At 60.8% G+C, this 55609-nt stretch carries 53 protein-coding genes and 2 pseudogenes (1 of these 55 cut by a window edge); 23 read left to right on the top strand and 32 right to left on the bottom strand.

All coding sequences use genetic code 11. The features are described 5' to 3' along the window. A protein-coding gene (locus P353_RS04390; protein ID WP_232776243.1) for a hybrid sensor histidine kinase/response regulator crosses the window boundary here: on the bottom strand, nucleotides 1–276 show its 5' end (the start). The gene continues 1356 nt to the left of window position 1, outside the view; only the first 276 of its 1632 coding nucleotides appear in the window; its start codon is at nucleotides 274–276; its stop codon lies beyond the left edge, outside the window. A gap of 400 nt (nucleotides 277–676) precedes the next feature. Between P353_RS04390 and P353_RS04385 the strand changes: the two genes are divergently transcribed. Further along, a complete protein-coding gene (locus P353_RS04385; RefSeq protein WP_034365852.1) occupies nucleotides 677–1450 on the top strand; it encodes an SIR2 family NAD-dependent protein deacylase in 774 nt (257 codons plus the stop codon). A 92-nt stretch (nucleotides 1451–1542) separates the two neighbouring features. On the opposite strand, the gene P353_RS04380 is transcribed toward P353_RS04385, so the two are convergent. From P353_RS04380 to P353_RS04355, 6 genes are all read right to left on the bottom strand, one after another. Further along, nucleotides 1543–2142, bottom strand: a complete 600-nt coding sequence (locus P353_RS04380) for a chromate transporter (protein WP_034365850.1) — start codon at nucleotides 2140–2142, stop codon at nucleotides 1543–1545. Next, nucleotides 2139–2726 carry a chromate transporter gene (locus P353_RS04375; protein WP_034365847.1) on the bottom strand — a complete coding sequence of 196 codons (588 nt, stop codon included), beginning with the start codon at nucleotides 2724–2726 and terminating at the stop codon, nucleotides 2139–2141. Before P353_RS04375 ends, P353_RS04380 begins: the two co-directional genes overlap by 4 nt. 157 nt (nucleotides 2727–2883) lie before the next feature. After that, nucleotides 2884–3531 carry a GntR family transcriptional regulator gene (locus tag P353_RS04370; protein ID WP_034365843.1) on the bottom strand — a complete coding sequence of 216 codons (648 nt, stop codon included), beginning with the start codon at nucleotides 3529–3531 and terminating at the stop codon, nucleotides 2884–2886. A gap of 143 nt (nucleotides 3532–3674) precedes the next feature. Next, entirely contained in the window at nucleotides 3675–4421 is a 747-nt protein-coding gene (locus P353_RS04365; protein ID WP_034365840.1) for an aspartate/glutamate racemase family protein, read from the bottom strand. Between the two features lie 15 nt (nucleotides 4422–4436). Beyond that, nucleotides 4437–5870 carry a dihydropyrimidinase gene (hydA, locus tag P353_RS04360; protein WP_034365837.1) on the bottom strand — a complete coding sequence of 478 codons (1434 nt, stop codon included), beginning with the start codon at nucleotides 5868–5870 and terminating at the stop codon, nucleotides 4437–4439. Nucleotides 5871–6054: 184 nt separating this feature from the next. Continuing rightward, nucleotides 6055–7359 carry an MFS transporter gene (locus P353_RS04355; RefSeq protein ID WP_034365834.1) on the bottom strand — a complete coding sequence of 435 codons (1305 nt, stop codon included), beginning with the start codon at nucleotides 7357–7359 and terminating at the stop codon, nucleotides 6055–6057. Nucleotides 7360–7631: 272 nt separating this feature from the next. Here P353_RS04355 and P353_RS04350 point away from each other — a divergent pair, with 272 nt between their 5' ends. Together P353_RS04350 and P353_RS04345 are read left to right on the top strand one after the other, a co-directional pair. Beyond that, on the top strand, nucleotides 7632–8363 hold the full coding sequence (locus P353_RS04350) for an aspartate/glutamate racemase family protein (RefSeq protein ID WP_034365831.1): 732 nt from the start codon (nucleotides 7632–7634) through the stop codon (nucleotides 8361–8363). A 138-nt stretch (nucleotides 8364–8501) separates the two neighbouring features. Then, the gene (locus tag P353_RS04345; protein ID WP_034365827.1) at nucleotides 8502–9350 is read left to right on the top strand and encodes a fumarylacetoacetate hydrolase family protein; all 849 of its coding nucleotides are present in this window, start codon (nucleotides 8502–8504) and stop codon (nucleotides 9348–9350) included. 27 nt (nucleotides 9351–9377) lie between these two features. Here the strand turns inward: P353_RS04345 and P353_RS04340 are convergent, their stop codons facing one another. Beyond that, nucleotides 9378–9965, bottom strand: a complete 588-nt coding sequence (locus tag P353_RS04340) for a GAF domain-containing protein (protein WP_034365824.1) — start codon at nucleotides 9963–9965, stop codon at nucleotides 9378–9380. Between the two features lie 85 nt (nucleotides 9966–10050). Then, the gene (locus P353_RS04335; RefSeq protein ID WP_034365822.1) at nucleotides 10051–10347 is read right to left on the bottom strand and encodes a helix-turn-helix transcriptional regulator; all 297 of its coding nucleotides are present in this window, start codon (nucleotides 10345–10347) and stop codon (nucleotides 10051–10053) included. 168 nt (nucleotides 10348–10515) lie between these two features. Between P353_RS04335 and cls the strand changes: the two genes are divergently transcribed. After that, nucleotides 10516–11955, top strand: coding sequence for a cardiolipin synthase (gene cls / locus P353_RS04330; RefSeq protein ID WP_034365820.1), 1440 nt, complete (start codon nucleotides 10516–10518; stop codon nucleotides 11953–11955). Then, nucleotides 11955–12806 (top strand): NAD-dependent protein deacetylase, encoded by an 852-nt coding sequence (locus P353_RS04325; RefSeq protein ID WP_034365817.1) that lies wholly within the window; start codon nucleotides 11955–11957, stop codon nucleotides 12804–12806. Before cls ends, P353_RS04325 begins: the two co-directional genes overlap by 1 nt. Nucleotides 12807–13363: 557 nt before the next feature. Here P353_RS04325 and P353_RS04320 read toward each other — a convergent pair. The 3 genes from P353_RS04320 to P353_RS04310 all read right to left on the bottom strand — a co-directional run bounded on the left by P353_RS04320 (nucleotide 13364) and on the right by P353_RS04310 (nucleotide 15781). Further along, nucleotides 13364–13696, bottom strand: a complete 333-nt coding sequence (locus P353_RS04320) for a PaaI family thioesterase (protein WP_113707686.1) — start codon at nucleotides 13694–13696, stop codon at nucleotides 13364–13366. Nucleotides 13697–13825: 129 nt separating this feature from the next. Continuing rightward, nucleotides 13826–14959: a thiolase family protein gene (locus tag P353_RS04315; protein WP_034365814.1), complete on the bottom strand. Its 1134-nt coding sequence runs from the start codon at nucleotides 14957–14959 to the stop codon at nucleotides 13826–13828. 21 nt (nucleotides 14960–14980) lie between these two features. Beyond that, the gene (locus tag P353_RS04310) at nucleotides 14981–15781 is read right to left on the bottom strand and encodes an SDR family NAD(P)-dependent oxidoreductase (protein ID WP_034365811.1); all 801 of its coding nucleotides are present in this window, start codon (nucleotides 15779–15781) and stop codon (nucleotides 14981–14983) included. Nucleotides 15782–15897: 116 nt separating this feature from the next. Here P353_RS04310 and P353_RS04305 point away from each other — a divergent pair, with 116 nt between their 5' ends. Continuing rightward, nucleotides 15898–16842 (top strand): GlxA family transcriptional regulator, encoded by a 945-nt coding sequence (locus P353_RS04305; protein ID WP_034365808.1) that lies wholly within the window; start codon nucleotides 15898–15900, stop codon nucleotides 16840–16842. Between the two features lie 533 nt (nucleotides 16843–17375). Here the strand turns inward: P353_RS04305 and P353_RS04300 are convergent. From P353_RS04300 to P353_RS04290, 4 genes and pseudogenes are all read right to left on the bottom strand, one after another. After that, on the bottom strand, nucleotides 17376–19109 hold the full coding sequence (locus tag P353_RS04300; protein ID WP_034365805.1) for a methyl-accepting chemotaxis protein: 1734 nt from the start codon (nucleotides 19107–19109) through the stop codon (nucleotides 17376–17378). Nucleotides 19110–19537: 428 nt separating this feature from the next. Continuing rightward, complete coding sequence (locus P353_RS04295; protein ID WP_034365802.1) at nucleotides 19538–20494, bottom strand: AEC family transporter; 957 nt, start codon at nucleotides 20492–20494, stop codon at nucleotides 19538–19540. A 138-nt stretch (nucleotides 20495–20632) separates the two neighbouring features. Further along, entirely contained in the window at nucleotides 20633–20803 is a 171-nt protein-coding gene (locus P353_RS28980) for a hypothetical protein (RefSeq protein ID WP_157839505.1), read from the bottom strand. A gap of 50 nt (nucleotides 20804–20853) precedes the next feature. After that, a pseudogene (locus P353_RS04290) lies at nucleotides 20854–21319 on the bottom strand (RtcB family protein); the annotation flags it as partial. 17 nt (nucleotides 21320–21336) lie between these two features. Between P353_RS04290 and P353_RS29765 the strand changes: the two are divergent. Together P353_RS29765 and sbcB are read left to right on the top strand one after the other, a co-directional pair. After that, nucleotides 21337–21522 (top strand): annotated as a pseudogene (locus tag P353_RS29765) (sigma 54-dependent transcriptional regulator); the annotation flags it as partial. Between the two features lie 103 nt (nucleotides 21523–21625). After that, nucleotides 21626–23065 carry an exodeoxyribonuclease I gene (gene sbcB / locus P353_RS04285; RefSeq protein WP_034365799.1) on the top strand — a complete coding sequence of 480 codons (1440 nt, stop codon included), beginning with the start codon at nucleotides 21626–21628 and terminating at the stop codon, nucleotides 23063–23065. Between the two features lie 85 nt (nucleotides 23066–23150). On the opposite strand, the gene P353_RS04280 is transcribed toward sbcB, so the two are convergent. Beyond that, nucleotides 23151–24173: an ABC transporter substrate-binding protein gene (locus tag P353_RS04280; RefSeq protein ID WP_034365798.1), complete on the bottom strand. Its 1023-nt coding sequence runs from the start codon at nucleotides 24171–24173 to the stop codon at nucleotides 23151–23153. 320 nt (nucleotides 24174–24493) lie between these two features. On the opposite strand from P353_RS04280, the gene P353_RS04270 reads away from it, so the two are divergent. After that, on the top strand, nucleotides 24494–25147 hold the full coding sequence (locus tag P353_RS04270) for a flavin reductase family protein (RefSeq protein ID WP_034365792.1): 654 nt from the start codon (nucleotides 24494–24496) through the stop codon (nucleotides 25145–25147). 6 nt (nucleotides 25148–25153) lie between these two features. Here P353_RS04270 and P353_RS04265 read toward each other — a convergent pair whose 3' ends face one another. Beyond that, a complete protein-coding gene (locus P353_RS04265) occupies nucleotides 25154–25771 on the bottom strand; it encodes an N-methyl-D-aspartate receptor NMDAR2C subunit (RefSeq protein ID WP_034365790.1) in 618 nt (205 codons plus the stop codon). A gap of 62 nt (nucleotides 25772–25833) precedes the next feature. Then, entirely contained in the window at nucleotides 25834–27063 is a 1230-nt protein-coding gene (locus tag P353_RS04260) for a nucleoside recognition domain-containing protein (protein ID WP_034366048.1), read from the bottom strand. A 134-nt stretch (nucleotides 27064–27197) separates the two neighbouring features. Here P353_RS04260 and P353_RS04255 point away from each other — a divergent pair, with 134 nt between their 5' ends. Next, a complete protein-coding gene (locus tag P353_RS04255; RefSeq protein WP_034365789.1) occupies nucleotides 27198–27623 on the top strand; it encodes a hypothetical protein in 426 nt (141 codons plus the stop codon). 7 nt (nucleotides 27624–27630) lie between these two features. Here P353_RS04255 and P353_RS04250 read toward each other — a convergent pair whose 3' ends face one another. Further along, nucleotides 27631–28773, bottom strand: coding sequence for a PQQ-dependent sugar dehydrogenase (locus P353_RS04250; protein WP_034365786.1), 1143 nt, complete (start codon nucleotides 28771–28773; stop codon nucleotides 27631–27633). Between the two features lie 187 nt (nucleotides 28774–28960). Between P353_RS04250 and P353_RS04245 the strand changes: the two genes are divergently transcribed. Together P353_RS04245 and P353_RS04240 are read left to right on the top strand one after the other, a co-directional pair. Next, nucleotides 28961–29665, top strand: a complete 705-nt coding sequence (locus P353_RS04245) for a YebC/PmpR family DNA-binding transcriptional regulator (protein ID WP_003053809.1) — start codon at nucleotides 28961–28963, stop codon at nucleotides 29663–29665. A gap of 130 nt (nucleotides 29666–29795) precedes the next feature. Further along, complete coding sequence (locus P353_RS04240; protein ID WP_232776242.1) at nucleotides 29796–31655, top strand: hypothetical protein; 1860 nt, start codon at nucleotides 29796–29798, stop codon at nucleotides 31653–31655. A gap of 42 nt (nucleotides 31656–31697) precedes the next feature. On the opposite strand, the gene P353_RS04235 is transcribed toward P353_RS04240, so the two are convergent. Further along, nucleotides 31698–32648, bottom strand: coding sequence for an NAD-dependent epimerase/dehydratase family protein (locus P353_RS04235; protein ID WP_034365779.1), 951 nt, complete (start codon nucleotides 32646–32648; stop codon nucleotides 31698–31700). A 246-nt stretch (nucleotides 32649–32894) separates the two neighbouring features. Then, on the bottom strand, nucleotides 32895–33785 hold the full coding sequence (locus tag P353_RS04230; protein ID WP_034365776.1) for a LysR family transcriptional regulator: 891 nt from the start codon (nucleotides 33783–33785) through the stop codon (nucleotides 32895–32897). 92 nt (nucleotides 33786–33877) lie between these two features. Here P353_RS04230 and P353_RS04225 point away from each other — a divergent pair, with 92 nt between their 5' ends. The 4 genes from P353_RS04225 to P353_RS04210 are packed head-to-tail and all read left to right on the top strand — an operon-like array spanning nucleotide 33878 to nucleotide 37854. Beyond that, the gene (locus P353_RS04225; RefSeq protein ID WP_034365773.1) at nucleotides 33878–34855 is read left to right on the top strand and encodes a tripartite tricarboxylate transporter substrate binding protein; all 978 of its coding nucleotides are present in this window, start codon (nucleotides 33878–33880) and stop codon (nucleotides 34853–34855) included. Between the two features lie 2 nt (nucleotides 34856–34857). After that, nucleotides 34858–35862 carry a Bug family tripartite tricarboxylate transporter substrate binding protein gene (locus P353_RS04220; RefSeq protein ID WP_034365771.1) on the top strand — a complete coding sequence of 335 codons (1005 nt, stop codon included), beginning with the start codon at nucleotides 34858–34860 and terminating at the stop codon, nucleotides 35860–35862. Nucleotides 35863–35885: 23 nt separating this feature from the next. Continuing rightward, complete coding sequence (locus P353_RS04215; RefSeq protein WP_034365768.1) at nucleotides 35886–36953, top strand: isocitrate/isopropylmalate dehydrogenase family protein; 1068 nt, start codon at nucleotides 35886–35888, stop codon at nucleotides 36951–36953. A gap of 19 nt (nucleotides 36954–36972) precedes the next feature. Next, nucleotides 36973–37854 (top strand): amidohydrolase family protein, encoded by an 882-nt coding sequence (locus P353_RS04210; protein WP_080750419.1) that lies wholly within the window; start codon nucleotides 36973–36975, stop codon nucleotides 37852–37854. A gap of 348 nt (nucleotides 37855–38202) precedes the next feature. On the opposite strand, the gene P353_RS04205 is transcribed toward P353_RS04210, so the two are convergent. Next, nucleotides 38203–38796, bottom strand: coding sequence for an isochorismatase family protein (locus P353_RS04205; RefSeq protein ID WP_034365763.1), 594 nt, complete (start codon nucleotides 38794–38796; stop codon nucleotides 38203–38205). A 108-nt stretch (nucleotides 38797–38904) separates the two neighbouring features. Between P353_RS04205 and P353_RS04200 the strand changes: the two genes are divergently transcribed. Further along, on the top strand, nucleotides 38905–39885 hold the full coding sequence (locus P353_RS04200) for a GlxA family transcriptional regulator (RefSeq protein ID WP_034365761.1): 981 nt from the start codon (nucleotides 38905–38907) through the stop codon (nucleotides 39883–39885). Between the two features lie 208 nt (nucleotides 39886–40093). On the opposite strand, the gene P353_RS04195 is transcribed toward P353_RS04200, so the two are convergent. Together P353_RS04195 and P353_RS04190 are read right to left on the bottom strand one after the other, a co-directional pair. Next, nucleotides 40094–40888, bottom strand: coding sequence for an ornithine carbamoyltransferase (locus P353_RS04195; protein WP_034365758.1), 795 nt, complete (start codon nucleotides 40886–40888; stop codon nucleotides 40094–40096). 215 nt (nucleotides 40889–41103) lie between these two features. Beyond that, entirely contained in the window at nucleotides 41104–41997 is an 894-nt protein-coding gene (locus tag P353_RS04190; protein WP_034365755.1) for a LysR substrate-binding domain-containing protein, read from the bottom strand. Nucleotides 41998–42141: 144 nt separating this feature from the next. Between P353_RS04190 and argH the strand changes: the two genes are divergently transcribed. The 3 genes from argH to P353_RS04175 all read left to right on the top strand — a co-directional run bounded on the left by argH (nucleotide 42142) and on the right by P353_RS04175 (nucleotide 45280). Next, on the top strand, nucleotides 42142–43656 hold the full coding sequence (argH, locus tag P353_RS04185; RefSeq protein ID WP_034365753.1) for an argininosuccinate lyase: 1515 nt from the start codon (nucleotides 42142–42144) through the stop codon (nucleotides 43654–43656). 144 nt (nucleotides 43657–43800) lie between these two features. Beyond that, nucleotides 43801–44760: a Bug family tripartite tricarboxylate transporter substrate binding protein gene (locus P353_RS04180; protein WP_034365750.1), complete on the top strand. Its 960-nt coding sequence runs from the start codon at nucleotides 43801–43803 to the stop codon at nucleotides 44758–44760. 82 nt (nucleotides 44761–44842) lie between these two features. Further along, the gene (locus P353_RS04175) at nucleotides 44843–45280 is read left to right on the top strand and encodes a RidA family protein (RefSeq protein WP_052084689.1); all 438 of its coding nucleotides are present in this window, start codon (nucleotides 44843–44845) and stop codon (nucleotides 45278–45280) included. 307 nt (nucleotides 45281–45587) lie between these two features. On the opposite strand, the gene P353_RS04170 is transcribed toward P353_RS04175, so the two are convergent. Both P353_RS04170 and P353_RS04165 read right to left on the bottom strand, forming a co-directional pair. Further along, nucleotides 45588–46688 (bottom strand): catalase family peroxidase, encoded by a 1101-nt coding sequence (locus P353_RS04170; protein ID WP_232776241.1) that lies wholly within the window; start codon nucleotides 46686–46688, stop codon nucleotides 45588–45590. Further along, the gene (locus tag P353_RS04165; protein WP_034366044.1) at nucleotides 46621–47010 is read right to left on the bottom strand and encodes a hypothetical protein; all 390 of its coding nucleotides are present in this window, start codon (nucleotides 47008–47010) and stop codon (nucleotides 46621–46623) included. Before P353_RS04165 ends, P353_RS04170 begins: the two co-directional genes overlap by 68 nt. Before the next feature lie 273 nt (nucleotides 47011–47283). On the opposite strand from P353_RS04165, the gene P353_RS04160 reads away from it, so the two are divergent. Then, complete coding sequence (locus P353_RS04160; RefSeq protein WP_034366041.1) at nucleotides 47284–47733, top strand: MerR family transcriptional regulator; 450 nt, start codon at nucleotides 47284–47286, stop codon at nucleotides 47731–47733. Here the strand turns inward: P353_RS04160 and P353_RS04155 are convergent. After that, nucleotides 47718–48404: a type 1 glutamine amidotransferase domain-containing protein gene (locus P353_RS04155; protein WP_034365745.1), complete on the bottom strand. Its 687-nt coding sequence runs from the start codon at nucleotides 48402–48404 to the stop codon at nucleotides 47718–47720. The two genes, P353_RS04160 and P353_RS04155, sit on opposite strands and share 16 nt — an antisense overlap. Before the next feature lie 293 nt (nucleotides 48405–48697). On the opposite strand from P353_RS04155, the gene P353_RS04150 reads away from it, so the two are divergent. Together P353_RS04150 and P353_RS04145 are read left to right on the top strand one after the other, a co-directional pair. Beyond that, entirely contained in the window at nucleotides 48698–49498 is an 801-nt protein-coding gene (locus P353_RS04150; RefSeq protein WP_034365743.1) for a MetQ/NlpA family ABC transporter substrate-binding protein, read from the top strand. Nucleotides 49499–49502: 4 nt separating this feature from the next. After that, complete coding sequence (locus P353_RS04145; protein ID WP_034365741.1) at nucleotides 49503–50600, top strand: DUF6817 domain-containing protein; 1098 nt, start codon at nucleotides 49503–49505, stop codon at nucleotides 50598–50600. A 124-nt stretch (nucleotides 50601–50724) separates the two neighbouring features. Here the strand turns inward: P353_RS04145 and upp are convergent, their stop codons facing one another. The 4 genes from upp to P353_RS04125 form a co-directional block, all read right to left on the bottom strand. Then, entirely contained in the window at nucleotides 50725–51357 is a 633-nt protein-coding gene (gene upp / locus P353_RS04140) for a uracil phosphoribosyltransferase (protein WP_003062768.1), read from the bottom strand. Nucleotides 51358–51468: 111 nt separating this feature from the next. Next, nucleotides 51469–52443 (bottom strand): threo-3-hydroxy-L-aspartate ammonia-lyase, encoded by a 975-nt coding sequence (locus P353_RS04135; RefSeq protein ID WP_034365740.1) that lies wholly within the window; start codon nucleotides 52441–52443, stop codon nucleotides 51469–51471. 181 nt (nucleotides 52444–52624) lie between these two features. Continuing rightward, nucleotides 52625–53521 (bottom strand): enoyl-CoA hydratase-related protein, encoded by an 897-nt coding sequence (locus tag P353_RS04130; RefSeq protein WP_034365737.1) that lies wholly within the window; start codon nucleotides 53519–53521, stop codon nucleotides 52625–52627. Between the two features lie 173 nt (nucleotides 53522–53694). Then, nucleotides 53695–55269, bottom strand: a complete 1575-nt coding sequence (locus P353_RS04125; RefSeq protein ID WP_034365734.1) for a methyl-accepting chemotaxis protein — start codon at nucleotides 55267–55269, stop codon at nucleotides 53695–53697. Between the last annotated feature and the right edge of the window lie 340 nt (nucleotides 55270–55609).

Genomic DNA, 55609 nt, shown 5'->3' with positions numbered 1-55609 from the left:
CGATTTTTCGGTGATCAGGGCGCGTGACAGCCCGGTGTTGACGGTCGCCAGATCGTCGGGATGCACGATATCAATCCAGATGCCTTCGCGCAGGCTCAGCGGGCGTACTTCCCGGTAGGCGTATTCATGCAGGGCCCGGTTGAGCCAGGTCACTTCTCCATGGGGTGTTGCAATCCAGACCTGGTAGGGCAGGTGGTCCAGAAAGGCCTCAAAGCGGTTGACATGTCCCAGCCCGAGTTCGTCATCGGGTTCACGAAACGAGGTTTCGGTCGGCAATACATAGCATTGCACTGCTTCTGTCGTGCCAGCGCCTTGAATCGGTGAAAAATGCCAGAGCCCGGGGTGATCGGGCAAGTTTGCAGTCGCTTCCAGGCCTGTTTCCATGCACTGCCTGATAGCGAGCCTGGCTGTTTCCAAAATCTCGCGCTCGGGTATGCCGGGGGGCTGGTGGCTGGGTTGCAGAAGGCGCTGCAATGCAGGATTGGCAAAGCGAAGCTCCAACGTTTGGACATCAACAAGACCCCATGCCAATGCGGCAGGCGTCATGGCTTGCTGAAGTGCGAACAATTGGCCCGATTCGTTCATATGCTGGTGTGGTGCAATATCAGGCAAAGAAGAAGCTCCGCAGAGAAATTCAAGTATTCCACGTTGCAACTCAATTATTGAGGTTATAGCCTTGGTTCAAGCACTTATTGACAATTCTTCGACGTCCTTGGGTGCGATTGCCTGCGTACGTCGCTGGCTGGGCGAGGCGCAGCGACTGGCCGTGCTTACCGGGGCCGGTGTCAGCGCCGAGTCGGGAGTGCCCACTTTCAGGGAGGATGCAAACGGGTATTGGTCCCAGTTCAAGCCTGAGGAAATGGCCAGCGAGGTGGGGTACCGCCGCGATCCGGCTCATGTCTGGCGCTGGTACGAGCACCGACGTGCGCTGGTTGCCAAGGTGGCCCCCAATGAGGGGCACCTGGCGCTAGCGCGTTGGGCGCAACAGCATCCCGGCCAGATGACGCTCATCACGCAGAATGTGGATGGCCTGCACCAGCAGGCGGGCAGTGAAGATGTGCTGAGCCTGCATGGAGAGCTGAACAGGAATCGCTGGCTGAATCGCCGTTGTGCGTCCTGCGACCTGGAGCAGGCTGTCCCGGGGGAGCCGCCTCATTGCGCCGCCTGCGGCAATTTGCTGCGGCCTGCCGTCGTGTGGTTTGGCGAGTCTCTGCCCAGCCAGACCTGGGCCAGGGCAGAGCAGGCGGCAGAGCAATGTCAGCTGATGCTGGTGGTCGGCACGTCGGGCGCAGTCTACCCGGCAGCAGGCCTGGCCAGGATCGCACGGCGCAACCGGGCGCGAGTGGTCATCATCAACCCGCATGCCAGCGAGCTGGACTCGGTGGCGGACCAGATGATCGCCATGCCATCTGCGCAGGTGCTGCCCTTGCTGCTGGATAGTCCCGAGTAGGCAGGCATTGGAGCCAGCAGCGGCTTCAGGACGGAGGCTGCTTTGGCAGTTGACGCCTGATCAGCCGAACCCGGAGTTTGGCGGTGCTGCTGTTACACCCAGCCCAGCGCACCCAGCGCCGCGCCGGCAGCCAGCAGCCACAGCAGATGAATGCGTGTGCGCCATACCAGCAAGGTGCACGCAAGGCTCAGCAGCCATAGCTTCCAGTCCTTGCCAGGGTTGCCGCTGGCGCTGCCCAGCAGCCAGCCAGTGGCCAGCAGCAGACCGATCACCAGCGGAGCCATGCCTTGCTTGAAGGCGCGCACGCCGCGTTTGTCCCGGTTGCGCTGACCCCAGCGCGAGGCCTGCCAGGTCAGCAGCGAGCTGGGCAGCAAAATGCCCACCATGCACACCGCAACACCCAGCGCTCCCAGTCCCCAGGCCGCCGGGCCGGCGCCGCCTCCCGCATTCAGTCCCACGTTCCAGCCCAGCAGGGCGATGAACAACACATTGGGGCCGGGGGCGGCCTGGGCAATGGCGATGGAACTGGTGAACTGGGTTTCCGACAGCCAGCGATTGCCGTCGACCAGATAGCGGTGCATATCCGGCGCAGCGGTGATGGCTCCACCCACGGCCATCAGCGACAGCGTGAGGAAATAGGCAAAAAGATGCAGCCAGTCCACGTTCTGCAGCTCGATCGCCAGCGTGCTCATGCCAGCCTCCGGTAGGTCAGCACGCAGCCTGTTGCGCCCACCAGCAGCAAGGCCCAGAACAGCGGCAGGCGCAGCACGGCCACCAGCACAAAGGCGGCGATGGCCAGCCCTGCGCAATACCACTTGCCCAGTGGGTGCTTGCGCAGCGTGCCAGCCAGCTTCAGGCCCATGCCCGCCACCAGCCCTGCCGCCACGGCGCCCATGCCGCGCAGTGCTCCGGCAACGGCCGGGTTGGCCGCGAACTGGGTATAGACCAGGGTGAGACTGATGACCACCAGCATGGGAAACGTCAGCATTCCGCACAACCCCACGACGGCTCCGCGCCAGCCGAAGTAGCGCTCGCCCAGCATGATGGAAAGATTCACCACATTGGGGCCGGGCATGATCTGCGCTACGGCCCAGTCCTCCATGAACTCCTCATTGCTCAGCCATTGGCGTTTTTCGACCAGTTCGCGCTGCACCACGGCCAGCACGCCGCCAAAGCCCTGCAAGGCCAGAAAGGTCAGTGACCAGAACAGTTCGCTCAGATGGCGCGGGCGTGGCCGCTCGGCTTGCGGCAAGGAATGTGGGGCGGGTGCGCTCATTGAAACGGCCTCAAGGCCTCTGGAAAAAGTGATGGCGATCAGCCGTGGATGCTAATGCGGACGCCCCTGCCCGCATAGCTGCCAGCCATCTCCAGTCGAGAAGGGCGTATCGATCACTTCGATGGCTCCCGTTGCCGGATCGCGACGCCGACTGTGATCAGAGGTCGCCCAGTATCTGCTCCAGATCAGCGTCGTCGGCATCGGCCTCCAGGCGCAGGCTGCCCTGTATGTGATCTAGGTGGCTGAGCATCAGCTGCTCTGCCTGCTCGCCATTGCCCGCGACAATGGCATTGACCACGGCTTCATGCTCGTCCACCAGGCAGCAGGTGTTGACCGCCGATTCATACAGCGAGATCGTCAGGCAGGTCAGTGTGGATAGCTCACGCATGCTGCGCAGCAGCGCGGAGTTGCCGGCCAGCTCGGCAAGCAGCACATGAAACTCGCCGGACAGGCGAACCGTGGCTCGCTTGTCGGAATTGGCACGTGCTTCGCGCTCCTGCTTCAGATGGGTCTGCAGGCGACGGATCTTGCTGTTGTCCATGCTCAGAACGAGGCGGCGCACAATGCCTGGCTCTATCAGCCGGCGCGCTTCGAAGACGTCCAGCGCCTGCTCGATACTGGGTTTGGCGACAAAGGCTCCGCGCTGTGGGAACAGCTCCACCATCTGGTCGCGGGCCATGCGGGCCAGCACCTCGCGCACGCGAGCCCGACTGGTGTTGAAGATATTGGCCAGCCGGTCTTCGCCGAGCTTGGTTCCCGGCAGCAGGCGGTGCTCATGGATGGCTGTGGCAATGCGGGCGGCCATTTCATCCACGGTAATTTCGGATCGAGATGTATTGCTTCGATTGTTCACTTTTGTAGTGCTTTTTGTCGACATGCTGATGAATTCTAGTGTCGCACAGCATGCCGAGCGTCAATCATCTCTATGAAGCTTTTCCCGCAGCGTCTTCAGGGCAGTTGGCTCAACAGCTGGGTCAGTCCGGGGGGAAGGTTCTTGAAGTCCTTGCGTGGCGGCTTGGCAAAGCTGCCGGCGCGTGCAGGAGAGGGGGCCAGCGAGACCAGACTTTGCGCGTGGTTGACGGCGCTGGAGACGCCATCGACGGCCGGCACCGGCAGGCTCTGCTTGATGGAGCGTGCCAGGCCGGCCAGCGGTGCGCCGGCAATGATCAGGACATCGGCGCCATCTTCGCTGACCGCTGCTTCGCACAAGGCCTGCAGGCGTGCTGCATGATCGTCCTGCACACTTCCGATGTCCCGCAGAGGCTCGTCCAGGCAGCGAATGCTGGCGAGTCGGTCTATGAGCCCGTTGCGCTCGACCATATCTCGGTACCAGGCGGTAATGCGCCTGGAGATGGCAATGATGGAAAAGCGCTTGCCCAGCATGCATGCGCTCATGAGCGCGGACTCGGTCATGCCCAGCACGGGAATGTCCAGGGCCTCTCGCAGGCCTTCGAGACCGGGGTCGCCAAAGGCGGCCACGATGACGGCGTCATGCCGTGCGGCATGGGTTGCGGCCAGCTCGGCCACGGCGTAGGCGGCAATCATGGCCTCAAAGCGCGTCTCGATATAGGCCACGCCCATGGGGGCGGTCAGCATGGTGATTTCCGTACCCGAAGCAGCGGCCAGTCTGGCTTCTTTCTCTATAAGAGAAGTAACGCTCTCGGAAATATTGGGATTGATGATCAGCAGTTTCATGGTCTGTGCTCCGGTTCAGAAGCGGTGTGTGGGTCGCTTGGGCAGCAAGGTGGGGGCGCCGCGTTGCAGGAATCGTCCCTGGCCGGCTCGGGCCTGGAACTTCTCGCCATCCCAGACGACCTGGCCGCCCGACAGGGTCAGGCAGGGCCAGGCCTTGAGCAACTGGCCTTCGTAAGGGGTGTGGTCCACGTTGTGATGCAGGTCGCGGTTGCTGATGGTGCGCTCGCCTTCCTGCCAGACGACCAGGTCTGCATCGGCTCCTATGGCGATGCTGCCCTTGCGCGGATGCAGTCCGTAGACCTTGGCGGGGTTGGTGGAGGTCAGTTCCACAAAGCGGTTGAGCGTCATGCGCCCAGCCAGCACGCCGTGGGTGTAGAGCAGGGACAGGCGAGTTTCGATGCCTGGGATGCCATTCGGAATATGGCTGAAGGAGACTTCCTTTCCACCCGGTTTTTTACCTTCTGGGGCATCGTAGTTGAATGGAGCATGGTCGGACGAAAATACGGTGAAGAGCCCGTCGTTGAGACCGTTCCAGATGACCTCCTGGTTCGCCTTGTCGCGCGGCGGCGGGCTGCATACGCACTTGGCGCCATGGTAGCTGTCGTCCAGGCCCAGGTCTTCTGCACTCAGGAACAGGTATTGCGGGCAGGTTTCGGCCATGATGTTCATACCGTGGGAACGCGCCCAGCGGATCTGCTCGACGGCCTCGCGGCCCGAGACATGGACGATGAGGATGGGCACATCGGCAAGCTCCGAGAGCGCGATGGCGCGATGGGTGGCTTCGCGCTCCACCAGCATGGGGCGCGAGACTGCGTGATAGCGGGGGGCCGTGCGGCCGCTGGCTTCCAGGCGCTTGGTCAGCCATTGGATGCAGTCGGCATTCTCTGCGTGGATCATGGCCGTGGCATCGTATTTGCGAGCCACGTCCAGGACATCGAGTATCTGGCCGTCATCGAGCTTCAGATCGTCATAGGTCATGTAGATCTTGAAGGAGGTGTAGCCTTCCCGGATCAGCGCGGGCAGTTCGTTTTCCAGTACTTCCGGGGTGGGGTCGCTGACGATCATGTGGAAGCCATAGTCCACATAGGCCTTGCCTTCTGCGCGGCGATGGTAATCGGCCACGGCTGCACGCAAGGACTGGCCTTTGGCCTGGGCGGCGAAGGGGATGACCGTGGTGGTGCCGCCGCAGGCTGCAGCGCGGGTGCCGCTTTCGAAGTCGTCTGCCATGCGCACCGGCGGCTCCATGGGCTGATCCAGGTGACAGTGGGCGTCGATGCCGCCCGGAGTGACCACTCGGCCTTGAGCGTCGTATTCGTGAGTGCCGGCAGGCAGCTTGTTGCCCAGCTGGGCGATCTTGCCGTTGCGGATGCCGATGTCGGCTTCAAAGATGTCACTGGCGGTTGCTACTTGCGCATTGCGCACCACGATATCGAATTCGCAGGGGGTCATGTTCGGGGTCGGTTCTACGGTGAAAGTGAGTGGCAGCCGGTGCTGGCACGCCTGTGGTGATGTGTGTGGCTAGCTCAGGCTCGATGAGGCCGTGGCTGCTTCAAAAGGGGCTTGCTCTGTGTAGCGAGAAGGCGTGAGCGGCGCTGCATTGGCAGGCCGCTCTGGCCGTATTCGCGTCTGAGGCTTATACGGGTACCTTCTTGCTGTAGTCGATCAGCAGGGCCGAGCAGATGAACAAGCCCACGCCTGCGCCGGTGAACATCATCAGCGCCATGAAGTAAGAGCCTGTTGCCTGCACGATGAGCCCCACGATGATGGGCACACCAATACCGGCGCAATTGCCGCCGAGGTTCATGACGCCGCCCAGGAAGCCGACGCGATTGCGGGTGCCAATCAGGGATGGAATGCACCAGAACAGGCCGCACCAGCGCAGGAAGAACAGGGTGATGGACAGCAGGATGACGACCGTGACGGGGTCGGTGATCTGCGAGACGCCATAGATGGCGATGGTGGCGATGATCGATGCAATGCCGAACAGAGTGCGCAGCACGGTGGCCTGGTTGGCACCTTTCTCACGCCATTTGTCGGCAATCCAGCCGCCGATCATTTCTCCCACGAAGCCGGAGAAGAACATGGCGAACAGCGCGCCGCCCATGGCTTTGATGTCCATGCCGTGCACCTTGGACAGGTAGGTGGGCATCCAGGTCAGCAGGCCGTAAAAGAGCGCGTTGAAGCACATCCAGCCAAAGAACATGCCCCACACCGAGCGGTACTTGAAGAAGTCCAGCAGCTTGCCCTTGCTGGTGCCGGCGTCGGCCCTGGCGTCTTCGGCATGTGCGGCTTCGATGTGACGGGCTTCGGCCTCGTTCACGCCGGAATGCTCGCGAGGGTGGTTGCGGATATAGGACCAGGCAAAGTAGCCCGCGATCATGGTGCCGACGCCGGCGACCACGAAGGAGATACGCCAGGAGCCGAAGAAGGCGATCAGGCCCGCAATGATGACGGCCCCCAGGGCAGCGCCAAGCGGTGCGCCACCGTCGAGCAGCGTGGCGCCACGGCCTCGCTCGTTCTGGGACATCCAGATGCCGTTGAGCTTGCCTCCGGCAGGGTAGATGGGCGCTTCGGCGGCTCCCAGGCCTAGGCGAGTCAGCAGCAGAGAGAACCAGCCTGTGGTGAATGCGGCGATGGTTTGAAACAGACCCCAGCCCAGAGTGGCGCCAGCGATGACCGAGCGTGGGCCGTATTTGTCGGCAAGCATGCCTCCCGGTATCTGCATGAAGGCATAGGTCCAGAAAAACGAGCTCAGCAACAAGCCCTGCATGGCAGGACTCAGGTCGAATTCCTTGGCAATCATCGGCATGGCCACCGATAACGAAGCTCGGTCGATGTAGTTGATCGAGATGAGGAACAACATCATCAGGAAGATCTTCCATCGGACTTTGGTCGGAGCCTGCGTGTGCTCCGCTGCGGCTGTGGTCGGGATATGCATCTTCGGGTTCACTCCATCCAGGGTTGGTTGATGTGATGAAAATTTAAATGTCGACAATGTTGTAAACAATATAGAAAACACCTATGTGACTAAATTTGCATTGATATGCCCACTTTTCTACAGCGTTTCAGAGGAGGTGGAATGTATTTTTTGGCAAATTTGGAAAGTGATGCCTTTATTGTTGTTGACATTATTGTTGACGTTTTGTGGCGACCTGAGAACAATGTGATCCGGCCGCTGAGACGGTCGGCCCTTCACGGAGAACACAAGAGATGACTGCAACCAAGACATGCCTGGGCGTGCTGACGCCTTCTTCGAATACGGCGCTGGAGCCGTTGACCAGTGCACTTGCCGCCAGTGCGGGTCAATGCTCAGCGCATTTTTCGCGCTTCAAGGTGACGGAGATTTCGTTGGCGCAGGCCGCGCTCAATCAGTTTGATGACAGCAAGATTCTTGCGGCTGCAGAGTTGCTGGCCGATGCCAAAGTGGATGTGATTGGCTGGAGCGGTACCGCTGCGGGCTGGCGCGGTTTTGATTGCGACCGGCAGTTGTGCGAGCGCATCGAGCAGCGCACGGGCATCAAGGCGACGACAGCCATACTGGCGCTCAATGAGTTGATGCAAAAGCTTTCCGTCAAAAAACTGGCCATCGTGAGCCCCTATACCGCGGATGTGCAGCAATGTATCGTCAACAATTACCGCGCAGCCGGCGTGGAAACCACGGCTCAGCGGCATCTGAACATTTCTGTCAATCACAGCTTTGCGCTTGTGGAGCCTGAGCAGTTGCTGGGGCTGATCGCAGAGGTGATGGAGGAGGGGGCACCGGATGCGGTAGTGACTTACTGCACCAATCTGCATGCAGCGCAACTGGCCGATCAGGTAGAGCGACGCTGGAATGTGCCGCTGCTCGATACGGTCAGCACCACGGTGTGGGGGATGTTGCGTGCGGCAGGGCGTAGTCCGGCGGATATCAAGGGTTGGGGGCGCTTGTTTGAAGTGGTGTGACAGCCGGTGGTTGCAGCAAGCTCGGCTTTCAGGTCGTGATGCAGGGCAACGCAAGGCGAAGGGCGATGGAGCTTCGTGATGAAAGACCGGGGCCTTTGCTGACCGCACAGAAAATGAGGCCCGAGGAATGGAGAGACTATGAAACTGGTTCGATTTGGAGCTGCCGGTGAGGAAAAGCCCGGTGTGCTGGATGCGCAAGGCGTGTTGCGCGATGCTTCGGCCTGGGTGGCCGACTGGCGCGGCACCGAGCTGCAGCCTGAAAAGCTTGCGCACTGGCGCGATCGGAAAGTCGAGGAGCTGCCGGCCGTGTCAGGTGCTCCTCGTCTGGGTTGCCCTGTGGGGCAGGTGGGCAAGATCGTCTGCGTGGGGCTCAACTACGCAGACCATGCGGCAGAGGCGGGGGCTGAGCCGCCAGCCGAGCCGGTGCTGTTCATGAAGGCGGTCACGGCCATCAGCGGGCCCGATGACGCCATACAGATAGCGCCGGCGGCGACCAAGGTGGACTGGGAGGTGGAGCTGGGCGTGGTCATCGGCCGCCGTGCCATGCGGGTGAGCGAGCAGGCCGCGCTGGGTCATGTGGCCGGCTATGTGCTGGGCAACGATGTGTCCGAGCGGGCTTGGCAGATGGAGCGCGGAGGCACCTGGGACAAAGGCAAGAGCCATGACAGCTTTGCGCCGCTGGGGCCCTGGCTGTTGACGGCCGACGAGGTGGCCGATCCGCATCGCATTGCGCTGTGGCTTGAAGTGAACGGCCAGCGCATGCAAAGCAGCAATACCAGCAATTTCATCTTTGGCGTGCCCAAGGTCATCAGCTATATCAGCCACTTCATGACGCTGGAGGCCGGCGATGTGATTCTCACCGGAACGCCTGCGGGCGTGGGCCTGGGACAAAAGCCGCAGCCCGTCTTTCTCAAGCCCGGCGACGTGGTGCGACTGGGTGCTGACGGACTGGGCGAGCAGCGCCAGGTCTGCGTGGCGGTGAACTGACGCAGCTTTTTCCCGGAGAGCTGGTTTTCAGAGCTTTCCGGGAGAAGCCGGGCCGGAAGGCGTGCACTTTTCTTCGGCCGGCTGCAGTTGCCGGGCCTGCTTGATATCGATTCGCCTGGCCGTAATCTTGGCCACGCATTCGAGTTTTTGCAGGTCCTTGGCCGTCAGGCTTTCATCGGCGGCCTGACTGAAGCAGCACAGCGTGCCGTAGACCTTGCCGCTGGCCAGCACGATAGGGGTGCTCAGATGGGCTCCCACACGAAAAGGAGTTGCCGGCAGCTTGGAAAAGGCCGGGTGGGTGGCAGCGTCATGGACCAGGCCGGGCAGAACGCCGTCGAGCACGCACTGGCAAAACGACTCTTCCAGAGGGCTGCCGCCGCCGGTGGCAATCAGTTCCCTGCCGGGGGCAGTATCGACATGCTGGAACATGCGTTGGCCGTTGCGGATCTCTGAGACAAAAATCACCTCCATATTGAGGTGCTGGCGCAGCTCGTGCAGGACCAGGCGCACGTTTTCATCGACCAGTTCGTCGCTTCGATCTGCCGTGGCCAGCAACAATTCGCTGACCTGTACCTCCAGTGCCTCCGGTGCGTAATCCCAGTTGTGAATCGCCATCTCTCAAACCTCTGAATGTCGCGCAAGAAACTCGGGCCATTGTGGCCGAGCAAACAGGACTCTCAAGTTAACAATACGTAAGACTTCATAGCGAATCCTGGCCGGTCACCGGACTGGCGATGCTGTCGGCTGCAGCCGTCTGGTCGGTCTGGGGCTCAATCAGTGCCAGCACCTGGGCGTGCAGCTCGGCCGGCACGGCGATCAGCTCCATATTCAGCACACGGGCCATTTCCTGCAGAGTGGAAAAGCGCGGGTCGACATCGCCGGTTTCAGTGCGCTGTACGGCCATGCGCGACAGACCGGCACGTTCGGCCAGGTCGGCCTGGGTGATGCGGGCGGCCTTGCGGGCCTGGGCCAGAGTCGTGATGAGTTCGGAAATCATGCGTATCAATATACTCTTTGTAGCGCGGTACAAAAGCATGGCGCCAGCTTGAGGGTGTTTCCCCCGGTCAGGCGGATCGCCGCAGTCTGCCATGCCGCTGCCATACTGCGAGGGCATGGTGGTGATGGTTCATCGAACAACAGGAGTGCGCAATTGGACTGGATAGCAATGCAGCTGAGCCAAGAGAGCGTCAAGCTCTGGCTGTCCGCTGGCTGGTCGCTGTATGTCATCGTGGTGGGCATCTGGATTTTGCTGCAGCGCAGCCAGCCGATTGCCACGCTGAGCTGGCTGTTGTCCATGGCAGCGCTGCCTGTGGTGGGTCTGTTGGTCTATTACTACTTCGGTCCGCAACGCATGAAACGCCAGCGTATCAAGCGGCTGCGCTCGCGCAAGCGTTCGCGGGTGCGCAACAGCATGCAAAAGCTCAGGGAACGCATTCCGGCCAAGCAGGAACGCCTGCGCCAGGTGGCGCGGCTGGTCGGCATGACCAGCGATTTCCCGGTAAGCACGGCCACTTCCATGCAGTTGCTGGTGGGGGGCGCCGCGACCTTTGATGCGATTGCCGAGGCCGTGAGCGCAGCACGCCACCATGTGCATCTGGAGTACTACATCTACGAGCCCGATCAGACCGGCACGGCCTTGCGTGATTTGCTGATCGAGAAAGCACGTGCAGGTGTGCAGGTGCGTTTGCTGGTGGATGCTCTGGGCTCCAAGAAGCTGGGGCGAAAGTTTCTCGAGCCGCTGCAGCAGGCCGGGGTCGAGGTGCTGCGCTTTCACGACGCCAAGATAGGGCGGCGACTGCGACCCGTGGTCAACTTCCGTACCCACCGCAAGATTCTGGTCTGCGATGGCAAAGTGGGCTTTACGGGCGGCGTGAACGTCACCGATGAAGAGAACGAGCGCATTTGTGACGATGCCTATCACGATGTGCATCTCCGGGTCGAAGGCTCCGTCGTCAACTGGCTGCAGACGGTGTTTCTCGAGGACTGGGCCTACACCCGCAGCGATGATCCGCACCGCCTGCCCGACGATCTCGATGACTTGCTGCCCGACTGCGAAGACGGCCCCATCCCCATGCAGGTCGTGACCTCGGGGCCTGACGACCAGCTGGACGCCATCTACCGCGCCTATCTGGCGGCCATCAACGCGGCCCAGCAGCGCATCTTGCTGACCACGCCTTACTTTGTGCCGACCGAAGGCGCGCTGACGGCTCTCACCAATGCTGCACTGCGCGGTGTGGAGGTCCGCATTCTGGTGCCGAAGAAGTCTGATTCGTTATTGGTGACGGCCGCTGCGCGCTCCTATTTTGACGAGCTGATTCGCTGTGGCGTGCATATCTATGAATATGCGGCCAGCATGCTGCACTCCAAGACCTTGGTGGTCGATGACAATATGGCCATGATCGGCACGGCCAATTTTGACTATCGCAGCTTTTTCCTCAACTACGAGGTCTGTGTGATCGGCTACGGGCCAGAGCTGAATCAGGCCATCGCTGCCCAGTTCGAGGCTGATCTGGGCCAGGCTCGAATGGTGCAATATCGCAGCGAAAAAGGTCTGCGACGACGGCTGATCGGTTCCGTGGCCCGATTGACATCGCCGCTGCTGTAATGAGTGAAACCCTGAACCATTGTGTGGATGCTCTGGCGCTGTGGCGCCTGCAGGACTGGCTGCATGCGCACCCGCGCGTGGTGGTCATTGGTGGCGCCGGCTGCAGCACCGAAGTCGGCATTCCCGACTATCGTGACCGCAACGGACAGTGGAAGCGCCCCCAGCCCGTGACCTACCAGGCCTTCATGGGCGATGTGATGGTGCGTCAGCGCTATTGGGCGCGTTCCATGCTGGGCTGGCGCGTGATGGGTCAGGCGCGTCCCGGTGCTGCCCATCAGGCACTGGCGCGGCTGGAGCAGCAAGGCCGGCTCGAGCTGCTGATCACCCAGAATGTCGATGGCCTGCATGACGCGGCCGGCAGCCTGAACATCGTGGACCTGCACGGGCGCATCGACACCGTGCGCTGCATGGACTGCGACAAGCGCTCTGCCCGCGCCGATCTGCAGCAGCGGCTGCTCGCACTGAACCCGGCTTGGGCCCAGCTGTATGCCGCCCCTGCACCTGACGGCGATGCCGATCTGGAGGGGCGGGACTTCAGCGGGTTTGTCGTTCCCGCCTGCCCACATTGCGGAACGGGCCTGATCAAGCCCGATGTGGTGTTCTTTGGCGAGACCGTGCCACGTGAACGCGTGCAGACCTGCATGGCTGCCGTGGCCAGGGCCGACGCCGTGCTGATCGCCGGCTCTTCATTGATGGTGTATTCGGGTTACCGCTTTGCTCTAGCAGCGCATGAGCAGGGCAAGTCCATCGTGGCCATCAATCAAGGCGTGACAAGGGCGGATGCACTGCTGGCTTTCAAGGTGGAGGCCGATGTGGGTCAGGTCTTGATGGGTTTGATCGAGGCAAGCTAGCTCACTGCCTTCGCACAATCGATGAGGGCAGGGCGGGGCAAACAGTCTGCATGCTCCTCAAGCGTATACCGGTCTCGTTGAGGTAAAGGATGGCAGCATGCCTCTGGTGTCGCCGATCACGGTCTCGAGTTCATTGCCACCGGTTGGGTGAAAATCGCGGTGCAGCAGCGGCCCATGGCTGCGCTTCATGAAGCGGCGGGGAATGCCAAGAGATTTTGTGTGCCGTCATTGAGCGGCTGTATGGCCAGCATGGGCGCGGGCGATACAGCCGCTGCCCCAGCGTGAAACTCATGGCGGAGCTAGCTTTGAACACATAGCTGCCGGAATGTAGGGTGCAGATATTTGGGTTCCTGCGGGTTCGGGGGGGCGCGTCTTGCGCGCCGCGCTCGGCTGACTTTCGCACAGAGGTTTTCTGTTGGCGTGGATCGCAGGTCATAGCAAAAGCCTGGCCTGCGCGCTGCGCGCTGCGCGGTATCCGAGCTCCGTCTTCACTCTCGGAGCCATCGATTTCTGTCAGATGTTTTTAGGCTGCTGACTCAAGCGCGGCAACGACCCAGTCACCAGAGCACGATCTGCGAGCAACGGAATAACGATAGCCTACGGCCCTTGTCATCGAACAAGGTAGCCGACCACACCTGCGTTGTCCTCCCCAGATGTTCGGCCACGGCCTCCACGTGCAAGATTCCTTGCTTCGCAGTACCAAGGAAGTTGGATTTCAGCTCCAGTGTCGTGAATCCTTTTGCACCCTCCGGTAGATGCGCCAGGGTCGCATAGCCGGCGCAGGTGTCGGCCAGCATCACCTGTGTGGCGGCATGTAGAAAGCCATTGGGAGCCATCATCCACGGCGCAATAGTCAGCTCCATGGTCATGCGGCCTTCGGCCAGTGCCATCGGTCGCGCGCCAAAGGTATCGGGCAGTGTGCCGCGCTGGCGCTCAAGCAGACTGTCCAGGTTTCAGTGCTACGGAGCATCATGGTGTCCTTGAGTGGAGTTGAAGTCTTGGTCTCTGTCGATATGAGTTCACGGTCTCTCCAGCACCGTAGCAATACCTTGCCCACCGCCGATGCATTGGGTGGCCAGGGCATATCGTCCCTGCTGTCGTGCAAGCAAGGCAGCTGCCTTGCCTGTGATGCGCGCACCAGTGGCGCCAAGTGGATGACCGATGGCCAGCCCCCCGCCGTCAATATTCACGGTCGCCATGTCCAGGCCGAGGTCTCGGATGCAGGCCAGCGCCTGAGACGAAAAAGCTTCGTTGATCTCAACCACGTCCAGATCGGTCACAGTGAGACCTGCACGGGCCAGTGCCTTGCGCGTGGCAGGGATCGGACCTATGCCCATGATCGCTGGGTCCACTCCCACGGTCGCGAAGCTGCGGATGCGCGCCAGTGCCTGCAGACCATGGCGTTCGGCAAAATCGTCGCGGGTGACCAGCACGGCCGCAGCGCCATCGGTCAACGGCGACGATGTGCCCGCCGTGACCGCTCCATCAGGTCTGAAAGCGGGCTTGAGCCCGGCCAGGGCCTCCAGTGTGGTGGCGGGGCGTATGCAGCCGTCGGCATCCAGCAGCTCTCCATCCGGTAAAAGAATAGGCACGATTTCATCGACCAGCAGACCCTGGTCGCGCGCAGCGGCGGCTTTCAGGTGGGATTGCAGAGCCAGCAACTCCTGGTCGGCGCGGTTCACCCCCCATCTCTGCGCCACGTTTTCCGCCGTTTCGCCCATTGAAGTGTAGGCGTCGGTATTTGCCTGCAACTGGGGGTTCGGCGAGAAGTTGAAGCCGCCCTGCGGAACCATTGTCATGGATTCCACGCCCACGCAGAGGAAGGCGTCGCCCATGCCTGCCTCGATCTGCGCGGCGGCAATATGCACGGCCTGCATCGACGAGCCGCAAAACCGGTTCACGGTCATGCCGCCCACGGTTTCAGGCAGGCCGGCCAGCAGGCCGACGATGCGCGCCAGATTGTTGCCTTGCGAGGCCTCGGGGTAGGCGCAGCCGAGGATCACATCCTCCAATAGTGCAGGATCGAGGTCTGAGCGCTTCAACAAACCCTGTACGACCTGGGCTGCCAGCGTGTCCGGCCGCACTTCGGCCAGGCGGCCTTTGCGGGCGAAGTGAAACGGCGAGCGAGCATAAGCTGCAATAACGGCTTTCATGACATGGGCTCCTTGCGATAGTCAGCGCGCAGCGGCGTAGCGCTGGGCGACGGTGTTGCTGGACAACTGGCCGGCCATAGCTTGGCGTGTGGCCTCATAGGCATCCCACTTCTCGCCAGCGTGCAGCGAGGGGATGGAGACCTTTTCTCCACGCTCAAACCCCAGCAGTGCTGCATCGACGAGGTCTTCGGCGCTCATCACGATGCTTGCATCCAGGTTCTCTACCGGCAATCCGCCGATGGCCCAGAAGTCCGTGGCCGTAGCACCAGGCAGCACTGCCTGCACCCGAACACCTTTGTCGGTCAACTCATGCTGAAGCGACTGACTGAAAGCCAGTACAAAAGCCTTGCTGGCGCCGTAGACGCCATTCAGAGTCTCGGGGGAGATGGCGACGATGGACGCAATGTTGATGATCGCTCCACGTCCGCGAGCCACGAAGCCAGGAGCCGCCGCATAAGCCAGCCGCATAGGTACCGTGGCATTCAGATCGACCATGCGGGTCATCTTTTCAACGTCGCTGTGCAGCAAGGGCGTGTGTGTGCCCATGCCCGCATTGTTGACCAGCAAGGTGATGCTGGCGTCCGTGCGCAATTGCTCTTCCACGCGCGCCAGTTCAGTGCGGTTGTTCAGATCGGTCGGCAGGACTTCTACCGCACGGCCCGTGCGAGTGCTGATGCTGCTTGCCAGCGCGTTCAGCTGTTCGCGGTTGCGGGCGACCAGGATCAGGTCATAGCCACGCTGAGCGAGCTTTTGTGCATATAGCGCGCCGATGCCGCTGGATGCCCCGGTAATGAGGGCGGTGCCGAGATGGGTTTGTGCCATGGTGAAACTCCTTGAGGTGGATGGATGTTGTCCATGGCATGAATGGTGCGATGTACGGGTTTTGTCGTAAATGACGTATATAGTCATGAAAAAGGACATTGGAAAGGGCGTTCCTTATGCACCGTATCGGTTACATCCTGCCGGAAGGCTTCCAAGTCATGGCGCTGGCCACCCAGGCCGTGTTCGAACTCGCCAACCTGATGGTGGAGAAGCCCTTTTATGAGGTGGAAACCTATGCAATGGGTGGTGCTGCTCGAGCTTCGGCAGGGCTTGCATTGCAGGCAAAGCCCCTCACAGCACGCAGCAGGGCAGACACCTGGCTGGTTGCGGGCAATCTCACTCCAAGAGACGCCGCTCCGGCACCGGAACTGATCCGGCTGCTGAGCAAGGTGGCGGTATCTGCGCGGCGCGTGGCCGGTCTGTGCACGGGCGCTTTCCTGCTGGGCGACGCGGGCCTGCTTGATGGGCGCCGCGCCACCACGCACTGGTATTGGGCCGAGGCCTTGCAGCAGCGCCACCCACGGGCGCAGATTGAGTCCGACCGCATCTATATCGCTGACGGGCCGATCTGGACCTCTGCCGGTATGACTGCGGAGATCGATCTGGCGTTGGCGCTGGTGGAAAAAGACCTCGGCGCAAAGGTTGCACGGTCGGTTGCACATCGTTTGGTCATGCACCAGCGCCGCTCGGGCGGGCAGTCACAGCACTCCGAGATGCTCAAGCTGGCACCCAAGTCAGACCGCATCCAGCAGGCGTTGGAGCATGCACGGCGCAATCTTTCTCAAGCACTGAGTGTGGAAGAGCTGGCCGAGGCTGCCAGCTTGAGTCCACGCCAGTTCAGCCGGGTGTTCACGGCCGAGACGGGCCAGTCCCCCGCCAAAGCCGTGGAGGGTCTTCGGCTTGAAGCCGCACGGCTGATGATTGAGGGCAGTCGGCATCCGCTGGAGGTGATTGCTCAGGAGACAGGTTTTCGTGACCGGCGCCATATGCGCGAAGCTTTCCTGCGTGGCTTCGGCATGCCGCCACAGGCCGTACGGCGCGAAGCTCGGGTGGAACTGTAGAACGTCTGTACACGTTCCGTGAAACGCGTGACTTGTACCTGGCGTGGAGTGACCAGCCAGGTCCTGAGTCAACTGGTCATGATGGTGATCTGTGATCTGTGATCTGTGAACTGTGAAGTACCGCTGCAGCCGGCGCTGATGCTGGGGATATGCAAGTACTTGGAGGTCTGCTCTGGCGCGGGGAGGCGGCCTCCCTGGGATCCCGATCTATCATCATCTCGAATAAAAACAGGGTTGCTGTCAGAGGTGATGACTTGCGGGGTGAGAGAGTTCCTCGCTGAGGTGTGCGATGCCCGCCAGCCTCCTTCAAAGTGCGGAGCACCGTGTGAGAGGTTTGGCGCGCATCACATAAGACTGGCCGTTGTAATGCGGCCTAAGGAGCTACTGGCCGCAGGTCCTGGTGTGTGGAGTTGCTCATCGTCTACGCATATCTGCTGCAAAGCACGAAGTTATGCGCCGACACCGATAAGTTCAAAATGCGGCAGGCCTGACGCCTCACCGCCTTTGCTCGCTGGATCTGCTAGGAAGCCCCCTCAGAAAGTTTCCCAGTCATCGCCATTCTTGCCCGTAGTCTGCTGTGTTCCAGCGATAGCAACTGGGCGACGCAGTACAGGGGACTTGGTGGCCATGAGGGGCTTTGGTGGCGACTCCGATACTCTTGCCACTGTTGCCGGTTTTGTCGGGTTGACCGACGCTGCCTGCATTGCGGCAGAGGTATTTTGTTGGTGCTCTGACAACTTGAAGACTGCCACTGCTTCGACCAGCGACTGTGCTTGGTTGTGCAAGCTGCTGGCTGCGGCGGCCATTTCCTCGACCAATGCCGCGTTCTGCTGCGTGGTTTGATCCATTTGGGTAACGGCTTCCCCTATCTGGGCCATGCCCGAGCTTTGCTCATGGCTGGCAGCGCTGATTTCACCCATGATGTCGGTGACGCGCCGAATGGCCGTGACCACATCGGTCATGGTCTCGCCGGCTTTGTCCACGAGCAAGGAGCCCTGCTCCACGCGCTGCACGCTGGTGGTAATGAGCTGCTTGATCTCCTTGGCGGCCTCAGCCGAGCGTCCAGCCAGAGCTCGCACTTCGCTTGCCACCACTGCAAAGCCCCGTCCTTGCTCACCGGCGCGGGCAGCTTCGACGGCAGCATTTAACGCCAGAATATTGGTCTGGAAAGCGATGCCATCAATGACACCGATGATGTCGGAAATCTTGTGGCTGCTTTCATTGATGCTCTTCATGGTCTCCACTACCTCTGCGACCACTTCACCGCCCTGTGTGGCCACAGTGGATGCATTCAGTGCCATCTGATTGGCCTGGCGTGCGTTGTCGGCATTCTGTTTGACCGTCGCACCCAACTGTTCCATGGACGCAGCAGTTTGCTCAAGAGCGCTTGCTTGCTCTTCCGTGCGGCTGGATAGGTCGTTATTGCCCATGGCGATCTGAGCGCTGCCCGAAGCAACTCCCTGAGCATTGCCACGCACCGCCGATACCGTGCTCACCAGGCTATGTTGCATGCGTTGCAGCGCACTCAACAGTTGACCGGTCTCATCCTGGGATTTCACCATGATCTGGCCGCTGAGATCACCTCTGGCCACGCGGTCGGCTGCTGCCATGGCCAGGGACAGGGGGCGGGTGATGGAGCGAGTAATCGTGATGGCAAGGGTTACCGCTAGAAGAATGGCGATTGCACCTGTCGCCAACACTTCCTGGAACAGATTGTCGGCGGCAGCTTCTGCCTTTTCGCTGGCCACGTCGGAGCTTTGGGTCTGGTGATCCAGCATGCTGCGGATAACCCGCTGATATTCGAGTTGGTTGGGGCGCAGTTGGGTTTCCAGCAAACTCAGCGCTTCATCTCTTTGGCCCTGATCGAGCAGTCCAAGAAATTCATCACCGGATTTGAGGAAGGCCACGCGCCGCTGCTTCAGATCTTCCAGCAGCGATTGCCCCAGGCCGGAGTGAGTGTGCTTGCCCAGCGAATCCATTTCTGCAGCCACCTCGGTGCGGGTCTTCTGAATCATGGCCCGTGCCGAGGCCTGGAGCGCCTCCGTGGAAAAGATCGCTAGGTTGCGGAACTGAATCGCCTGTTCATTGGCGCCATCAGTGATGGTGTTCAGCGTGCGAATGATCGGGATTTGCTTCTGGGTGATGTCGGTGAGGGCTGAGCGCTGAGTCGACGACCCCAAAAGTGCCACCCCTCCCAGCACCAGTATCAGCACCATCAATGTCATGAACGAGAAAGTCAGCCGAGTGGAAATTTTCAAACGATTCATTTTGCGCGCCTCCTTTAGCAGCCAATGTTTTCGGTTTGAGAGCTCGTGTCAATTTGTGTCCATGCATTCAAAGTGTAACTTTTCGTGGGTTTCTGGAGCGCCTTTTTTATGAGTGATTGCGGCTTCTGAGCGACAGAGCCCGAGTCCTTGCCTTCTTCGTCCTTGCCGACCTGGATGAGCGCTATTCCCTTGCCAATTAATCTGCGTCATCCCGTCCTGCACTTTGGAGTAGCCGCCTGAACGCCAAAGCCAAGCTTTTATTACAGGACTTGTCGATATCTGCTCCAACTTTCGCTGGCTGGCTCCCAGTCGGTTCACTGCAATGTTTCTGCCGATGCCGCAGTGCCCTGCTTCGGCAGGGCAAGACTGAGCTCCGATTGAACCAGGGTAGAACCTGGATAGATATGCGCGATGGACTACCTAGATGGCTATGTCCCGTGAAAGACGTGCAGCAGCATCAGCAGCAGCGGCATGGTCACCAGGGCCATCAATGTGGAGAGGGCAATGCTGGCCACCACCTCATCCTCGGCAACCCGGTAGCGCTGGGTGAATAGCAGTGCGTTGGCGCCCACAGGCAAAGCTGAGCAGATCAGCATCACTCCCATGGCCGGGCCGCGCAGTTGAAGTATCCAGGCGCAGACGAGAAACATAAGTGGGTGCACCAGCGATTTAACCAGCGTGATGCGCATCGCGGGTCGCCAGTAAGCTCCGATCCTGGTGTAGGCCAGCGTGATGCCGACGAGCAGCAACGCCATGGGGCCCATGGCCGATCCCAGCATCTTGAGTGAGGTATCAAGCACGTCAGGCAGAGGCCAGCCGGTCAATGACCACAGCAGGCCAGCCAGAATCGGCAAAGGCACAGGGTGGATGATGCTATTGCGCACTGCCTGCCAGACAGTGCGCCCCATGGATCGTTTGTTGTGGGCCTCGTCCACATGCTGTTCTCGGGAGGATGCCAACTCGAACACCATGGTCGCGGCCGTCAGCAGTACCAGGGCGTGCACCGAGATCAAGGTGAACAGCGTCACCAGTCCCTGCTCGCCAAAGGCCAGGCCCACGAGCGGTACGCCGATCATGGCTGCATTGCTGAACATGCTGGCCAATCCGCGCGCCGCAGCCAGGGTGTTGAAGCCGTAGACCAGCATCGTTGTCACGAATACGATGATGGCCGATAGGAAATACACGCCAATCGGTCGGTAATCCAATTCGCCGATATGGACCTGAGCCATGGTGCGAAACAGCAGTGAAGGCAGCAGCAATAGGAACACAAGGTTGGACATGTCCTTGACTGCTGCCTGCCGCACCAGCCCGACACGCGCCAAGCCAAACCCTGCACCGATCAATGCAATCACCGGTAGTAGAGCCGCTACTGCGGAACCATTCATTCAACTCTCCAACAAAACCGAATCGCTGCTTGCACCTTGCTCCAGGCTTGAGCATATGCACCTCTCGGGCGCTGAGCTTAACGCCTCTGCACACTCGTTTTCGGAGCCTGCTTCCTCTGCGCGCTATTGCACAACCTGCTAAATGAGCAAGTCTTGGTTGCTATTGGGCGAGGTGAAGCCCCAGCCTTCCTTGCTCGATTCACTGGCAAACAGCGCCGTCATATCGTGCTTCTGTTTGCAGTGCATGGCGGGCATGACCTCCAGTAGCAGATATGCACCCGGAATGGCTTTCTGCTCAACGGCTTGCACGATGGATCTCCTTTCTGGCAATGAGGCGTGAGTCCATGTTCCCGACTCATTCAACCCTGGACGCAGATCACCTGCTTGAGGGTATGGGCCACTTCCATCAGGTCCTTCTGGGCGGCCATGAAGGCATCGATGTCCTTGTAGGCCATCGGGATCTCGTCGATCACGCTTTCGTCCTTGAGGCATTCCACGCTTTCCGTGGCCTTGATCTGGTCGGCCACCGAGCACAGCTTCTTGGCCTTGGTGCGGTGCCTCATGCGGCCTGTGCCGTGGCTGCGGCCTTCAAAAATCTCGGGGTTGCCCAGGCCGCGCATGATGTAGATGCACGCGCCCATGCTGCCGAGGATGATGCCCATCTCCCCGCGCCTGGCGCTCACCGCACCCTGCACCCTTGCGGGTGACGGGCATACCTTCGCCAAAGTGATGCTCCTTCTGCACATGGTTTAGGTGGCAGTTCCCGGCCTCCACATGGGCCTGGAAAGGTCAGGCAATCACCTGGCGCACGGTGGCAATCAGGTCGGCCGCCACACTTTCCTTTTGACCGCTTGCAACTGCAGTCCGTCATCGCCGTCTGCCGCGCATCGACCACATTGTTCGATGCGGGCCGCAAGCTGTTTGACCAGTCGCGCCAGCAAAAAGCCGTGGTCAACGATGCAGACCGGCTGCGCAAATTTCTGCCCAAATTTGGTTTGAATTGGGAGCAGCTTAAACAATCATATTGATAGCTACTTGCGCTTTATCCATACGGGATAAAGGCCAAAAAAGGCTTGACGTTGGTGGGACTGAGCCGCAAGCTGTGCCGGTTCGCAGGCATACTTCGGACCCATGGCTCATACCTTCTTCTGGCACGACTACGAAACCTTTGGCGCCCAGCCGCGCTATGACCGTCCCGCGCAGTTTGCGGGCATACGCACGGACGACCAGCTCAACGAAATCGGCGAGCCCGTGATGTGGTATTGCCAGCCGGCCAATGACTATCTGCCCGATCCGCAATCCTGTCTGATCACGGGGATTACGCCCCAGCGTGCACTGCAGGAAGGCGTTGCCGAGCATGAATTTGCAGCGCTGATCGAGGCCGAGCTGGCGCAGGCCGGTACGGTGGGCGTGGGCTACAACACCATTCGTTTCGACGACGAGATCACGCGCTTCATGTTCTGGCGCAATCTCATTGACCCTTATGCGCGCGAGTGGCAGAACGGCTGCGGCCGCTGGGATTTGCTCGACGTGGTGCGCATGGTCTATGCGCTGCGCCCCGACGGCATTCACTGGCCGACCAAGGAAGACGACACGCCCAGCTTCAAGCTCGAAGACCTGGCCCGCGCCAACGGCCTGCTGCACGAGCAGGCCCACGATGCGCTGAGCGACGTGCGCGCCACGATCGCGCTAGCCCGCCTGATCCGCGAAAAGCAGCCGCGCCTGTTTGACTTTGCCTTTGGTCTGCATAAAAAGGACGGCGCTCTGCGCGAGATGGGCCTGCCCGCCACGCCAGAGCACGCGCGCCCGTTTCTGCATGTGACCGGGATGATCAGCCCCTCGCGTGGTTGCATCGGCGTGATGTGGCCGCTGGCCACGCACCCCACCAACAAGAACGAGGTGATTTGCTGGGACTTGGCCACCGACCCTTCGGAGCTGGCAGGCATCAGCATCGAAGACCTGCGTCTGCGCCTGTTCACGCGCCAGGCCGAGCTGCCCGAGGGCGTGAGCCGTCTGCCCATCAAGAGCATCCATGTCAACAAGTCGCCCATGGTGGTGGGCAGCCTCAAGACCCTGAGCCCGGCGATGGCCGAAAAATGGGGCGTGGACATGGAGTTGGCGATGCAGCATGCGGCGATTGCCCGTGACCTGCCCGACATGAGCGCGCAATGGAAGGCCGTCTTCACGCGCGAGTCGGGCGAGCCGCTGGACACGGACCAGGATCTGTATGGCGGCTTTGTGGGCAATGAAGACCGCCGCCGTCTGGAGCGCATCAAGCGCCTCTCGCCGCAGGAGCTGGCCCTGGACAAGACCGGCTTTGATGACGCACGACTGACCGAGCTGGTCTGGCGCTACCGTGCGCGCAACTTCCCGCAGACGCTCGATGCCGGCGAGCAGCAGCGCTGGGAGCAACACCGCGCTGCCTGCCTGATCGAAGGCCAGGGCGGGGCGCGCACGGCTGAGCAGATGTTTGCCATGATCGACAGCCTGTCCGAAACCGCCGATGAGCGCGCCGAGGAGATTCTGGGCGAGCTCTACGACTATGCCGACGCCATGGTGCCCGAACTCTGATCGCGCTGAACCTCAATAAAAAAAGGCTGCCTTGCAGCCTTTTTTTGTCCCGATGTTTCAAAGTCCGTGCATAGGGCGCCCCGACCTAGCGTCGCGGCAGTATGTCCAGTTCCGCCGTGCTGGGCAGGAAACTGCCGTTCCATACGGCGTTGGCCGGCACCGGGTTCTTGGTGGCGTAGGCCTTGGCGACCTGCTCGGCCATCCTGGCCAGGCGCTCGGTGCGCAACTGGCCGAAGCCTTCTTCGCGCGCGCCCTTGCTGTCGATGGCGGTCTCAATCGTCAGCTTCAGGCGTTTGACCTCCTGCGGCACGTTGACCAGTCCGTCCTTGGCTTTCATGGACGCAATGGCGGCTTCGGGATTGGCAATGCCTTCCCTGGCCCCACGCGCAAAGGCCTTGAGGAAGGCGCGTACGGCCTCCGGTTTTTCGGCAATCAGCCTGGGGCTGGCGATGATCACATTGCCGTAGAGCTGAACGCCATGCGTGGCGTAGGGCAGCACCACCACATCCTCGCGCTTGATGCCGCGGGCCTCCAGATTGAGCAGGCTGGTGAAGGTATAGCCGGTGACGGCATCCAGATCGCCGCGCGCCAGCATGGTTTCGCGCAGTTGCGGCTCCATGGTGCTCCATTGCACCTCGCCCACTCCATTGGCCTGGGCGAAGATGGGGAAGGTGCGGCGGCCGGCATCGAAGATGGGAGCTCCCATCTTCTTGCCCGTCAGGTCGGCGGCCTTGGTGATGCCCGACTTCTTGAGCGCCATCACCGAAGCCGGCGTGGTGTTGTAGATCACCATGACAGCCACGGGCTTGATGGGCGCATCGGGGTTGTTGGCGTGGAATTCCATCAGCGCGGCGAGGTCGGCAAAGCCCAGATCATGGGTGCCGGAGGCCACGCGCTGGATGGCGCCTGCGCCGCTGGCAGCTTCCACATTCACATCCAGACCGGCCTGCTTGAAATAGCCTTTTTGCTCGGGGTGGACAAACAGTGCTGCAGGCCCTTCGAAGCGCCAGTCCAGCTGGAACTTGAGCGGCGTGTCCGCCGCCTGGGCAGCGCCCCAGTTCAGGGCAAGCGCTGCTGTGGCAGCCTGCAGGAAAAATCGTTTGCGCATGTGACTCCTTGGTTGATCGATGGCGAAGGGACTGCTGCCTGTGCGCAAGATCGATGCCAATGTGTATACAAAGCGCGACCTCGCTGGCGAGGGCACTGCGATGGTGCGTGCCGAACTTGCATGTCCGGCTCTGGTGCACGGGGTGTCTGCGATGGTGCGTGGCCGCGCGCAGATCGAGCGCGGGTCGGCTGGCAGGTGTCCGGCATGAATATTGCGGTCCTGTGCAGCTTCAGGGCTGCTGTCGATTGCGCAGCCTGCTAACGAATCCATATCAAATCCGCCTTTAGGCGATAGCGCCCCCGGGGACTAGAGAGACTGCAATGACCGAAATTGATTTTGCGCAACTGGACAGCTATGCCCGCTACAAGCTGATGGCCAGCCTGATCGTGCCGCGCCCGATTGCACTGGTGACCACGCTGGGTGTCGATGGCACGGTGAACGCGGCGCCATTCAGCATGTTCAACATGATGGGCGAGGACCCGCCGGTAGTCATGCTCAGCGTCAACAAGCGCCAGGACACGGCGCAAAAGGACACGGCCAACAACATCCTGCGCACGGGCGAATTCGTGGTGCACATTACCGACGAGGCCATGGCCGCCGCCATGCACCGCTGCGGCGACAGCCTGCCGCCCGAGCACAGCGAGTTGCTGCACACCGGCCTGACGGCGACCCCGTCGCAGAGCGTGCAGCCACCGCGCATTGCCCAGGCGCCGGTGGCCTTTGAATGCGTGTTGCACGAGACGCTGGAGACCGAGAGCCGCTATGTCTTTATCGGCCGCGTGCAATGGCTGGCCGTGCGCGAAGGACTGGTGGATACCGAGAAATGGCGGGTACGTCTGCAGGAGTTCTTCCCCGTGGGGCGCTTCGGGGCCAGCTTCTACGTCAACTGCCGCGACCGCTTTGCCGTCGAAGCCGATGAGGGCCGGGCACCCGCGCTGAGCGCCAAGGCCAGCACGGTCATTGACGAGATGTAGGCCTGCTCAGGTGATCCGCTGCAGATTACTGCGGGCCTGGGCCTCCAGCCGTTGCCTGAAGTGCGGCGTGGCATAGATGAAGTCCTGGTCCAGAAAGCCGCGCAGCACCTGCTTGCGCTTGAAGCCATAGACCAGACGCGGCACCCAGGCATATTCGGCGGCGACCTGTCGGTCGTATTCGGCAAAACGTGCGGGGTCGGCACCCAGAATCGCCAGATCGATATCGACCAGCAGCCGGGCATCGGCATCGGCTGGCGTGGTCTTGTGGCAGGTCGCCATGATCAGCTCATGCACCCGGCGCCAGCAGGCCTCGGGTGCGCCCGAGGCCTGCAGTGCCTGTGCCGCCCAGTCGGCGCTGCGCAACTCGTTGTCGCCGGCCTTGATGTCGTAGACGGCATCGTGAAACCATAGTGCCACTGCCACTTCGCCGGGCCGCTGGGCCTGTGCCCAGACGCAGTCGAGTTGGCTCAGGCATTCGGCCAGATGCTGCTGGGTGTGATAGTGGCGCTGAGGTTCGGCCCAGGCCGCGAGCAGGCGTTGCAGCAGATCTGTGGGCGGCGTCAGCCCCAGGGCTTGCCACGTGCGCTGCCAGGATGATTGAAACAGGGCTGCTGCGGAGTCCATGGCTCTGGCCTTTTTAGCGGATTTGATGCAAAACGGCTTGCGATGCTTGTCAGTTCTGGGTTTTATCCAAAAAACTGATAGCAAACCACGATGGCGGCGACCACGCCGGCCAGCTCGGCCACCAGTGCGCAGGGCACGGCATGGCGCGCGCGCTGAATGCCCACGGCACCAAAGTACACGGCCAGCACGTAGAACGTGGTTTCGGTGCTGCCCTGAATCGTGGCTGCAGCCAGAGCCGCAAAACTGTCCACGCCCTGCGCCTGCATGGTCTCGATCAGCATGGCGCGGGCCGCGCTGCCCGAAAAAGGCTTGACCAGTGCCGTCGGCAGGGCGTCGACAAAGCGGGCATCCACGCCAAGGGCGTCTACCGCCCAGCGGATGGCTGAGAGTGCATATTCAAGTGCCCCCGAAGCGCGAAACACGCCCACGGCGCAAAGCATGGCGACCAGATAGGGCAACAGGCCCTTGGCGACATCAAAGCCCTCTTTGGCACCCTCGATAAAGCTGTCGTACACGGCCACCTTGCGCAGCGCGCCCAGACCCACGAACAGTACGATCAGCGCAAACAGTGTGAGGTTGCCCATCAGCGATGACAACTGGGCCAGTGCCGCCGCGCTGAGCGTGGTGAGAAACGCCATAAAAGCACCCAGCGCCAGTGCCACGGGCAACAGATAGGCCAGCACCACGGGGCTGAAGATGGGCAGGCGCTGCACCAGAGCCACGCTGAACAGGCCCACCAGTGTGGAGGCGGAGGTGGCCAGCAGAATCGGCAGGAAGACCAGCGTCGGATCGGCCGCACCCTGCTGCATGCGGTACATGAAGATGGTGACCGGCAGCAGCGTCAGCGACGAGGCATTGAGCACGAGAAACAGAATCTGCGCATTGGTCGCGGTGTCGGGCTGCGGGTTCAGCTCCTGCAGCGCGCGCATGGCCTTGAGGCCCATGGGCGTGGCCGCGTTGTCCAGCCCGAGCCCGTTGGCGGCAAAGTTCAATGTGATCAGGCCCAGTGCCGGGTGGCCGCGCGGCACTTCGGGCATGAGCTTGGCAAACAGAGGGCCCAGAATTTTTGCCAGCCATTCGACCACGCCCGCCTTTTCTGCAATGCGCAGAAAGCCCAGCCACAGTGTGAGCGTGCCAAACAGCAGCACCATCACTTCGACCGACAGCCTGGCCATGGCGAACAGGGCCTGAACCATGGATGAGAACACCTGAGCTTGACCGCCCAGCAGCCATTGCGCGAGCGCAGCCACTGCTGCCACGAGAAAAAAGCCGAGCCACAAGGCATTGAGCATATGAGCGCCTGTTTTGTACTGCTGCCGATTGTGGCGCGAAACCGGGGGCGCGATGGCACACTGTGGCTCCTTGGTTGCCCGGGTGAGCATGGCGGGCCCTCAGATGTTTTGAATCAGACAGGGGCAGTGGACGGATGACAGCAAAGCAAGTTCTCTGGGCGCAGCCCTATGGCAAGGGGCTGGCCCTGTTGATGTGTCTGTTCGGTTTTCTTGGCCTGATGAGCGGATGGATGTTGCTGGAGGCCGATTTTTCCGACGGCTGGCGTACTGCCGCCAGGATTCAGTGGGCGCTGGTGCTGCAGACCATGCTGGCGCTGAACTCGGCCATGTGCTTCACGCTGGTGTGGCTGCTGTGGACGCGCAATCGCGCGGCTTTGCTGCTGGGCGCTCTTTACGTGGTGCTCGGCGTGGTCAGCCAAGCTGGCATGTTCTGGTATGTAGGCAGGCTTGGCAGCCAGGTCGATATGCTGTCGTTGGGCTTGTGGCTGGGAGAGGCCATCTTCTGGCTCTGCATAGTGGGCTATCTCTACTGGCTCAAAAGCCGCGGTGTGCTGCGCTGATCCGAGCTCAAGGTGTTGCCAGCACGCGCATCAATTGCCCATTGGATGAATCAGTGAGCAGGTACAGCAGACCGTCCGGACCCTGGCGCACATCACGTACGCGCTGGCCCAGGCGCGGCAGCAGCACTTCGGCGGCGGTGACCCTGCCATCGGCAATCTGCAGGCGCTGCAGTTGCATGGCCTTGAGCGCACCCGTGATGAAGGAGCCTTTCCAGGCCACGCCATAGCGCTCGCTGCTCAGATAGGCGAGCCCCGAGGTAGCGATGGACGGTACCCAGTAATGCCGGGGTTGCTCCATGCCCGTTTTTTCGGTGATGCCGGAACCAATCTTGCCGCCGCCATAGTTTTCGCCATAGGTAATGACGGGCCAGCCGTAATTCTTGCCCGGCTCGATGCGGTTGAGTTCATCGCCGCCCTGCGGGCCATGCTCTGTCATCCAGAGCTCGTCTCCTGGCCCCAGTGCGGCGCCCTGGCTGTTGCGGTGGCCATAGCTCCAGATCTCGGCCAGCGCGTCGGGCCTGCCCGCAAAGGGGTTGTCGCGAGGCACGCTGCCATCCTTGTTGACGCGCACGATCTTGCCCAGATGGGTCTGCAGATTCTGCGCCTCCTGCATGGCCTTGTAGCGCTCGCCCAGACTCAGAAACAGCGAGCCGTCGGGCTTGCCGTTCACCTTGCGTTCCACAATGCGGCAGCCGAAGTGCAGGGCCGAATCGATCTTGGGCCGCTGGCTGAACAGAATCTGCACGTTTTCCAGGGCGCTGGCGTCGGCCGAGAGCCGGGCTTTGGCCATGGCCGTGCTGCTCTTGCCCCGGTCCGCACCCTGACCCGGCTCCGAGAAACAGAAATAGAGCTGGCGGTTGCTGGCAAAGTCGCTGTCCAGCACCACATCTAGCAGGCCGCCTTGCCCGGCGGCGGCGATGGCAGGAAGACCTTTGATAGGGGAGTTGAGCCTGCCCCCGGCCTCCACAATGCGCATGCGGCCGGGGCGCTCCGTGACCAGATAGCGTCCGTCCGGCAAAAAGGCCAATGCCCAGGGGTGCTCCAGCCCCGTTGCCATGGTTTGCGTGCCCAGCTCGGTGGCCGCCAGGGCCTGCGAGCCGAGCAGGGGCAACGCGCTGCAGGCGAGGGCGTGAATGGTGATGCGGTGCATTTTTTCCTCCTAGGTGGGCGGTCAGCCGCTTGCTGTTTGCCTGTATTTATGACCCGGACTTGATGCAGTTTGCCGACAAAAGATTGCGCGCAGGTGTATAAATCCGGCTTTTGCTCGCCGATGTTTTGGCGGGCGGCTTGCGTGTGCATAGCGCGGGTTTTGACAACATTCAACAAGGAACGCAGCCATGGGCGCGCAATGGAAAGCAAAGGGCAAGGCGCTGGTCGCCGATGCCAAGGGTAAGCTGTTTGGCAAGCTGGTCAAGGAAATCATGGTTGCAGCCCGTCTGGGCGGCGGCGACCCTGCTGCCAATTCGCGCCTGCGCATGGCGGTGGAAGCGGCCCGCAAGGCTTCCATGCCCAAGGACACGCTGGATCGCGCCATCAAGAAGGGCGCCGGCGTTGGTGCCGACGCCGTGAACTATTCCAGCGTTCTGTTTGAGGGCTATGCCCCCCATCGTGTGCCCGTGATGGTGGAATGTCTGACTGACAATCCCAATCGCACGGCTCCCAATATGCGTGTCTGCTTCCGCAAGGGCCAGATGAGCGCCGTGGCCTGGGATTTTGACCATGTGGGCATGATCGAAGGCGAGCCTGAAAATGGCGCCGACGTCGAAATGGCCGCCATCGAAGCTGGCGCGCAAGACTTCGAAGCTGGCGAAGAAGAAGGCACCACCCTGTTCATTACCGATATTGCCGATCTGGACGCCGTGAGCAAGGCTTTGCCAGCGCAAGGCATCAAGGTGCTGTCGGTCAAGCTGGGCTACAAGGCCAAGAACCCCATCAGCATGAGCAGCCTGTCTGCCGAGCAGCAGGAAGAAGTGCAGGAATTCCTGGCCGGTCTGGAAAACGACGACGATGTTCAGCATGTCTATGCTGGCCTGGTGGACTGAAGCCATTGCAGCATGTCAAAGAGGGCGGCCCTGGAGCCGCTCTTTTTTTGCCCTAAGCCTCCCCAGGCGGGCGTGCAGGCAGCTGTTTTCTATACTGCAGGGCTGCTGAACTGCCTTGTGAATTGCCCTCATGCTTTCTTTGCCTCGCATCCCCGCGCCTGTTTCCCTGACCGCGATGGCCGTGGCCTTGCTGCTTGCGGGCCCTGCGACTCTGCAGGCGGCTGAGCCTGCAAGGCAGGCGGACTCCCCCGCCGAACAGGATTCGCCTTTTTTCAGGCAGCGCCGCGCTGTGGTCGAAGCTGCACAGGCCAGGCGCTGGGACGATGCCGTTGCCCAGGCGCGCAAGTTGCAGGACATGACGCTGCCACACGGCAATCCTTACGAGCAGCTCGATGCCTCCGGTTTGCTCTACACCTTGCTTTATCAGCAAGGGCAGTACGCGCAGGCCGTTTTGCAGACCGACCATATGATGGCTCTGGCTGCAGCCGACGGCTACGACCCGGTCAGCGGTCAGATGCAGGCGCTGATACAGCGGGGCCTGACGGCCGCCATGATGGCCGGAGATCAGGGCGGATTGGCTCGCTATCTGCAGGCGCTCAAGCAGGAATCCAAGGCTTTTGCGCCGCTGTGGCAGTGGGATGCGAAACACAAGCAGCTGCACTACCAGGCAGCGCAGCTCAGCGTGCCGCTGGTGCAGGGGCGCTGGGTACTGGTCCAGCTGGAGCCGGCCAGGGATCGAAGCGACGCCGCGAACCTGGAGTACGTCTATCTGAAGCCCGATGGCAGGCGCTTGCGGGTCCGTATGCGGCTCCGTTATGACGATGGCCTCAAAGACATGGACGCTGCAGCCAGGCAAAAGTTGTTGCAGCAGGAGCATGGCCTTTTTGCCCGCGAGCAGACGCCCGAGCCTGCGCTCAGGCTGCCGGCCCTGCCGTTCGCCGACGCTGTGCAAAGCCAGCAGGCCAGCCGCGAGAAAAGAGAAGAGGAGAGGCCCGACATCCTGCATCTGGACTGGGGGCTGGTGCGCGGCAACTGGAATCTGAGCCTGCATGCAGAGCAAATGGACAGCGAGCGTGATAGCGCGCTGCAGCAACTGCCCCAGCTCTGGCAGGCCATGCAATGGCCCAAAGCGCCCGAGCTGCCGCCTGAGCTGCCGCGACAGGAGCGCGAGGTGGCCAGTGTTTGGCGGGTCGATGACGACTGGCCCAGGGCCGGACAGCTGGCCCGCGCCGCCTTGGCCGATGCCCAGTTCCCCGCCGAGCTGGCGCGCCTGAATACGGTGGCGGGCATCTCGGCCTTCAAGGCCGGCCAGAAAGCCGAGGCCAGCCGCTATCTGGACCAGGCGCTGCAGGCCTGGCCCTATGTCAGCCTGTTCAGGCTGGAGTCCGAGCTGGTGGACCAGGCTCAGCAATATGGGGCCGAGCTGGCGGCGCAGCAGGGCCGCGACGCCGATGCTGCTCGACTGATGCGCCAGTACCTGCGCAATGCAGGCGGGCTGCAGAACATCTGGGTGCAGGCCCAGGACCCGCAGGTGGCCGATCTGGAAAATCGGCGCACCGGCATGGTGCTGCCCATGCGTGCAGCAGGCTTTCATCTGCAAGAGCCTAAGGATTCGCAGCGCATGATGTACCGCGATCTGATGACTGGGCAGCAACTGGGCCTGACCACGGGGCTGAAGATCCCCGAGTCCGACGAGGCGCAGGAGAAGCTGCTGCGCACCGCGCTGGAAAAGCAGTTCCGCTTGAAGGCGGGGAGCTTGAAGAAGCGCAGCTTCACTGCGCAGACGCGCTCCGGGGACCGACGGCCTGAAGGCCGGCAATGGACGTTTGAAGTGAGCCCGCAGGAGAGCAGGCCAGGCGCAGCTCCCGCTAAGCGCGTCGTCTTCTGGATCGTTGACCAGGGCGCAAGCCGCGCCATCCTGCGCGCCTCGGTGTCGAGCTTGCGCGAGCAAACCCGGGCCGAGCAGCTGGCCCAGGCGCTGAGCTGGTAGCTTTTTAGCTATTGGTTCATATTTGATAGCTGCTTTCGCAGGTTAGGTAAGGGCTTGCTGCTGATTTTGCTGAAATTCATCGGCAATCAGCGCCAGCCCCTGCCGGTAGCTGGTAACGGAAAACCCCGGAAATGCCTGCTTGAACTTGCTGGAGTCAAACAGATTGTCGTGGGCATAGCGGGGCAGCAGCTCTCGCAGCTCTGCCACGGGCTTGGAGATCAGGCCGGCTGCGTTCAGTGCCCAGCGGGGCAGCAGGTGATGTCGGGAAGAGCGGTCGAAGCTCTGGCTGGCCCAGCAGATCAGCTGCTTGTAGCTGGGACGCTCATCGTCGCATGGCAGATGCCAGGTCTGGCCGTAAGCATCGGGCGTGTTGCCCAGCAGGGCCAGGGCCCGGCTGGCATCGGGCGTCCAGATGAGGGTGCGCAGACGGTCGTCACGCACGGGGGCCAGCGGTGTCTTGCCGGCCTTGAGCCTGTCAATCACCAAGGTGTTGGTAATGCTCTGCGTCTGGGCCGGGCCGTAGAACTCGGGCGCCCGTGCGATCAGGACGGGGATCTCCCCGCGTGCCATCTCGGATAGCACCATCTGGGCCATGGCGGCGCGCACCCGGCCTTTGCGCCCTACTGGGGCAAATGCCGTCTGCTCGGTCTGCAGCTGCGCGTTCTGCGGGTACATATAGGTGTTGTCGAAATAGACAAACGGGGCCCCCGCAGCGCGGCTAGCCGCCAGAGCGTTGTGCAGCATGGTCGGAAACTGCTGCTCCCAAAGCTGGGTATCGGGAGGCAGGCCTGCGGTGAAATACACCACGCTGCTGCCCTGAACGGCTCTGGCTGTTTGCTCTGCATTGAGCAGGTCTGCGGCCTCGAGCAGGTCCGTGTCATGTATCTTGCGCGGCCTGCGGCTCACCAGCTTGAGCTCATCGGTGTAGTTGCGCTTGAGTTCGCGCGCCAGCTCGGTGGCGATCTGCCCGTTGGCGCCCAATATAGTCTGCATTCCTGCTCCTTGACGAATAGTTTCACCAGCCTTGATGACCGGGAATGACGCAAGCGTAAGCTTGAAGCTTGGTTCAAGGTCAAGCGCGGATTGCGCAGGAATGGCGGGCCCGCCCGCTCAGCCCGGAAGGCAGACAGGCTTGCAGCGGTGGCGTAAATGCTGGGCTTAATAGGGCAGGAATGGGCGAGGAATAGGACGCTCGGCCGGCAGTTCCTATCAGGCAGTCATCTACCTACAGCGTTGTGCTCAGTTCAGCTGCTGGGTATGAACCAGTCGCAACGCCCTCTGGAGTTCCTGAGCCATGGCAGAAAGTGCCTTGCCCCGTCGCGAGATCAAGCCGATGCTGCGAAGTACCTGCGGCTCTACCAATGGGATGCCGCAGAGATCGTTCCCGCTGATTGCATGCTGAGGGACTGCGCCTACACCCACCCCGCGCCGAACCAGGCTTAGCAGGCTGGGGACATGTTGAACTTCACATACCCAATGGGGTTGGGTGATGGTGTTTGACAGAGCCTGGTCGATGAGCAGGCGATTACCGCTGCCTTGCGCTTGAGTGACACAGTCCTGGTGTGCCAGTTCGCTCCAGCTAATGCTGCTGCGGGTGGCCAGAGGATGGTCTTTGCGGCAGGCCAGCACAAAAGACTCCGAAGCCAGTTCTTCGAAATCGAGGTCAGGCTCGCTGGCTCCGAGATAGCCGATTCCGAAATCCACTTCGGAGCGCGCCACGGTCAGCAGGATGTCTGCTGCGGGTTGGTCCAGGATGCGCAGCCGAATGCGAGGGAACTGTTTCTTGATCTGATAGATGGCGCTCGCCACCACCGTATCCACGACAGAAGGGATGCAGGCAATGGTCACCAGACCGTGCAGCCGTTCGTTGAGTTCGGTCATCCCTATCAGCGAGGCCTCCAGTTCGGCCAGCACATGCTGGGCACGAGGCAAGAAAACCCGTCCCATGGCATTGAGTTCCACTTTGCGAGTGGTGCGCTCCAGAAGCTTGAGCGACAGGGCTTGCTCCAGTTTCTCGACCCGTCTCGATAAGGCCGGTTGGGAGATGTGCAGCAACTCGGCTGCGCGTTTGAAACTGGCCAGCTCTGCCACAGCCACAAAGGCTTTGAGATCAGCAATGTCGAAATTCATTTGAAAAGCGCATCAATGAGAAGATTTTTTGCAATTTACTGCATTAATTAAATCATTGATCATTCGTCCAGAACATAAGAAACGGAGACGAAATGCAAGGCTTGGGTGATTTCAGCAAAGCGTGGCTCGCCGCAGCCGCTGGATTAATGCTGATGAATTCGGCAACAGCGCAGGGGAAGTGGCCTGAGAGGCCCATTACGCTGGTTGTTCCTTTTGTGGCGGGTGGCGGTACAGACAGCATCGCACGTGACATAGCCAGCCAGTTGTCCCACCGCTTTGGGCAGCCTGTGGTCGTTGACAACAAGGGCGGGGCAGGTGGCTCCATAGGTGCGAACTTTGTGGCAAAAGCCAAGGCCGATGGCTACACGCTGCTGTTTGCAACGTCCACTTTCGCGACGAACGCAGCCATCGATCCCAAGCTGCCCTACAAGCCGGAAACAGACTTTGCTCCGGTGGCAATGATCGGTCGTGGGCCTCTGCTCCTGGTAACCAACAAAGCATTGGGGGCGAAGTCGGTCGCGGATCTGCCAAAGATTGCCAAAACACGCGAAGGCGGCATCAATTACTGTTCAGCTGGCGCGGGCAGCATCAACCATCTGTCTGGCGAACTTTTCAGGCAGCAGGCGACGCTTCCAATGACGCATGTCCCCTTCAAAGGCAGCGGCCCAGCTGCGCTGGAACTGCTGGCAGGTCGTGTGGATGCATTCTTTGCCACGGTGCCCACCATTCTTCCGCACCTCAAGACCGGCAAGCTGGAGCTTCTGGCCGTCACCAGTGCTCAGCGCTCCAGCCTGTTTCCGCAGGTGCCCACCATGGCAGAAGCCGGGATCAAGGGCTATGACGTGACCACATGGTGGGGTGTGCTTGCACCAGCCGGGGTGTCACCAGAGATCGTGAATCAGCTCAATCAGGCCGTCAATGCAGCCGCCGCCGCTGAGCCAGTGCGTTCGCGTCTCAAGCATGAAGGCGCAACGCCTATTTCCCTGAGCCCGAAAGCCTTTGCCGCAGAACTTCACGATGAGTTGGGCAAGTGGAAGGCTGTGGCAAGCAAGCCCGGCATGGAGCTCTGAGCATGTTGCTATCCCAAGGCCCCTCAGGCTTGGTGTCGAGAAGACAGGTGCTGGCTGCCATCTGCGCTGGCTCTGCTGCTGTGGCCGCGAGCATGGCAAGAGCGCAGGCAGGCTTTCCCGGACGGCCAGTCACCGTTGTCGTTCCCTATGCGCCAGGAGGACAGGGCGATGTATTCGCACGACTGATTTCCAACGATCTGGGCAAGGCACTTGGGCAATCTGTCATCGTTGACAACCGTCCTGGCGCCAGTGGAGCGCTGGGTACACGCATGGTGGTGCGCGCTCCAGCCGATGGACTGACGCTGCTGCTGGGCCAGACCGGAGAGATCGCCATCAATGGTGCGGCCATGAAGAGCCCAGGCTATGACAGCCTGAAGGATCTGCAAGGCGTGGCCCTGGTTGGCGACTCTCCGCTGGTGCTGGCGGTTCCTGCCAGCGCACCATGGAAATCGCTGGACGACCTGATCGCCGCTGCCAAGGCAACGCCAGGCAAGGTGGCATACGCTTCGTCCGGCACGGCAACCCCAGGGCACCTTGCCGCAGCAGCTCTTGCAGAGGCCGCCAAAGTGCAGCTGGTCCATATTCCCTACAAGGGAGCCGGCCAGGCGATCACCGACCTCATAGGAGCGCAGGTGAATTTCTTCATGGCCAGCACGCCATCCATCCTGCCACATATCAAAGGCGGCAAGGTGCGCGCATTGGCGGTCACAGGTCTGGAGCCCATCGCGGCCCTGCCTGGGGTGCCCACGGTTGCAGAGAAATTTCCGGGCTTCGAATTCAGCCTCTGGGGTGGTTACTTCGCTCCCAGGCAGACGCCGGCGCCCGTGGTGCAACTGCTGTCGCAAAGAATCAACCAGATCGTGCAGCAGCCCGCGTTGAAGGCACGCTTGGAGGCAGAAGGCACTTTGGTCAAAAGCTATACGCCGCAGGAGGTGGATGCTTTTGTCCGCAAGGAAATCACCAAATACCGGCAACTGGTCCGAAGCACTTCCGTATTGATTGATTAAGCGTTGAAAAAAGAGAGTTGAGTATGAAACTGGTTGTATTGCCCGGCGATGGAATCGGCCCGGAAACCATGGCCGCCACAGTGCAGGTGCTGGAGGCTGTATCTCATAAGTTTGATCTGAATCTGGCCCTGGATCACGATGTCGCCGGCCACGAGAGCCTGCGCAAATATGGTGCGACGGTCACGCCGGAACTCCTGACCAAGGTCAAGGCTGCTGACGGCCTGATGCTCGGCCCCATGGCCACCTACGACTTCAAGGACGAAGCCAAGGGGGAGATCAACCCCTCCAAGTTCTTTCGCAAGGAGCTGGACTTGTTTGCCAACATCCGGCCTGCGCGAACCTGGGCTGGCGTGCCACACAAGGTGGATGATTTCGATCTGGTCGTGGTTCGTGAGAACACCGAAGGCTTCTACGCAGATCGCAACATTGCATCGGGCGGCAGTGAAATGCTGATCACGCCCGACGTGGTCGTCTCTCTTCGCCGGATCACCCGCGAATGCTGCGCACGCGTGGCGCGCTCGGCCTTCGAGCTGGCCCAGCGCCGGCGCAAGCATGTCAGCATCGTCCACAAGGCCAATGTGCTCAAGCTGGGCGATGGCATGTTCATTGAAGAATGTCAGCGTGTTGCCAAGGATTTTCCTGAGATCGAAGTCGATGAATTCATCGTCGACGCCATGATGGCCCATGTGGTGCGTGCGCCTCAACGCTTTGACGTCATCGTCACGACCAATATGTTCGGCGACATCCTTTCTGACCTGACGGCCGAGCTGTCCGGCAGTCTGGGCCTGGGAGGCTCCATCAACGCTGGTCAGCAATACGCGATGGGGCAAGCGGCTCATGGATCTGCGCCGGACATCGCAGGCCAGGACATCGCCAATCCGTTTTCGCTGATCTTGTCGGCAAGCCAGTTGCTGAACTGGTACGGTCAGCGCAGCAATGACATGCGTTTTGTGCGGGCCAGCGAGGCCATCGTCACCTGTGCAGGCCAGGCTGTCGAGCATTGCGAGGCCACGCGCGATGTGGGCGGTCAGCTCGGCACGGCCGCCACAGGCCGCAAGTTGTCACAGCGTATCGCTGCGTTGACGCTGTGAAGCCAGGCAAGGCGAAGTCATGGATGTAGTTGGCCGAAGTTCAAGGACGGGGGCAGAGCCCCCGGCTTTTCGCTGCGACACGCATACCCATGTATTCGGGCCGCAGCAGCAATATTCCATGGATCCAATGCGGCACTACACACCGCATCAAGCATCTGTTCAGACGCTGCGGCAACATTTGCAGGCCATCGGCATGCAGCGCGTGGTGCTGGTGCAGCCAAGCGTTTACGGGTTTGACAACCAGTGCCTGCTGGATGCCCTGGCCGAGCTCGGCGACAGTGCTCGTGGCGTGGCAGTAGCACCGCGCGAGGTCAGCGAGGCTCAGCTGAAGGTATGGCATGCAGCAGGTGTGCGAGCAATCCGCGTGAACCTGCAAAGTTCGGGCAACGAAGACGTGGCCTCGGCTTGCAACGAACTCTCTTACTGGAGTGAACGCGTTTGCCATCTGGGCTGGAGTATCCAGCTGTACATGGCTTACCCGGTGCTGCAAGCCGTGAGCACGCACCTGAGTCGGTTGCCGGGGTCTTTTGTCCTGGACCATTTCGCAATGGTGCCGTTCTCGGCAACAGCTTCTCAAGATGACGGATTGCTGTTGCGGCTTGCTGAAAGTGGCCGGATATTTGTCAAGCTTTCCGCGCCTTATCGCCTGGCTGATGCGCAATGGGCTCGCGCCTGGGCAAGATATCTGGTGAGCCATGCTCCACAGGGAGTGCTGTGGGGCAGTGACTGGCCGCATACAGCCAGGGATGCTGGCGTCCCCGCCTTGGAACCTAGTCAGTTCCGCACCGTGCCGACCCAGACCATCCAACAGGACATCGGTCGCTGGCTGATGGATGGCGATGAGCAGCAACAGGTGCTGGTGAAAAATCCTGCGCGCCTGTTCGGCTGGGCTTCAGGTTGAGTGCTTCATCGGGCTTGAGATCTCAGCGGAGTTAAATCGGAGAGCTTTTTGCTGGAGTGTCTGAAGTTCTGTGGAATTGCATCTACAGATTGCTGCGGGCGGCTGTAATGGCTCGCTTGCTGCTGGAAGTAGCAGCCATCTCAGTCCGGAATGCAGCTCAAGCAAGCCTGGTGCGCACAACCGGGCGGGCCGCGGCACTTGCCCAGAACATGTCTCAGTGCTACTAGTGAGATTTTGCGGGGACATCCGCGCTCGGCCTCTCAAGGCCGACAGAAGGCCCAGTCCCTTGGACCCAAGCCGACAGCGGCCATCAACCAGAGCCACCTGAGCTGCGGATCACGCCAAACTTCAGTGCAGCGCGGCGCCCGAGGGGACGACCACACCGTACAAATCGGCAATGGTGGCCAGCGCGCTGTGGTGTAGCTGCACTGCCTCCACCTCTGCCACGGCACTGCGCAGCGGGCGCGTGGCGCAGGCATCGGCCACGATGGTTGGCTGGTTGCCGCGCAGAAAGGCCCCCTCTGCCGTGAATGTCACGCACATATGGGTCATGAAGCCGATGATGATCAGTTGCTGGCGGTCTGCTGCGTCCACCAGGCCCCCGAGATTGGTTCCTACAAAGCTGTTGGGGGCATGCTTCACCACCACGGCTTCGCCTGTGATGGGCGCCACACTGGCGTGAATCTGCCCGATGTCCTCCGTGATGTCGTAGGGAGAGCCCGCGCCGCCGTCATGCATCACATGAATGATCTTTGTTCCCGCTGCACGTGCGCGGGCAAGCAGGGCTGAGGCTGCTTCCAGCGCAGGCTTCCAGCCCGTGAGTTCCATCACGCCGCGCGTATAGGTGTTCTGGTAGTCCACCAGCACCAAGGTGGCATCGGCCAGGTTGGCAGGCGAGTCGTCGAGGGCGTTGAGTTCTCTCAGGGTCTTGGAGGGGGTCATGGTCCGGCTTCCTTATCAATGTTGAGCGATGAAGGAATGGTAGGAATGCGGGGTAATGTCTGCAATGTCATATAACATGCAGATTCAGACATTCTCTACAAGCAGTACATGGAACGCCTCATCGTCATCGTCCTGTTCAACCAGGTGGATCTGCTGGACATGACCGGTCCCGCCGAAGTGTTCTCGCTACTCGAGCGCGAGATGGATCAGCCCACAGGCTATCGTGTGGTGTTGGCGGCTGAGACATTGGAGGCAGTGCAGACCTCTGCGGGTGTGCGCGTGCTGCCCGATACCACCTTTGCCCAGTTGGCGCGCAAGCGCATCGACACGCTGGTAGTGCCCGGTGCTGTGCAAAGGAATGCGGAGCGCGAACTGCGCGCGGTGGTCGACCCGCAAGTCGTGTCGTGGGTGAAGAAGCTGGCTGCCCGCACCCGCCGCGTCACCTCTGTCTGCGTGGGCGCACATGTGCTCGCCGCAGCAGGGCTGCTGGATGGCAAGCGTGTCACCACGCACTGGTCCACCGCGCAGCAGCTGGCGGCAGAGTACCCAGCCGTTACCGTGGATGCCGAGCCGATCTTTATCCGCGAGGGCAATCTGTGGACGGGCGCGGGTCTGACAGCCTGTCTGGATCTGGCACTGGCCCTGGTGGCAGACGACTTCGGCGAGGCAGCAGCACAGCGTGTGGCCCGGCAGCTCGTCATGTTCCTGAAGCGGCCGGGCGGGCAGAGCCAGTTCAGCGTAGCCATAGCCCAGCCTTCGACCACACGCCGCATGGACGCGCTACGCCATTACATAGCGCAGAACGTCGCCAGGCCGCTCACGCTGCCGCTCCTGGCCGAACGAATCCACGTCAGCGAGCGACAATTAGCCCGTCTGTTCAAGACCGAGCTGTGCACCACGCCTGCCGCGTATATAGAGTCCGTGCGCGTGGAGATGGCGCGCAACCGCCTTGAGACATCTGATGAGTCTTTGGTACGCATCGCCATCACCTGCGGCCTGAGCACCACCGATACGCTGACTCGAGCGTTCCGCAGGCAGCTGAACACCACGCCTGCCGAATACCGCAGCCGATTTCGCACCCATGAATGAAGGGGCCAGCCGCAGAACCGGGCAACTCATGCGTAGCTACTGCCCAAGCTAGCAAACCAGGCATCACTGGTTCGCAGCTTGCAAGCGCTGCAGCTCAGATTGTTTTGCTCCGCCAAGCTTCCGGTTGAAACGGATATTGGATGCCGGGTCAGGCATAGGGGCTGTGTCTGTCAGAGACTGGCATCAATCTCTGCATCGATACGCAAGCTCAGCGGGCGAGTAGGTATCGCAGAATTGCTTTTTGCACGGGCAGCAATAACGACTTTTGACTGTACCCGGAGAAGCGGGGATATTGCACCGGGTCAAATGCAATCTCGCGCCCAATGGAAAATGGCGGTGTAGCAAGCAGCATTGGCATACCCATGCAATCCAGATCGGCCACAGTGAGTGACTTAGCCATTGCTTCGGCACCGCTTGGCCAGCCATCGGTAATGACAATGTCAGCGGCTCGGGATGGAGCTGATGCAAATTCAACGTATGGCAGGGTCTCATGCAGCCGTTCATCGCAGATATGCATGATTGGCAGTTGCAACGAGAAAGCCAGCTCGTGCCACGACCGCAGCACATTGGTCGGCGGGCCCCACAAACAGATGCGGGCTTGCTCAATGGGCGCTACCGACCTGTCAAGGTAGAAAGCGTCAGTCAACACCTCACATGGATGCCCCAAGCCGGACATGGCATTGATTACCGGGCGTTGTGACGCAAAGGCAAACTCCGCGAGGCGCTGATGATTGGATTCCCTCACGACATAGACATCGTAAAAAGGGTCGAGATAGCCGGCCAGATCGGCAGCTCTCTCGGGCGTTTTGAGCAAATTGGGCAACTCGACAAATGACAAGCCAAGCTCTTGAAACGCCTGGATGAAGCTTGTGCGAGTGCGAATGCCGTTGCCTTCAAACGACCAGGCCACCTTGCCCTGCAGAGGTTGGCAGGGCGTATCGACAAGCGCCCAAATGGCACGCACTCGCTCAGCGTTCAGTTGCGAAAGGTCGATAAGGTTCATGACATGCCGCTCGAAGAGACTCCAGGCAGTATCTCAGAGACTTTGCCTTCAAGCGCCGCAGTCTGGCGAGCCACCCCAACTCCACACCTGGTCAGCATCTGTGCTTGACCGAGAGTAGCGATTGACCTGCTGCGGGTTTCGACCTGTTGCGGCCGTTTGAGTCTTAGTGGTCAGCGCTTTCTGCTCAGCGGTTGCCGTCACACATTGCGCCAGCATCAAACCGCTTCAAAATGCTCCTTGACTGTATGAATGAAATCCTCCACGGCTTTGGGGCGGTGCTGGTGGGACGGAAGAACGTAGGAGCATTCAAACGGAATCATCGGAAACAAAGGGCGGCTGACCACCAGGGGATCTTTGAAGTTCGCTGCAGTGAATGGATCCACGACAGTGATCCCCAAGTTACCTCGGACAAAATTGCAGGCCGAATAGGCAAGAGTTGTCTCAATGGGCCTTTGATAATCGACGCCTGCATCACTCAGAGCGGACTCCAGCCGAACTCGCAGTGGGTTGTTCTGGCCCAGCGAGATGATCTGTTCGCCGCTTAGGTCGTGGAGATGAACCGAGTCCTGTGCAGCCAATCGATGGCTCGCTTGCATGACACAAACGGCGGGGACACTTTTCAACGGAAAGGTGTCGACTCCCGGATATTCCGCTTTGAGTTGGTGTACGAATCCCACATCAATCTGATTTGCGGCCGCCAACTCTAAAACACTGAGTGAGTTCCTGACGTCGAGTGAAACTTCAACGCCTGGTCGCGACGCCGAATACTGGTTGATGCACTCGCACAAGACATTGAGGGCCAGGGCGCTGAGCGATGCAATTCGAAGTCGGCCAATACGTACTGACTTGAGATCCCTCGCAACACGCTCGACTTGTTCGATGCCTCGATAGAACAAGTCGACCTCCCGGAACAGCACTTGTGCCTCAGCTCCCGGAATGAGGCGATTGCCCTCTCTGCGGAACAGACGTATTCCAATAGTCTTTTCCAGATCCTTGATAAGTCTGCTAACTGCTGGCTGGCTCACCTGTAATCGCTCTGCCGCAACGGTCATGCTGCCTGTGAGCATCACTTTTCGGAAGGCATCTAGCTGTCTTGGATTGAGTTCCATGCCTCCTACTGTAAGTTGTTGCGTGCTTTTAAGTTCATAACATTTTGTTATGCGCGTCAAAGTGAATATGGGGTTGTGTTATGTACTCGTGCAATTCATCATTTAGTCATTCACGGAACAACAGATACATCTGCTGTAGAAAAAATGACATCAAATACCGAAACCCTTTTGACGGATGCCCGTCTCAAGTCTCCTGCTGCTGCACGACATTTGAAATACAACGAATTACCAAAGCTTGAAGGAGAGAAGAGGAAATTCGATGAGTTTCTGGCGGTTGATTTGGCTCACACCACAATGCTGGTAGAGCAGGAGATTATTTCTTTCGACGCTGGGCGTGCAATATTGGAGCAGTTGCTCGCCGCTAGAAAATTGGGGGAAGAGGATTTTCCTGTCGATGTCCGAAAAGGCAGCTTTTTACTGCAGATTGAATCTTTTCTATTTTCGGAAGTTGGCGAAGACATCGGTGGTCAAATGCATACCGGCCGCAGTCGCATTGACCAAGGTGCAACCGTTCGCAGGCTCTATCAGCGCAATCGCATGCTTGATGTGATTGCGCAGTTGGTCTCATTTCAGGCGGTGATTGCCGAGAAAGCCGGCAGACATACGGGCACCATCATGCCCGGATACACCCACATGCAGCAGGCACAGCCCTGGGTTTTCGGCCACTACCTGCTCAGTTTCAGTTCTCGGCTGCACGATAGCTTCGAGCGCCTCACCCAGGCGTTTGCACGGGTCAATCGCAACCCATTGGGCGCTGTCGGGCTGGCGGGAACTTCGTGGCCTCTGAACCGCAGGCGCACTACGCAATTGCTGGGTTTTGATGGTCTGATCGAGAATTCGAAACTGGGTCGTGAAGCCTTCTACGGTGTTGACGCATTGAGTGCACTGTCGTTCGTGATGGCTGATCTCAATGATCTGGCGACAGACCTGCACATCTGGTCAAGTAGCGAGTTTGGTCTCGTGGAGTGCGATGACAGCTACTGTGGGACAAGCAGTATCTTTCCGCAAAAGAAGAATCCTTCAGCGCTGGAAACCATCCGCCGTGCGGCCGGAGGGTCGGTGACCTGGGTCGCAACGGCGCTGGCAACTTTTCGAGGGGAGGGTACGGGTGACCAGGCAATGCGTGAGTTACCAGTGCTTGATGAAGCCTTAACGACGACCGGGGCGATGCTGGACCTGTTCACCGGTGTCATGGAAACGCTCATCGTCCACGAGGGGCGCATGTCCCGATCGCTTGAGAGCAGCTGGTGCACGTCCAGCAACCTCGCAGACCTCATCGTGCGTGAATGCAAGCTGTCTTTCCGCCAAGTCCACCACATTGTTGCGCGCCTTGTTCGCGACAGCCTGGCCGCAGGTGTTCCGCCCTATGAACTGACTGGTGCGATGCTTGACAAGGCCGCCGTGGATATCGGAGGGAAACCGCTGGGTCTGAGCGACGAATTTATTCAGGCGGCACTGAACCCGCGCCGTTTTGTGGAGACTCGCATAACGGATGGGAGTGTGGGCCCGGCCCAGGTGGCCAAGCTACTCGGCCAAGCGCTGACGGACAACGCAGGTGATATTGATTGGCTGCATAGCACTAGGTTGAAGCTGGATGCTGCCAATGATGAGCTGGAGCATGCCGTCAACGAGATTGTTCAGGCCTCGATTCACGCGTGACCACTTGTCGGGCAGTGCGCCAACAGCCTGCCCTGCGCTGAAATTTTCGAATAAAGAAGACAAGAACAGCCCTGCCATACCATCAATGGCAAATGCCTTAAACCTCAGTTGAAAACACCATTTCCTGACCCACTGGATACTCCGATGATTAAGCACCTTGCAGCTCTCGCGGCCGTACTGACTCTTTCGATCAATGCAGCCGCAGACACCTATCCCTCCAAGGCTATTACCCTGGTGGTGCCGTTTCCTCCAGGTGGAACCGTTAACTTGATGGGGCGCCTCATCGCAGATCGCATGGGATCACTTTTGGGACAACCAGTGGTGGTGGACAACCGTGCGGGGGCCGGCGGTACGATTGGTGCAGCCTACGCTGCGAAAGCTCAGGCAGATGGATACACCTTGCTGATGGGCTCCATGGGGCAAGCGGTGCAGCCGCTGCTGTACAAGAAGCTGTCTTTCAACGGCAACAAGGCTTTTACGCCGGTAGCTACCTTTGCCACGGTGCCAAATGTTCTGGCCGTATCCACCAACACTCCTGCGAAGAATCTCTCCGAGTTCGTGGCCTATGCAAAGGCCCACCCAGGCGGCCTGAACATGGCGTCCGCAGGTATCGGCTCCATCAATCACCTGACAGGTGAGATGTTCGAGAGTCGTGCGAACATCAAGCTGACCCATATTCCTTACAAGGGGGCGTCGCCAGCCACCACAGATCTGCAAGCAGGGCAGGTCAACGTTCTATTTGCGAACCTGCCCAATGTTTTGCCGTTCGCCAAGAGTGGCAAGGTGCGCTTGCTGGGAATCGCTTCGGACAAGCGCGCAGCCGCTATTCCAGAAGTTCCCACATTTGCCGAGGGTGGTGTGAAGGATGTGGTTGTTGAATCCTGGTATGGAATCATGGCTCCGGCTGGAACTTCGCCTGCCATCGTCAAAAAGCTACAAGATACGATCCTGACCATTGCACATGAGAAGGATTTTGTGGCTCATCTGGCTGAGCAGGGTGCTTATCCCTATCCCAACAGTGCGACTGACTTCGCCAAGCTGATGGATATGGAAGTAAGGCGCTGGACCGGAATCATCCAGAGCGCGAAGATCTCAATGGACTAACCAAGCCTCAGTCATGCCCTCCAGGCCCGTCAGTCTGACGGCGCAAGCTGGCGGGTATGGAGGTAGACGGGTACAACTGGATATGGCAGACCGTGAATTAATTGTTCCACCGACGATGCAATCTATAGTGGAGCGTGCGGGGTATGTGCCGGCCGTGAAGGTCGGCGCTACCGTTTTCTGCGCCGGGCAGGTTGGGCGCACCGTTGATCTAGAAGTGATTGGTGATCCCGAGGCGCAATTCCTGGCCTGTTGGGAGAATCTGCGCGCAGTGCTGGAAGCTGCAGGATGCACATTTGAGGATGTGGTCGATATGACCACCTACCATGTGCAAATGAGCAAACATATGCCCGTGTTTCGCGAGGTGAAGAATAGGGTTTTTCCACGCGGCACCTGCGCATGGACGTCAATAGGCGTTGCCGAACTCGCACATCCGGGCTTGCTGGCCGAGATCAAGTGCGTGGCGGTAAAGCGAGAGTGGGAGCCAGCAGCTCCCTTAGCTGCAGTGCGGACCTCTGCCTGAGGCTTGAAGTATTGAACTGGCGAAGATGGCAGCCAGGACTTCGGACTCTTCAGGCACCCGATGTCACTGCCGCCGATCAAGCAATGGCATTGGGTGTCTTGGTGAACGCTGACATACATCGCAAGCGAATTGCTTGGATGACACTACTGGCGGCTGCAGGCGAAAACAGTCGCATAACCTGATTTCCTCAATGGCCGATCAACGACATTCGAAGATCAGCCGGTAGCTTGCCTTCCAGGTTCGCCCGTGCTTGGACTTGGCCTTCCTGGAACCTGGGGAGGAATGTACTGAGCTTGATCTTCGGAGTTCACTGACCACTCAAGCGCTTGCCAAATGACACCGCATAGGCCTGGGAGCGAAAGCGGAGCACCGGATCATTGGTGGGAGCAATGCCGTCGGCCATCACCATCGGATCAAAGTTGATCGGCTCGCACAAGCCTCCTTTCTGAGTCGATGCGCTCGTGATCGTCAAGGTGCCGGCCTTGAATTCAGGTCGCTGCGCGGGCCATGACTGCGTGGGGTCATCCTGCGCATCACCAGGCTGCCCGACCGTCACCAGCATGTCCCAGCGGGCTGGGTTTTTCGATGTACTGCTGATCAATGCGGTTTCAAGAAAGTCCGGCCCAGCCGTCTTCAGCGCCTCGTTGCTCAGCGGCTTCTCTCCTTCCTGCGGTACGAAGCGCCAGCGCACCAGAGTCACCTTGTCCTGTGCATTGATGAACTTGAAGGTGTGAATGCCAAAGAATGCGCTGCGGGTGTAGCTGTCGGGAGGGTTGTGGCTTGCCAGGTATTGCGCCTGAGCCAGGTTGTCAGGATGGGAGGCCCTGAATGCTCTGAGCTTTTCCGGATCCGGCTTGCCGGTGGCTGGATCGGGGCGCTGAGCTTCGGTCAGGTCCAGAAACGTTCCGGGGTGGGCGGCACCGAACATGGGGGTGTTCAACATGGACATCTGGTGCAACTGTCCCTTTGGGAGCTTGAATTGCAGGGCCATTCCACGCGCGCTTTGGGCAACATCTGGCGCCTTGGGGTTTCCTCCTGCCAGCGAGAAGCGTGCAATCACCGGAACGGCTTGGCCGGAAAACAATGTGGAGCGCGAATATCTGGCGGCCTCGGCGGTAGCGGTGAATTCGCCCACTGCGCAGGTCCCCTTGATGTGATTGCGGCGCTCTCCCTGGTGAACGCCAAAGGTCGCTTCCAGGGCTTGGACCACCCTCGGTGCCGTCACTTCCGGCTCGGCTGCCAAGGCGAAAACCGGCGGCACCACCATGACACAGCTCAGCGCGAGTTTCATTTTTTGGAGCTTCATTGTTTCTTCCTCTTGATGATCCAGGCTTGAGTGCTTAGGGCTTGGCGATGTGCCAGCTGTTGTTGAGCAATCCATCTCCCGTTCTGTCGCCGGGCTTGGCATCCTTGGCCCAGTAATACAGAGGACGGCCCTTGTAGGCCCATTGTTGATCACCGTTGTCGCGGGCAACCAAGCTCCAGTCACCGGTAGCCGTCGCACCCGGGGCCACCATCAGAGGCGGCCAGTTTGTGGCGCAGCCACCGTTGCATACGCTCTTGCCGGATCCGGCGGCATCTTTGTCGAAGACATAGAGCGTCATCTGGTTAGGGCCAACGAGCACGCCATTCATGGCAGAAGCGGGCGTCTGCGCCTGGGCGGCAGTTGTCATGGCACAGGCCGCCAGGAACACCGAGGTGAGGGTGGCGAAGGAAGCGAGACGAGTCATGGAGATCTCCTTGAGGTTGACCTGCTGTAAACAGTTCAATGACGCTGTTTATTCCATTGAAAACTCTGCCTGTTCATCCTCCGAGGCTGCTGCCCACGCAGAAATCGCCGTACACAGTGCAGCGCAAGGCGATCTGCCCATTGGTACCCGAAAGGATCTGCGACTCCACTCCTTGAAGCATAGACTTCAATGGCCTCGAGGACCGGGAATGGTGCAAGCGTGAGCTTGAAGCCAGGTTCAAGGTCAAGCACAGATTGCGCGAGAATGGCGCACATGAAGATCGGAGAACTCGCCCAGCGTACAGGTCTTGCCGCATCGCGCATTCGTTTTTACGAACGCATCGGCCTGCTGGGCGCTGCCCAGCGCCAGGCCAATGGCTATCGCAGCTATCCCGAAGAGGCGGTGCTGGCGCTCAGGCTGATTGCCACGGCGCAGCGGGCCGGCTTCAGCCTTCAGGAGTTGCGCCAGCTGCTGCCCGGCGATCTCGAGCAGTGGCAGCATGACGAGTTGCTTGCCACGCTGCATCGCAAGTTGCAAAGCATCGATCTGATGCTGGTACAGCTGACGCAAAACCGCACGGAACTGGGCGAGCTGATTGCCCAGATCGAGGCCAGGCCCCAAGACATGGACTGCGCCGGCAATGCAAGGCGGGTGCTCTCGCAAATGCGCTTGCTGGGGCGGGAGGGAGAGGCGGCGGGCCAGCCTGCTCAGCCCAGCAACTGAGCCACCTGCAGGGCAGTGGCCCGGGCCGACTGCGGGTTCTGCCCTGTCACCAGCCTGCCGTCGGTCACGACCTTGGAGACAAAGGGCAGCCAGGCTTTCTCATACCGTGCACCGCGCTGGCGCATCAGCGCTTCGGCGTTGTAAGGCACTTTGCCGGCCACACCGGCGAGCCTCTCTTCCATCCAGGAAAAGCCTGTCAGCCGGCGTCCGGCGACCAGCAGCGAGCCATCGGACAGGCGGGTGTCGAGCAGACCGCAATAGCCGTGGCAGACCGAGGCAACGACGCCACCGCGCTCATGGATGTCGCGCGTGATGCGCTGCAGCCCCAGCGAGGATGGAAAGTCCCACATCACGGCATGGCCGCCGGTGAAATAAATGGCATCAAAGTCTCGCGCATCCACGGTATCGGGCACGGCCGTGTTGGAGAGCAGGGCCATGCGCGCTGCATCCGCCAGCCATGCCTTGGCTGTGGCATCCCGGTTCGGCCATTTCAGCGAGCGCGGCTCCAGCGGCGAGCGGCCGCCCAGAGGGCTGACCAGGTGCTGCGCACAACCCTGCCGGGCAAAGACTTCCCAGGCATGGCTGAGCTCCGACAGCCACAGTCCGGTGGGCTCGGCAGGGTCATCGTAATGGGCGACATTGCTGACAAAGTGAAGAATGCGACGAGGCATGGGGTGTCTCCTGTGGCTCCCAACTTAAGATTGAAGTGCAGTTCAATGTCAAGCATGTGATGTGCTCGAAGTATTCCTGTTTTGATAGCTTTCATTGATTGATGGGTAAGGGATTGGGCTATTTTTTATTGATATTTTCCGAGCCACGCTGCCAGCCATCCCGCTTTGTGATGGGGGCGGGCCCCAGCTTGGCTGCTGAGGTTTGCTTTATGCGTTAAGTTTCAAGCTGCTGTCCCTGAGCGTGCACATGCTTGGCGGACCTGAGTTTCCCGGATTTGTCTTGAAAGGTGCCCATGGTGCACAAGCGTTCTCTCGTAAAAGCCCTGGCGGTTGCCGCCCTGGTCCCTGCCGCATTGCTGGCCCAGGCCCAGGATCTGGCTGTGACCGTCGGCGTGACGGCCGGCCCCCACGCCCAGATTGCCGAAGTGGCCAAGCAGGTTGCGGCCAGGCAGGGCCTGAAGGTCAGGCTGGTGGAGTTTGGTGACTTCATCCAGCCCAATGCGGCGCTGTCCACCGGCGATCTCGACGCTAACATCTACCAGCACCAGCCCTTCCTCGATGCCCAGAACAAGGACCGTGGCTACAAGCTGGTGCCCGTGGCCAAGGCCGTGAACCAGCAAATGGGCGTGTATTCCAGAAAGGTCAGGAAGCTGGCCGATCTCAAGAGCGGCGCGCGCGTGGGTATTCCCAACGATCCCACCAACGGCTCGCGTGCTCTGATGGTGCTGGCCAAGCAGGGATTGATCACGCTCAAGGCAGATGCCGGTGCGCGCGCCTCGGTGCTGGACATCACGGCCAACCCCAGAAAGCTCAAGTTTGTCGAGCTCGAAGCCGCCCAACTGGCCCGCGCCCTCGATGACCTGGACGTCGCAGCCGTCAACAGCAGCTACGCCGTGGCAGCCGGCCTGTCCCCCCAGGGCGACTCGCTGGCGCTGGAAGATGTGAACACGCCTTATGTGACCGTACTCATCGTCACGCGTGCCGGTCATGAAAACAGCAAAGGCCTGCAGGCGTTTGTGAAGGCCTACCAGTCACCTGAGGTCAAGGCCTTTGTGGAAAAGACCTTCAAGGGTGCTTACACAACCGCATGGTGAGCGCATGAATCAGCCCTGGAATCAACTGGATGAGGCGCTGTTCGAGCGCGCCAAGGCCTTGCTGGACGAGGAGTGGCTGAGCCGTGACGCCGATCTGGCGCCGCTTCTGCCCGTGGTGCTGGAGCGCGGCGTGGGCCAGGATTGGCACAAGGCCGGCACTTTTCGCCACCATCTGGCAGGCGTGGCGCGCTCTCTGGCGCTATGGCAGCAACCCAGGGAGGTGCGCCAGCTGGGTCTGCTGCACAGCGTCTACGGCAATGCCTTTGTCGATCTGGTCAAGTTCGATGCCGGTAACGAGCGCGAGCAGCTCAAGGGCTTGGTAGGAGAGCAGACCGAGCATCTGGTCTATCTGTTTTGCACCATGAGCCGTACCCAGTTCGTGCAAAAGCTGCTGGCGGGCGAGCTGGGAGCCGACGGCAGCCTGCAGATCGAGCGCAACGGCCCCGAGCCGCGCGAGATCATCAGGCTCACGGCCTATGAAGTGGCTGTATTCGCGATCGTCAGCATGGCCGACAGCATGGAACAGTGGTTCAGCTGGCAGGAGGACATCTACTCGCGCTTCCCGGCCGTGGACCACAGTCGTCAGCAGACCGTGCACTGGGCGGCGTCGCTGTGGCCCGGCCCCATGCGCCCCAGCAGCCGCATGCTCAGTCAGATCAGCGGCCTGGGCCGGGCGCTGCAGCATCCTGCGCTCAAGACCCGGCTGCCGCTGCCGCCCGTGTTTGCGAACTGCAGCCAGCTGCTGAGCGCTGGCAACGAGGCTGCGGCCGTGGCACTTTACTGGTCGGTGATTCAGCTCGATCAGCCGCTGGTCGATTTGGACGCTGCCACCGCCACGCTGGAGCAGGCCGTGGCCCTCAACCCCTGGGTGGGCGAGCCGCAGATGGTGCTGGCCCAGCTCTATCTGAGTGCGGGCCGCAGTGCCGATGCCGCGCGGGCCGCCGAGAGCGCGCTGCAGAGCTTTTGCAGCTGGGGCAATGCCTGGGACAAGCGTGTGCAGTGGGATGCCTGGATCGCCTGGACGCGTATCTTGCTGCAGTCGGCCCGGCAAGGTAGCTGGCCTGCGCGGCTGGACAAGCTCAACAATATGGCTCTGCGCTAGCGTTGACCAGCCGAGGCTCAGGCGTCTGTTCGCCAGGCGCTGGCACTTTAGCGCAGGTTTGAGGCAAAGAAAAACCCCGGCAGTCTGGCGGCAGCCGGGGTTTTTCGATTGAGGCAGAAGCCGCTTACTTGGTGCCGAAGATACGGTCGCCCGCATCACCCAGGCCGGGCAGGATGTAGCCATGGCTGTCCAGCTCGCGATCCACTGCGGCGGTGTAGATGTCCACATCGGGGTGGGCGGCCTGCATGGTCTTCACGCCTTCGGGGGCGGCCAGCAGGCACATGAACTTGATGGACTTGGGGGCGCTCTTGTCCTTGAGCTGCTGCACGGCCGCCACGGCCGAGTTGCCGGTGGCCAGCATGGGGTCGACCACGATCACGTCGCGCTCGCCCATGTTTTCGGGCATCTTGTAGTAGTACTCGACGGGTTTGAGGGTCTCGGGGTCGCGGAACAGGCCGATGTGACCGATGCGCGCGCCGGGCACCACGTTGAGCATGCCATCCAGGAAGCCGTTGCCGGCACGCAGAATGGAAACCAGCGCCAGCTTCTTGCCGTCAATGACCTTGCCCATGGTCTTCTCCATGGGGGTTTCGATCTCGACATCCTGCAGCGGGAAGTCGCGCGTCAGCTCATAGGCCATCAGTGTGGACAGTTCGCCCAGCATGCGGCGAAAGCTATTGGTCGATGCTTCCTTGCGGCGCATCAGTGTCAGTTTGTGCTGGACCAGAGGGTGGTCGATCAAATGCAGAGTGCTCATGTTCTTGGTCTTTGTGGTGAAGGCAGGCAGGCCCGCTTGTGGCGGGCTCGTGCTTGCAAAATTGGGATCAGTTGGATGCGGGCCGGGCCGCAACGGACGCTATTTTCGCTGTCACTCGGACAGCAGGCTGGCAAAACGCTCTAAATCCACATTGCCGCCGCTGATCACAATGCCCACGCGCTTGCCCTTGAGCGGCAGACCGCCATGGATGGCGGCTGCCAAAGACAGCGATCCCGTGGGCTCGACCACGATTTTCATGCGCTCGGCATAAAAGCGCATGGCCTGGACCAATTGCTCGTCGTTGACGGTCAGCACCTCGTTCACTCGCTGCTGGATGATGGCAAAGGTCAGATCGCCCGGCGCCTGGGTCTGGGCGCCGTCGGCAATGGTGCGCGGCGTATCGATCTTGACGATATGGCCTGCACGCAGCGACTGCTGCACATCGTTGCCCGCTTCGGGCTCGACGCCGATTACCTTGCATTGCGGAGCCAGGGCGTTGGCGGCCAGCAGACTGCCCGAGAGCAGACCGCCGCCGCCCAGGCAGACAAACAGATAGTCCAGATCCGGCACTTCCTCCAGTAGTTCCTTGACGGCCGTGCCCTGGCCGGCAATCACGTCGCGGTGGTTGTAGGGCGGGATCAGTGTCATGCCGCGCTCGGTCGCCAGCTTGTCGGCGATGGCTTCGCGGTCTTCGGTGAAACGGTTGTAGGTGACGACCTGGGCGCCATAGCCGCGCGTGGCCGCCATCTTGGAGGCCGGCGCATCCTCGGGCATGACGATCAGGGCAGGCATGTCCAGCAGCTGGGCCGCCTGGGCAATGGCCTGGGCATGGTTGCCGGAGGAAAAGGCCAGGGCGCCGCCCTTGCGCTGTTCGGGCGTGAACTGGGCCAGAGCGTTATAGGCGCCGCGAAACTTGAAAGCGCCTATGCGCTGCAGGTTCTCGCATTTGAAGAACAGGCGCGCGCCCAGCTGTTCGTCCATGGTGCGGCTGGTCAGCACCGGTGTGCGGTGGGCTACGCCCTGCAGGCGCTGGGCAGCGGCCACGACATCGTCATAAGTGGGCAGGGGGGCGGTGTTTGTGCTCATGGCAGGACAGGCTGGGGTGGTACTGAATCCATGATAACGGCGCCTCGCCCACTTCAAGCCGATTTGCTGCGTTGCGGCTCGGCTACCTGTCGATGGCGCCCAGCGAGCCATCGAGAAGATAGAGGAATATGAAGAAAAAAAGCATGTAGCCCTTTACCGTAAAGGGCTGATAGCTATTCAATCAGGAGCTATCGCCCGCTTTGGGCAGCGCTGGTGCAAACGCCTGCAGCGGCTCCAGAGGGGGAAAGTCGCCGGCGCGCTTGGCCTGCATGGCACTCACGGCCTCCATGACATGGCGGTTGCTCCAGATGCCGCTCTGCACCCAGCCCATTTGCTGCAGCGAGTCGCTCACGCTGTGGTCGCGCGCGTAATTGATCACCTGCTTGCTGCCCCAGATGGCCACGGGCGGCTTGGCCGCAATCTCGCGCGCACAGGCGAGAGCTGCGGTGACGGCGGCTTCGGGTGTCTCATAGACGGCATTGACCAGACCGTGGCTGGCGGCCTCCTGGGCAGTCATGCGGCGGCCGGTGTAGGCCAGCTCCTTGATGATGCCCAGCGGCATCAGCTTGGGCAGGCGCTGCAGGCTGCCAAGGTCGGCGGTCATGCCGATATTGATCTCCTGTACGCAGAAAAAGGACTCGGCGCTGGCATAGCGTATGCATGCTGTGGCCACCAGATCCAGTCCGCCACCCACGCAGGCTCCCTGAATGGCGCAGATGACGGGCATGCGCAGGGCTTCGATCTTGTTGAAGGTGGACTGCAACTGGGCCAGGGTGTCGATGATGGCGGCGCGGCCCTCTGGCGTGCGGTCATTGGGCGCAAAGTCGGGGTCGGCAAAGGTCTCGAGTGCCATGCCGGCGCAAAAATGCTTGCCCGTGCTGCTGATGACCAGGGCGCGCGATTGGCCGCTGTGCTGTAGTGTGTCCAGCACCAGGTCCAGCTCCTGCCAGAACCTGGGATTCAGGGTGTTGAAGGCATCGGGGCGGTTGAGCACCAGATGGGCGATATGGTCGACCAGGTCCAGGCGAAAGCTGCTCAGACCCGCGGTCAGCAAGGTGTCGTCAGAGATATGGGGCATGCCGGCATGGTGTCTTGCGACATCGGCCGGGCCAGTCGCACTCGCGACTGCAGACAGAAGAATCGGGCTGGGTCAAACCCGCGGTGCCAGCCGTTCCCTCCTAGGGTAATGGAGGGAACGGCAGACAAGCAGGTGAAGAGACGGATGCTGTGTTCCGGCAACTTCGACCAGGATCAGGCGGTCAGGGCTGGCGCTCTGTCTGCAGTATGGACCTTGAACACGGCCACCATGCCGGTCAGGCGCTGGGCCTGGTCGCTCAAAGAGACAGCGGCAGCGGTGGATTCTTCGACCAGGGCAGCATTTTGCTGCGTCATCTGATCCAGGTTGGTCACGGCCTGGTTGACCTGGCTGATACCGTCATGCTGCTCCATGGCTGAAGCACTGATCTCGCCAATCATGTCAGAGACCTTGCCCACGCTGCTGACGATTTCCTCCATCACGCGGCCCGCTTGGGAGACCTGGCTGGCGCCTTCCTGTGCGGCGTCCACGGAAGTGGTGATGAGCGCCTTGATCTCCTTGGCGGCATCTGCACTGCGGTGGGCCAGGGCGCGTACTTCGCCGGCGACCACGGCAAAGCCTCGGCCTTGCTCGCCGGCACGGGCGGCCTCGACAGCCGCGTTGAGGGCCAGGATATTGGTCTGGAAGGCAATGGAGTCGATCACGCCGATGATGTCGGAGATGCGGTGTGCGCTGTCGCTGATACGCCCCATGCTGCTGACCACGGACTGCACCACATGGCCGCCGCGCTGAGCCACCTGAGCGGCATTGCCTGCCAGATGGTTGGCCTGGCGGGCAGTGTCCGAGGCCTGGGCGACGGTGGCGGTCAGCTGCTCCATGCTGGCCGCGGTTTCCTCGAGATTGGCGGCAGTCTGCTCGGTGCGTGCGGACAGGTCGTGGTTGCCAGTGGCGATTTCGGACGAGGCGGTGCTGATGGAGTGCACGCTGGTGCGTACATCGGCCACCAGGCTGCGCAGTTGGGCCGCCATGGTTGAGACGGAGCCGAGCAGGCGGCCGAACTCGTCATGGCGGTCGTTGCCGGCGGTCACCGTGAGATCGCCCTGCGCAATGGCCTGGGTCAGCTCCACGGCTTCGTTCAGAGGCTGGGTGATGGAGCGGGTCAGGGCCAGCGCCAGGCCCAGAGCGGCCGTCAGCACAAGAGCCTGTACCACCCAGGACAGCCAGATCGCTTTTTGCTGGTCTTGCTGCAGCTGAAGGCTGGCGGCATCGCGCTGCTGCTCCTGCAGCTTCACAAAGTCCTGCAGCGAATCGGCATAACGGGCAATGGCGCCCAGATACTGCAGGCGGATGAAGTCGCGCATGGCTTCGATATCACCGGTCAGCTTGATCTCCCGCGCCTGCTTGTTCAGCGCCAGAACTTCGGCGCGCACGGCTGCGATCTTTTGCAGGGCCGCTTTGTCGGCTTCGCTCTGGGCGAGTTTGATGACCTGGGCCTGCAGTGCCCCGTTGACGGCCACGCCTTCGCTGACACGCTCGTCCATGCGCTGGGTCAGCGCTTCGTCGGTGGTCATATTGCTGGTGAGCACACGCTCGCCCGTGGTCTCGGTCGCACCTTTCCACTGGAGGGCGAGGTTGATGCGATTGTCATAGTCGGCCAGGGTCTGCATGCCGTTTTGCAGGGCCTGAGTGGACGAGTGCTGGTTCCAGAGCGAGACGGCCAGCATCATGGTCAGAAGTCCGCCGAGTGTGCACCACAGCTTGGTGGAGACACGCCATTGATTGAATTGCATTGGCTGAAAATATTGCAAAAGCACTGCCTGGTCGCGGCGATATCAAGGTCTGCGGCAAGACCGGGCAGCGTGGTTAGCGTAGAGGAAGGAGCGGCTGCGCAGACACAGCACCGGTCCAGGAGACTGGCGGCAGGCACCAGGAGCTGGATTTATTATGTATCGACATAATGAGTGCAGCCTTGAGGATTTTCTTTGCTGCGACCATGAAAAAGGCCTGCAGAGGCAGGCCTTGGGAGCGGTGCGTGGACTGGGGCTCAGCGTTTCTTGTTGCCCAGAATGCCGCCCAGCACGCCGCGCAGGATTTCCTTGCCCAGGTTGTTGCCCACGGTGCGCACCGTGG

The organism is Comamonas testosteroni (genome assembly GCF_000761245.1).
Lineage (GTDB): Bacteria > Pseudomonadota > Gammaproteobacteria > Burkholderiales > Burkholderiaceae_C > Comamonas > Comamonas testosteroni_C.
The sequence above is the reverse complement of the archived record's forward strand: the minus strand, read 5'-3'. Positions and strand labels throughout refer to the sequence as shown.

Coding starts and splice junctions, on each gene's coding strand:
- P353_RS04380 (WP_034365850.1), bottom strand. CDS start 2,142: ATGAGCACGCTGGCGATCGAGCTGCAGAACGTGGACTGGCTGCATCTT.
- P353_RS04375 (WP_034365847.1), bottom strand. CDS start 2,726: ATGAGCGCACCCGCCCCACATTCCTTGCCGCAAGCCGAGCGGCCACGC.
- P353_RS04370 (WP_034365843.1), bottom strand. CDS start 3,531: ATGGCCGCCCGCATTGCCACAGCCATCCATGAGCACCGCCTGCTGCCG.
- P353_RS04365 (WP_034365840.1), bottom strand. CDS start 4,421: ATGAAACTGCTGATCATCAATCCCAATATTTCCGAGAGCGTTACTTCT.
- hydA (WP_034365837.1), bottom strand. CDS start 5,870: ATGACCCCCTGCGAATTCGATATCGTGGTGCGCAATGCGCAAGTAGCA.
- P353_RS04355 (WP_034365834.1), bottom strand. CDS start 7,359: ATGCATATCCCGACCACAGCCGCAGCGGAGCACACGCAGGCTCCGACC.
- P353_RS04350 (WP_034365831.1), top strand. CDS start 7,632: ATGACTGCAACCAAGACATGCCTGGGCGTGCTGACGCCTTCTTCGAAT.
- P353_RS04345 (WP_034365827.1), top strand. CDS start 8,502: ATGAAACTGGTTCGATTTGGAGCTGCCGGTGAGGAAAAGCCCGGTGTG.
- P353_RS04340 (WP_034365824.1), bottom strand. CDS start 9,965: ATGGCGATTCACAACTGGGATTACGCACCGGAGGCACTGGAGGTACAG.
- P353_RS04335 (WP_034365822.1), bottom strand. CDS start 10,347: ATGATTTCCGAACTCATCACGACTCTGGCCCAGGCCCGCAAGGCCGCC.
- cls (WP_034365820.1), top strand. CDS start 10,516: ATGCAGCTGAGCCAAGAGAGCGTCAAGCTCTGGCTGTCCGCTGGCTGG.
- P353_RS04325 (WP_034365817.1), top strand. CDS start 11,955: ATGAGTGAAACCCTGAACCATTGTGTGGATGCTCTGGCGCTGTGGCGC.
- P353_RS04320 (WP_113707686.1), bottom strand. CDS start 13,696: ATGGCACTGGCCGAAGGCCGCATGACCATGGAGCTGACTATTGCGCCG.
- P353_RS04315 (WP_034365814.1), bottom strand. CDS start 14,959: ATGAAAGCCGTTATTGCAGCTTATGCTCGCTCGCCGTTTCACTTCGCC.
- P353_RS04310 (WP_034365811.1), bottom strand. CDS start 15,781: ATGGCACAAACCCATCTCGGCACCGCCCTCATTACCGGGGCATCCAGC.
- P353_RS04305 (WP_034365808.1), top strand. CDS start 15,898: ATGCACCGTATCGGTTACATCCTGCCGGAAGGCTTCCAAGTCATGGCG.
- P353_RS04300 (WP_034365805.1), bottom strand. CDS start 19,109: ATGAATCGTTTGAAAATTTCCACTCGGCTGACTTTCTCGTTCATGACA.
- P353_RS04295 (WP_034365802.1), bottom strand. CDS start 20,494: ATGAATGGTTCCGCAGTAGCGGCTCTACTACCGGTGATTGCATTGATC.
- sbcB (WP_034365799.1), top strand. CDS start 21,626: ATGGCTCATACCTTCTTCTGGCACGACTACGAAACCTTTGGCGCCCAG.
- P353_RS04280 (WP_034365798.1), bottom strand. CDS start 24,173: ATGCGCAAACGATTTTTCCTGCAGGCTGCCACAGCAGCGCTTGCCCTG.
- P353_RS04270 (WP_034365792.1), top strand. CDS start 24,494: ATGACCGAAATTGATTTTGCGCAACTGGACAGCTATGCCCGCTACAAG.
- P353_RS04265 (WP_034365790.1), bottom strand. CDS start 25,771: ATGGACTCCGCAGCAGCCCTGTTTCAATCATCCTGGCAGCGCACGTGG.
- P353_RS04260 (WP_034366048.1), bottom strand. CDS start 27,063: ATGCTCAATGCCTTGTGGCTCGGCTTTTTTCTCGTGGCAGCAGTGGCT.
- P353_RS04255 (WP_034365789.1), top strand. CDS start 27,198: ATGACAGCAAAGCAAGTTCTCTGGGCGCAGCCCTATGGCAAGGGGCTG.
- P353_RS04250 (WP_034365786.1), bottom strand. CDS start 28,773: ATGCACCGCATCACCATTCACGCCCTCGCCTGCAGCGCGTTGCCCCTG.
- P353_RS04245 (WP_003053809.1), top strand. CDS start 28,961: ATGGGCGCGCAATGGAAAGCAAAGGGCAAGGCGCTGGTCGCCGATGCC.
- P353_RS04240 (WP_232776242.1), top strand. CDS start 29,796: ATGCTTTCTTTGCCTCGCATCCCCGCGCCTGTTTCCCTGACCGCGATG.
- P353_RS04235 (WP_034365779.1), bottom strand. CDS start 32,648: ATGCAGACTATATTGGGCGCCAACGGGCAGATCGCCACCGAGCTGGCG.
- P353_RS04230 (WP_034365776.1), bottom strand. CDS start 33,785: ATGAATTTCGACATTGCTGATCTCAAAGCCTTTGTGGCTGTGGCAGAG.
- P353_RS04225 (WP_034365773.1), top strand. CDS start 33,878: ATGCAAGGCTTGGGTGATTTCAGCAAAGCGTGGCTCGCCGCAGCCGCT.
- P353_RS04220 (WP_034365771.1), top strand. CDS start 34,858: ATGTTGCTATCCCAAGGCCCCTCAGGCTTGGTGTCGAGAAGACAGGTG.
- P353_RS04215 (WP_034365768.1), top strand. CDS start 35,886: ATGAAACTGGTTGTATTGCCCGGCGATGGAATCGGCCCGGAAACCATG.
- P353_RS04210 (WP_080750419.1), top strand. CDS start 36,973: ATGGATGTAGTTGGCCGAAGTTCAAGGACGGGGGCAGAGCCCCCGGCT.
- P353_RS04205 (WP_034365763.1), bottom strand. CDS start 38,796: ATGACCCCCTCCAAGACCCTGAGAGAACTCAACGCCCTCGACGACTCG.
- P353_RS04200 (WP_034365761.1), top strand. CDS start 38,905: ATGGAACGCCTCATCGTCATCGTCCTGTTCAACCAGGTGGATCTGCTG.
- P353_RS04195 (WP_034365758.1), bottom strand. CDS start 40,888: ATGAACCTTATCGACCTTTCGCAACTGAACGCTGAGCGAGTGCGTGCC.
- P353_RS04190 (WP_034365755.1), bottom strand. CDS start 41,997: ATGGAACTCAATCCAAGACAGCTAGATGCCTTCCGAAAAGTGATGCTC.
- argH (WP_034365753.1), top strand. CDS start 42,142: ATGACATCAAATACCGAAACCCTTTTGACGGATGCCCGTCTCAAGTCT.
- P353_RS04180 (WP_034365750.1), top strand. CDS start 43,801: ATGATTAAGCACCTTGCAGCTCTCGCGGCCGTACTGACTCTTTCGATC.
- P353_RS04175 (WP_052084689.1), top strand. CDS start 44,843: ATGGCAGACCGTGAATTAATTGTTCCACCGACGATGCAATCTATAGTG.
- P353_RS04170 (WP_232776241.1), bottom strand. CDS start 46,688: ATGCCAAGCCCGGCGACAGAACGGGAGATGGATTGCTCAACAACAGCT.
- P353_RS04165 (WP_034366044.1), bottom strand. CDS start 47,010: ATGACTCGTCTCGCTTCCTTCGCCACCCTCACCTCGGTGTTCCTGGCG.
- P353_RS04160 (WP_034366041.1), top strand. CDS start 47,284: ATGAAGATCGGAGAACTCGCCCAGCGTACAGGTCTTGCCGCATCGCGC.
- P353_RS04155 (WP_034365745.1), bottom strand. CDS start 48,404: ATGCCTCGTCGCATTCTTCACTTTGTCAGCAATGTCGCCCATTACGAT.
- P353_RS04150 (WP_034365743.1), top strand. CDS start 48,698: ATGGTGCACAAGCGTTCTCTCGTAAAAGCCCTGGCGGTTGCCGCCCTG.
- P353_RS04145 (WP_034365741.1), top strand. CDS start 49,503: ATGAATCAGCCCTGGAATCAACTGGATGAGGCGCTGTTCGAGCGCGCC.
- upp (WP_003062768.1), bottom strand. CDS start 51,357: ATGAGCACTCTGCATTTGATCGACCACCCTCTGGTCCAGCACAAACTG.
- P353_RS04135 (WP_034365740.1), bottom strand. CDS start 52,443: ATGAGCACAAACACCGCCCCCCTGCCCACTTATGACGATGTCGTGGCC.
- P353_RS04130 (WP_034365737.1), bottom strand. CDS start 53,521: ATGCCCCATATCTCTGACGACACCTTGCTGACCGCGGGTCTGAGCAGC.
- P353_RS04125 (WP_034365734.1), bottom strand. CDS start 55,269: ATGCAATTCAATCAATGGCGTGTCTCCACCAAGCTGTGGTGCACACTC.